This window comes from Bradyrhizobium sp. 14AA, from assembly GCF_054185205.1.
Genome location: NZ_JAVAYM010000011.1, coordinates 57672 through 115342 on the forward strand (window position 1 = coordinate 57672; position 57671 = coordinate 115342).

Sequence of the window (57671 nt, forward strand, 5' to 3'; positions counted from 1 at the left end):
AGTCGCGATTTCGGTCAATCAGAATATTCTCACCGCGCCTCTTGACCCGCATTTGGCGTGTTTTGCCTGACGGCAACGCGAGGATTGGTGTGCCCAGCACCGCCCGGCCCTTCAGGCACAGAGGTGGAGCCCCTCTCCTGCAACGCGTTTCAACGACAAGCCACTAGAAATTGCACATGAGTGTTGCCCACACGTCACAGCGTGACAGGCCACCGAAGGATATCGTCGAGCGATTTTAGAGTTTTGTTTTTTTGACGGTTCGGGCATGAAAAGACTGTTTCTGGCAACCTCAGCATTGGCGGGTTGCCTCTGCTCCGCTACGGCTCACGCGCAGAGTTACACATGGGGCGGGGCCGGCAGCACGACCACGACGAGCGCTTATAATCTGGGCACCAACTGGTCGACCCCGCCCGCTGCCGCGCCTCCCGCAAATGCGGGGCAGTCTGCGCAGTTTGGCGCGACAGGGAGCGCTACCGTTACCATCACAGCCGTCCCGATCACGCCCGATTCCTGGATATTTACTGGAGCGTCGCAAGACTACACAGTTTCCGGCCTAGCCGTGAACTTCAACGGTGCTGGTCCGAACTTGGTCAATAATGGCGGGACCAATTCTATTTCCAACGACATGACGGGCGCCGGGATTTCGGTAACAGCTGCACAGTTGACGGTTTCGGGGACGAACTCGTTCACGGCGACGAGCGTCACGGGCGGCATCTTCGTCAACAGCGGTACGCTGACATCGGCGGTCGGCGGCCTCACCAATAACGCGGGTGCTACGTTCATCAACAGTGGGACAACGAACGGCGCGGTGACGAACAGCGGCACCTTCACCAATGCGGGCATCCTGTTTGGAACCTTGACGCAGTCGGCTGGCGTTACAACCAATAACGGCACCATAACTTCCAACACGGCCCTTTCCGGCGGCACACTCTCCGGAGTGGGGACTCTCGGGAATCTGGCCGTGAATGGCGGCACGTTTGCGCCAGGCAACGGTGCGCCGGGAACCTCAATGACGGTGTACGGGAGCCTCATCTTTACGTCAGCGGCCACTTATCTCGTGCAGGTCAATCCAGCGACGTCATCTTTCGCCACCGTAGCCGGCACTGCTATTCTGGGTGGCGCCACGGCCAGCACTAACTTTGCGGCAGGCGCTTCCGTCGCCAAGCAGTACACGATCGTGACAGCGGGCCTCATCAGTGGGACCTTCAACCCGGTGGTCGCCAACAGCGGGCTGCCTGCCGGCTTCAGCACCACACTGAGCTACGATACGACTCACGCTTATCTAAACGTCGCGCTGAACTTTGCGCCTTCGTCGGGAAACCTGAACGGCAACCAACAGAGCGTAGGCAACGGCATCACCGGCAATTTCTATTCCAACGGCTCCATCCCGGTGGCTTTTGGCGGCCTTACGCCAGCCGGTCTGACGCAGCTATCAGGTGAACTCGGTAGCGCGCCGCAGCAGATGACATTTAACGCGATGGCCCAGTTTTTGGGCGTGATGACGGATCCATTCATTGCCGGCCGGGGCGATTCCATCGGCGCAAGCGGCGCCCCCAACACGTTTGCAGAGGAGGGAATTGCTTATGCCGGGTCAGGGAAAAGACGCGGGCCCGCACGCGATGCCTTTGCGGCTTACACCAAGGCTCCGCTGGCACCGTCCTTCGAGCAGCGCTGGAGCGTCTGGGCGGCCGGCTTCGGCGGCTCGCAGCAGACAGACGGCAATGCAGCTGTCGGCTCGAACACCACGACAAGCAGCCTTTACGGCACCGCCGTCGGTGCAGATTATCGTCTGTCGCGCGACACGCTGCTTGGCTTCGTGCTGGCCGGCGGTGGCACCAATTTCTCCGTTGCCAATAATCTCGGCGGCGGACGGTCCGACCTGTTCCAGGCCGGCACGTTCTTTCGTCACAATGCTGGCCCGGCCTACATCACGGGCGCGCTAGCCTATGGCTGGCAGGATATCGTCACGAACCGCACAGTCACAGTCGCCGGGGTCGATCGGCTGCGCGCAGGGTTCAATGCCAATGCCTATTCCGGCCGCCTCGAAGGAGGCTATCGTTTTGTCTCGCAAGGCATCGGTCTGACGCCGTACGCTGCGGCACAGGTCACGGCCTTCGATCTGCCGGCCTACGCCGAGCAGGTCATCGCCGGGAGCAATCAGTTTGCGCTCGCCTACAACGCCAAGTCCGTCACGGATAGCCGCAGCGAAATTGGTCTCCGCACGGACAAGACTTATGCCCACAACGACGGTATCTTCATGGTACGCGGACGCTTTGCCTGGGCGCACGACTTCAATCCGAACCGTGCGATCGGGGCGACCTTCCAGACGCTGCCCGGCGCCAGCTTCGTCGTAAATGGTGCTGCGATGGCCTCGGACTCGGCGCTTGTGACTGCGTCAGCGGAGAAAAAGTGGCTTAACGGCTGGTCCGCGGCCGCCACGTTCGAGGGCGAATTCTCTGTCGTCACCCGAAGCTATGCTGGCAAGGGCGTGGTGCGATACGCATGGTGATCCGGTTTGACGCCGCCGACGAACGAGCCGTCTTTGTCAGCTATGGGTCCACGAACCGCCAATTAGGATCAAGCTCGGCAAGCTCCGCTCTATCCGCGGAAGCTGAAGCACGATGGGTCGAGCCCTTGCGAAACTCATCAATCCATCCGCGATGCCGAAGCTCGATGGATAAAACCTAAGCGAAGCCCATCAAACCATCTGCCGGTTACGAAGCATGATGGGTTTCGCAAGAGCTCAACCCATCCTACGAACTACGAGCAGACCTTACGAAGTGCGGAGCGGCAGTCCCTGTTCTGCAACCACCCGCACAGGCGGAAAAGCAACGCAATCCACTACGTCGAACAGCACGGTGATGCTCCGGCTGAATGACTGCGCGAAAGCGATCGCATCATCGCGTTTTCTATCGGCAATTGCGTGCCGAGCGTGCAATGAGGCCTCCAGTTTCCCGGCCGATAGTGGAGCCGACAAAAGGCTGGATCGATTGCAGCGTTGATCGAAGAGTGCCATCTAGCGAGCGTTTCATCGACTTTGGGCTCCGCCCAGAGCACGAGCGGCGGGCCTGCAAACCAACAAATTCGCCTGAACTCGACTGGCAGCTGACCTTCGTCTCCTACTGCGCGTAGCATGGTCTCCCACGCGGTCTTCGCAGTAACCTCGGGCGTATCATAGATCGCGAATGTAAAATGTGGTCGATAGTTGAGAGCCCTCATCGAAGGCTGGCTCTCAAACGCTGCAACTTCATCCCACAATGCCTCGATCCGCTCCGCGGAAGAATGATCAGACCGAATGTTAATGGCCAAAGCCATGCGCTGGTCGCTCCATAATCCAATGGATTTCTGTCTGGCCAGCACGTTTAGGATGGATCGAGCCCTCGCGAAACCCATCATGCTTCGTCATCCGCGGACGGCTTGATGGGTTTCGCAAAGGGCTCAACCCATCCGACGCTCTTGCGGGCCAGAAACGCTCAGATTGATTTGCGCGGGTCGATGACGCGTCAGAACTTCTATTGTTCCCTTGATTTGAATCAAGTGAACCAACCGGAGCGTGATCATTTTGCGGTTTGCTTTTGGGGGCCACTGACCTAGGGAGATCACCGATGTTGAAGATCGTAGTGGCTGGAACAACTGCAATTTTCCTTACTGCATCCCCGATTGCCGTCGCGCAAAACGCGCAGACCTCTGCTCCCGCGTCACCGGAACGGTTAAACGCGGCAGATCGGAATAGCCTGGCGGACATGAGGATTGATCTGGTCAAGGCCGCGTTGCAGCTGACACCTGACCAGGAAAAGCTTTGGCCGCCTGTGGAGAGCGCCATTCGTGCGAAGGCGGAGGATCGGAAGGCGCGTCTTGCCAAAATCGGAGAAACAGTGGGTAGGCGGGCCGACCAAAATTCCGTTGAAGTGATGCGCAACCGTGATCCCATCGCGTTCTTGCAGCGCCGATCGGAAGCATTGGCTCAACGATCGGCCGATTTGGATAAACTCGCCGAGGCGTGGCAGCCACTGTACAAAACGTTCAACACCGAACAGAGGCAGCGCATGGCGGCCCTCGCGGTCCTTGTACTTCACGACATGAGTGACGCCGTGGAACGGCGTCGTGCGCTGTCTGAGGACGAGGACTGAAGTAAAGCCTTATATCAGTCTGCCGCGCATGCATCGACCAGAATACGGAGCGTAGGGTGGGTTGAGCCCTTGCGAAACCCATCCTGCTTCATCATTGGCAGACGGTTTGATGGGTTTCGCTTACGCGCTACCCATCCCGCTTCGTCATCGTGGATGGATTGATGGGTTTCGCGAGGGCTCAACCCATCCTACAAGCTGAGGTGAGACGCGCCTCACGCCGGCACGATCACCTTGCCGATCGGCCAGAGCGCGATGCCGGCCAGCTTCAGGTGGGCCCAGGCGAAGGGAAGGCCGATGATGGTGATTGCAAAGAGCACGGCCGTCAGGAGGTGGCCGAGTGCCAGCCACCAGCCGGCGAGCACGAACCAGATGACATTGCCGATCACCCCGAGCGGGCCGGTGCCGATATCGCTCATGCCCGTGACCTCGTCGCGGTTGACCGCCCGCGAGCCGAACGGCAGCAGCGTGTAGATGGCGATGTTGAACGCCGCCCGCGCCCAGGGCAGGCCGATGATCGTGACGGCCATGATGACCGCGGCGATCAGCCAGCCGAACGCCATCCAGGCGCCGCCGATGAGGATCCAGAGCAGGTTGAGCAGGATGGAAACGGGAGCCATGAGATGATCCGGAGGTTGGTGATCCCTTCACTATAGCACGCCCCACGAGATCATAGTCCATGACGCCGGCTGCGTTCCGCACGAAGCGAGGTGGCGACGAATCCAACATCCGCGATCCCTCGCGAGATTTCCTTCGCGCCGAGACAAAGCGTCAGCGCGGCAACGCCAATCGCGCTGAGTCCCGAGATGAGACTGGAGTTCGGGCAGAACATGACAAGAAAAATGTCGAGCGGAAGGTATCCAATTGGCAAGTGCGGCCAGCAAGCAAAGGCCAGAGCCCAACCGCACAGCAGCACTGCGGCAGCGTTCACTCCGGCCAGGGCCGTCACGACGATCACGAGACCCTTCTTCATGGAGAGCGCGAGATCAACCATCTTCACGACGGCACAGCATGCGGCCAAGACGACGATCATCACTCCCCAAGCGGAAGCTCCCGCGGCGATGGTCCGGGCCGGACCGCCCCAGGCCCACAGCGCAGTGACGCAGGCAAGCAGGGTCAGATTGACCTTCACGACTTCGGGAAACTTGCAACGAAGTGTCCAGGCATTCGCCTTCTCGACAAGGTCGAGCAACGCGCATGTGATCAATCCGGCGGCAAAACCACCGAGATGGACGCCCCAGTCGATCCGCGAGTAGCCGAGCGCGAACGCAATGTTCAATCCGATGTTGATCGCGAAGAAGTCGAACCTGACGTCGAGCTTGCCGAGAATCCACAGACAGAGCAGCGCGCCCAGGATGCCGGACGTGGCGCCGGACGCGCCGACCGTCAGATAAGGTGTTGAATGGATGCCATTGCCGATGACGGCGCCGAACACCATCGCACTGAGATAGATGATGAGGAAATAGGCCGATCCAACCCGCCGCTCGAGATGTCCACCCCACAGCACCAGACATAACATGTTCATGGTGAGGTGGACGAAATTGACATGCAGAAAGCCATAGGTGAGCAGGCGAAAATATTCATGCCGCGCGATGGCGGTCGCATACATGCCGCCGTAGCGATACAGCAATTCCGCTGGCGCCTCCGGGCCGCCCGCCTGGATGAAGCAAAGCCCCGACGCCAGGACGGTCACCGTCATCAAGGCGTAAACGGCCGCATGAGGGACTACGAAGAAGCCGGAGTTGGCGCGGTATGAAGGCATGAATGATCGCAAGCGGCAGGAAGAGAAAAGGCAACCTAGCCGAGCCGATCCATGATTGCTACCCCTGCGCGTGCCAAGCGGAGGCGTCTACCGTCCCTCGAACTTCGGCTCCCGCTTCTCCATGAACGCCTTCATGCCTTCGGCCATGTCCTGGGTTTTGAACAGCGGCAGGAGCTGGAGATAGACGTGATGGACGTGGTCGGAGAAGTTTTCGTTGAGGCCCATCCGCATCATGCGCTTGGAGGCCTGCACCGCGAGCGGCGCGTTGGCGGCGATCTCGCGGGCGATGGCAGTGGCGCGGTTCATCAGCTCGGCGTCGGGCACGACCTCGTTGGCGAGGCCCCATTCCAGGCATTCGCGGGCGCTCAGCGTGCGGCCCCTAAAGATCAGCTCGGAGGCCTTGGCCCAGCCGAGCATGCGCGGCAGCAGCCAGGTGCCGCCGGATTCCGGCACGACGCCGCGCTTGACGAAGGCGGCGGCGAGTTTTGAGGACTGCGCCATGATGCGGATGTCGCAGCCGAGCGCGGTGTCCATGCCATAGCCGGCCGCGCCGCCGTTGACGGCGCAGATGGTCGGCTTGTCCATCGCCTGCAACACCGTCGGCGGCGTGTTGCGCAGATTGATCGTGGTCGGCGAAGACGCGGCGCTGAGACCGTTGCCGTCGCGCTCCTTGCGCAGGTCAAGGCCGGCGCAGAACGCCCTGCCCGTGCCAGTGAGGATGACGACGCGGACGTTCTTGTCCTCATTGGCTTCGGTCAACAGCCGCGCCAGATCGTTCAGCATCGGGCCGGAGATCGTGTTCATCCGATCCGGCGCGTTCAGCGTGATGGTCGCGATGCGGTCGGCTACCGTGTAGAGGACTTCGTTGGCAGCGTCGGTCATGACAAATGTTTCCTTGTCCCTGATCTCGTAGGGTGGGCAAAGGCGCGCTTGCGCCGTGCCCACGATCTATGCCTTGCGCCCGTTCTCGTGGGCACGCTTCGCTTTGCCCACCCTACGATTCCTGAGTTCGTAGCCCGGATGGAGCGCAGCGAAATCCGGGGTCTTTGACGCGAGCACCGCCCCGGATTACGCTTCCGCCTTCGCTCTTCGAGCTACGGCGCAAGCATTGCCCACCCTACGGCACCTTCTCAGATCTTCCGCCCCGCCTGCTCCCAATAGGGATCGCGCAGGCGGCGCTTGAAGATCTTTCCGGAATCTTCGCGCGGCAGCCCGGTGCGGATCTCGATGTGCTTGGGCACCTTGTAATCGGCGAGATGCGCCTTCAGGCTGGCGCGGACAGCGGCGGCATCGAGCGTGACGCCCGCCTGCGGCTCGACCACGGCCATCAGTGCCTCGCCGAACTCGGCATCGGGGATGCCGAACACGGCGCAATCATGCACGCCGGGTACGGCATGAAGCACGGACTCGATCTCGGCCGGATAGATGTTGACGCCGCCCGATATCACCATGTCGCGCTTGCGGTCGCAGATGAAGACATAGCCGTCCTCATCGATGTAGCCGACATCGCCCGAGGTGATGAAGCCGTCGCGGTCGATCTCGGCACGCTTCTCCGACTTGTTGTGGTAGGTGAAATCGGCCATCCCCGCCATGCGGGAATAGATCTCGCCGACCTCGCCGACATCAAGCACGCGACCGTCCTCACCGAGGAAGCGCAGCTCGGCGCCGGGCGATATCTTACCGACCGTGCCGGGCTTCTTCAGCGCATCCTCCGAGGTCGCAAACGTGACGGCGCCGGACTCGGTCGAGCCGTAGAATTCGTAGATCACCGGCCCCCACCATTCGATCATGGCGCGCTTGACGTCGGCCGGACACGGTGCGGCGGCGTGGATGATGTGGCGCAGCGAGGAGACGTCGTACTTCTTGCGGACATCCTCCGGCAGCTTCATCAGGCGGATGAACATGGTCGGCACCATGAAGATGGTGTCGATCTTGTACCGCTCGATCAGTTCCAGGAATTCCTCGGCCTCGAAGCGTGGCATCAGCACCAGCGCGCCGCCGAGCTTGCCGGCGCGGATGCCGAACGAGTTCGGCGCGGAATGATAGAGCGGCCCCGGCAGGATCGCGCGGGCGCCGGGCTTCAGCCCGTAGATCATGGCGCGCATGCGCTCGCCGGCCGCCTGCTGCTCCGGCGTCGGTGCATTGCGACGCACGCCCTTGGGATGGCCGGTCGTACCGGAGGTGTAGATCATGTTCATCGGCTGCGGCACGACCGGGCCGTCATAGGACGAGAATTGCGTGAGCCAGGATTCGAAATCGATGGCGAAGTCCGGCGTCTTCAGATGATCGGGATCGATCTTGTAGTTGGACAGTATCTCGGGCGGTGTCGGCACGCTGAGCACGGTGACGCCTTCCGGAATCGCATCGCGCAAGGCGTGCAGCATGTCGGCATGTCCGATCAGCACGGACGTGCCGGTGTCGTTCAGGATGTAGTTGATCTCCTCCGGCTTGAAGTGCCAGTTGATCGGCACGCCATAGGCCCCCAGCCGCATCGCGGCGTAGGCGGCCTCTAGGAAGGCGATGTCGTTGCGCATCAGCATACAGACGCAATCGCCTTGCCTGACGCCGATCTTCGCAAGCCCGCTCGCGATGCGGTCGGCGCGGCTTGCGACTTCGGGATGGGTGCGACGGCGGTCGCCGGAGATGATGCCGAGGAAGGGGGACGTTCCGCTCATTTTTGTTTTTCTTTGTTGTTGGTCCGTCATTCCGGGATGGTCCGAAGGACCAGACCTCAGGTGCGCAATTGCGCACCGGGGAATCTCGAGGTTCCCAGGTGCACAATTGCGCACCATAGTTCGATGCTGCGCATCGCCCCGGAACGACAGGTAATCAGTCCACATACTTCGCCGCGCGCTTCTCCAGATTCGACCGCACCGCCTCGGTCTGGTTCGCGCTGCCGATCAGCTTCTGCTGCTCGACGGATTCGGCGAGCAACGCCGGGCCCGGATCGACCGAGAGATTGTTGAGCAGACGCTTGGCGGCACGGATCGCATCTGGGCTCTTGCCGGCGATCTCGCGCGCGACTTCGAGGGCTGCTGCCCGCGGATCGTCGCAGATGCGCGTGGCGAGGCCGTACGTCATCGCCTCCTGCGCGGAAAAGATGCGGCCGGTGTAGGTGAGATCGCGCAGGATGTCGTCGCGCACGAGCGAGGCCAGGATCGGCGTTCCCGCCATATCAGGCACGAGGCCCCATTTGATTTCCATCACGGACATCCGCGCATCGGGCGAAAGGAAGCGCATATCGGCACCGAGCGAGAGCTGGAATCCGCCGCCGAAGGCGACGCCGTGCACGGCCGCGATCACGGGAACCGGAAGCTGACGCCATCCCCATACCGCCTGCTGCGGGAAGTTCGCCTGCCCGTGCGTACGCTTGGTGAGGTCGCGATTTTCGCCACCCGGAATTCCGTTGCCGCCCGTCTCCTTCATGGCGGCAAAACGCCCCATGTCGAGACCGGCGCAGAAGGCGCGGCCTTCGCCTGACAGCACGACGACGCGTACGCCTTTTTCCTTCGAAAGACGCTCCGTTGCGGCAACAAGGGCCTCGAACATCGCCTGATCCAGCGCGTTCATCTTGTCCGCGCGCACCAGGCGCACGTCGGCGACGCCTTCCGAGATCGAAATCGAGACGCGCTCTTCCATGGATCAATTCTCCCCTGTTCTTGTTCGGTGCCGCTTTACAGGAAGCTGACGGCCGGATTTAGTCAATCGACCAATTAACTGACAATCCGTACGGGAGAAACAGCCATGTTCAAGGAAAATCTTCTGGCCGGGCGGCGCATTCTCGTGACCGGCGGCGGCACCGGGCTCGGCAAGTCGATGGCGGCGCGCTTCCTGCAACTCGGCGCCGAGCTGCACATCTGCGGCCGACGCAAGATCGTGTGCGACGAGACCGCGATCGAGCTGATGGATCAGTACGGCGGCCGCGTCACCAGCCACGGCGTCGATATCCGCAACGCGCTCGCGGTCGAGGAGATGATCGAGACCATCTTTCGCGATGCTCCCCTCACCGATCTCATCAACAACGCCGCCGGCAATTTCATCTCCCGCACCGAGGAGCTGTCGCCGCGCGGCTTCGACGCTGTCGCCAACATCGTCATGCACGGCACGTTCTATGTGACGCATGCGGTCGGCAAGCGCTGGATCGCGTTGAAGCAGCCCGGCAACGTCGTCTCGATCACCACGACCTGGGTGCGCAACGGCTCTCCCTACGTGGTGCCATCGGCGATGAGCAAGTCGGCGATCCATACGATGACGATGTCGCTCGCGACCGAATGGGGCCGGCATGGCATCCGCCTCAACACCATCGCTCCCGGAGAAATCCCGACCGAGGGCATGAGCAAGCGCATCAAGCCCGGCGACGAAGCCGGCGCGCGCACCAAGGCGATGAATCCGATGGGCCGCGTCGGTACCATGGAGGAGTTGCAGAACGTTGCCGTGTTCCTGATCTCCGGCGGCTGCGACTGGATCAATGGCGAGACCATCGCCATGGACGGCGCGCAGGCACTCGCCATGGGCGGCAATTTCTACCAGCTCCGCGACTGGAGCGACGACGACTGGAAGACCGCGCGCGAGAGCATCATGGCGCAGAACGAGAAGGATCGGGCGAAGCGGGGATGAGTCTCTATGCTGTCGTCCTGGCCCAGTGCGCAATTGCGCACTAGGCCAGGACGACTCGGAGAGAGCGCGGCGGAAAGCTAATGCTTCCCCGGCCCCATATACCCGAACAAGAACCCCGCCACCTTGCGCATCTGGATCTCCTCGCTGCCTTCGGTGATTCGATAGCGGCGGTGATGCCGATAGATGTGCTCGAACGGCTTGTGGCGTGAATAGCCCATGCCGCCGTGGACCTGCATGGCGCGGTCGGCGGATTCGCAGCACAGGCGGTTTGCCCAGTAGTTGCACATCGAGACGCGGTCGGACAGCGTGCGCTCGATCTGCTCCTCGGTGAGCTGGTCCATCTCCCAGGCGGTCTTGCGAATCAACAGGCGCAGCATCTCGGCTTGCGTGGCAAGCTCGACCAGCGGGAACTGGATCGCCTGGTTCTCGGCGAGCGCCCTGCCGAACGGTTTTCGCTCACGCGCATATTTGACGCTCTCGTTGATGCAGTAGACCGCGGCCCCCAGCGAACTCGCGGCCTGACGGATGCGGTTCTGGTGCACGAAGCACTGCGCCAGCGACAGGCCGCGGCCGACCTCGCCGAACAGCGCATCCTCGGCCACGAACACGTCGGTAAAGCTGACGCGAGGATGGTCGGTCGGCATGTTGAAGGTCCACATGTACTCCTCGACCTTGACGCCATGGCTCTTGGCCGGCACCAGGAAGCAGGTGATGCCGCGGGCATCGCCGTCATTGCCCGACGTGCGCGCGAACAGCGCACAATGCGTGGCGACGTGCATGCCGGTCGTCCACATCTTCTCGCCGTTGATGATCCAGCCCTTGACGTTGTCGCGGGTCGCAGGCACCGCGCGCGTCTCCATGTGGGTGGCGTCCGAGCCGTGATGCGGCTCGGTCAAGCCAAAGGTGATGCGGTACTTGCCTTTGATCGAACCGTCGATCATCGCCTTCTGGTCGTCGCGGCCGTAGCGGTCGAGCATGGTGACGACGGGGAAATTGCCGACGACGGAGTGTTCATTCTGGAGATCGTTGTGCAGGCCGAGGCCCTTTGCGGCAAAATGCTCGCGGATCACGGCCATCCAGAGATTGGAGCCGTCCTTCCCGCCATATTGCTTCGGCACCGGAAAGCGCAAGTGCCCGGCGGCATCCGCAAGATCCTTGGCCTTGCGCAGCAGCGCTTCCCATTCATGGCGCGGCAGGCCGCCATTCTCGAAATCGGTACGCGCCCATTCGCGGCGATGATCGAAGAAGCGGATGTTGTCGTCGGCTTCTTCCAGCGGCTTGATCTCGCGCGCGATGAAACGGTCGAGCTCTCCGAGATAAGCTACGAGGTCGGCTGGCAATGAGAAATCCATGGTTCTCTCCCGGATTGATTATCGTTTTGCGTTAAGGCGCTAGGCGCGTCTTTGCTTCGCTCGATTAAGGTGAGAAGAGCCGCCGCAAGTCAAGCAAGGCCAGACGTGTGAGGCGCGCAAAGCGCTTTGCGCAATTCGATGGTGCTCGAGCGCCGACGCGCGCTAGTATGACGCCAATATTCCTTCACGAGAAAATGCGGGAGCGCGCGATGGAGCTGAAATTTTCCAAGGTGGAACGCAAGGGGCCGGTCACGATCGTCACGCTGTCGCGGCCCGAGGTCTACAACGCGCTGCACACCGATGCCCATTTCGAGCTGCAAAAGGTGTTCGACGATTTCTCGGCCGATCCCGAGCAATGGATCGCGATCGTCACGGGTAGCGGCGACAAGGCGTTCTGCGCCGGCAACGATCTGAAGTGGCAGGCAGCGGGAGGAAAACGCGGCTGGGACAAGGGCGGCTTTGCCGGCCTCACCGCGCGCTTCGACTGCGACAAGCCGATCATCGCCGCGGTGAATGGCGTGGCGATGGGCGGCGGCTTCGAGATCGCGCTCGCCTGCGACCTGATCATTGCCTCGGAGAACGCAACCTTCGCCCTGCCCGAGCCGCGCGTCGGCCTTGCAGCCCTTGCCGGCGGCCTGCACCGGCTGCCGCGCCAGATCGGGCTGAAACGCGCCATGGGCATGATCCTCACGGCGCGCCATGTCAGCGCCAAGGAAGGCCTCGAGCTCGGCTTCGTCAACGAGGTGGTGCCGCAGGGCGAAGCGCTCAACGCCGCGCTGCGCTGGGCCGAGATGATCACGAAGAACTCGCCGATGTCGATCCGCGCCTCGAAGCAGGCGATCCAGAGGGGGCTCGGCGTGTCGCTGGAGCAGGCAATCGACGAGCAGCGCGAATACCCGGCGGTGAAGGCCATGGCGGCTTCGCAGGATTACATCGAGGGCCCGAAGGCGTTTTCGGAGAAGCGACCGCCGAAATGGGTGGGGAAGTAGGGGCTCCGTAAAGCGGCCGCCGCGTACTGCGGCGGCGTCGTACGCCACAACCCTCTCTCACGTCGTCCCGGCGAAAGCCGGGACCCATAGCCACCGAAGGCAATTTGGCGAAGATAAGTCGTTCGGTACTCCGACCATTCGTACCCGATAGATCACGCGGTCTGGGTCCCGGCCTTCGCCGGGACGACGACGGAGCGTGCGGCGCCGCCTACCGCCCCAGCTCCCGCTTATACGATGCGTAGTTCGGCTGATCGACCGCGAGCTTGTCCATCGTGGTCGCCCAGAGATGCTCGGCAAGGCCGGGCGTTGCGAGATCGACCTCGCCTTTGGCGATGCGATCGGCGAGCGCGCGGTTGAGCTCCGCGACCGAGCCATCCATGCCGAGCAGCGTGCGCAGCCGCTCGACCTCCTTCGCATCGCTCCCCTCTTCCTGCGTCAGCTGGCGCGTGACGAGATCGAGGATGTTGATGGCGACGCGCAGCTTGAAGGCCTGGTGGCCCGAGATCAGCGGCGTGATGTCGTTGCGGAGGAAATCGGCGACTGATTTGGTCAGCTCGACCGGTGTCGGTTCGTCCTGCATGGTCAGCTCCCGCGCGGCGCCAGCAGCCGCAACAGATCGATCTCGGTTTCCGAGGCACGGCGGCCGATCATGGCGCGCTCCATCGAATGGTCCGGCCCCTCGCGGAACCGCTGCATCATGCCGCCGCACATGATGCCCCAGCGCAGCGTGCCCATCACTTCCCAGAATTTGACGCGCGCGGGATCGACCTTGCGGCCGGCTTCCTCGTAACCCGCGAACAGGTCCTCGCGCGAGCCAAACCCGCCCACCGGCTTGTCGATCTCACCAAAACGCCAGGAGTTGACGCAGACCCAGCCGAGATCCTCCATGGGATCGCCGAGATGGGCGAGCTCCCAGTCGAGCACGGCGCGCACGCCATCGGCGCCGATGATGAGATTGCCATTGCGGAAATCGCCGTGCACCAGCGTCGTCTCGGCCGACGGGCCGGGATCGTGGTCGCGCAGCCAGCGCAGCGCCAGCTCGAACACCGGCTTTGGCCAGTCCAGGCTGCGATAGTCGCGATCGAACTCGGAGATCTCCAGGGTCGCATTGCGGCTGCGCAGCTCGGGCAATTTGTCCTGGGGCAACCTGTGCAGTCCCGCGAGCACGCCACCAATCTGCCGCGCGAGACGCGGCCGCGCCGCCGCGAACTCGTCGTCGCGCAGAATTTTTCGCGCGATGGTCTCGCCCTCGACCCGCTGCATGATGAATCCGGTGCCGAGATCGTCTGCCGGCACCAGCACATGCATCACGCGCGGCGACGGCACGCCCGCCTCATAAGCGAGCTGCATCAGCTGCGCTTCGGCCGCAAGCCCCGCCGCGCGCGTCGGTGCCGCGCCATAACCTTTCGGCGAGCGGCGCAGGATCGCGCCGATCGGCCCATCGGGATGCACGATGTCGAAGCGCCAGGTTTCCTGGCTGGCGCCGCCGGACAGCCTTGCCGCGCCGGTGACGCCGGTCGCACCCGGACACCAGCGCTGGACGCTGCGCGAAAGCTCGGCCTCGATCATTTGCCTTTGAACTGCGCGGGCCGCTTCTCCAGGAACGCGCCGACGCCTTCGCGGAAATCCTGGGTGTCGCCGGCGCGGAGCTGGCTCTGGAATTCGAGATTGAGCTGATCCTCGAAGGAGTTTTCGGGGCTATCCCAATAGAGCTTGCGGATCAGTGCGAGCGCCACCGTCGGGCCGCTGGCAAGCTCGCGCGCGAGCTTCATCGCTTCGTCCATCAGCACGCCGTCATCGTAGACGCGGTTGACGAGGCCCCATTCCAGCGCCTTCTCGGCCGGGAGCCGCTCGCCCATCAGCGACAATTCGATCGAGCGCGCCTTGCCGATCAGGCGCGGCAACAGCCAGGTCGAACCGCAATCCGGCACGAGACCGATGCGGCGGAAGGCTTGCAGGAAGTAGGAGGAACGCGCGCATAGAATCATGTCGCCGAGCAGCGCGAAGCTCATGCCGGCGCCGGCGGCCGGGCCGTTCACCGCGGTGATGACAGGGCAGTGCAGATTGCGGATGCGGCGCAGGAACGGGTGAAAGCCGGTCTCCAGCGTCAGGCCGGCCTTGGTCTTCTTCGACTGGTCGTTGCGGCCCTGGAGATTGGCGCCGGTGCAGAAGGCGCGCCCCGCGCCGGTCAGCACGACACAACGCACCTCGTCCTTCTTCTCCTCGATCGTGTCGAGCGCCTCCGCAAGGCCGCCCAGCATGTCCATGGAGACCGCGTTCATCACCTCCTGATGGTCGAGCTTGAGGATCGCGACCGAACCATCGAAATCGAGCGTGACGTGTTTGAACTGCATGGTTTCCTCGTCGGTTGCGGCCGGCGTCAGTTTCGCAGACCGGAATTCGTTTTGCCGGGGCGCATATTTGATTTTTGGCGCGGTCTTGTCCATGGTGATCAGGGCATAGCAAGCAATCTTGCGCGCAGCGGCTGATGCGCGTCATGCCAAGACGTCTCATGCCAAAAACAGGAAACGCGCCATGAACCTTTTCGACCTCTCCGGCCGCGTGGTTGTGATCACCGGCGGCAATGGCGGCATCGGACTCGGCATCGCGCAGGCGCTGGCCGGCCAGGGCTGCAACGTCTCGATCTGGGGCCGCAATCCTGACAAGAACAAGAGTGCTGCCGCGAGCCTGGCGGGGCTATCAGGCAAGGTCGACAGCCGCGTCTGCGACGTCACCGATCCTGCCTCGGTCAACGCCGCGATGAAGGCCACACTCGACACCTTCGGCCGGGTCGACGGCTGTTTTGCCAACGCCGGCATCGGCGGCGGCGGCCGGCGCTCCTTCATCGAGCGCACCGAAGAGGAGTGGCGCACGATGTTTGCGACCAATCTCGACGGCGTGTTCCACGCATTTCAGGCCGCGGCAAGACACATGACCGAGCGCGCCAATGCCGGCGATCCCTTCGGCCGGTTGGTCGCCACATCGAGCCTCGCTTCGATCTTCGGTACCGCGCGCAACGAGCACTATGCCGCAACCAAGGCCGCCATCAACGCGCTGGTCCGCGCGCTCGGCGTCGAGCTGGCGCGCCACGGCGTCACCGCGAACGCGATCCTGCCCGGCTGGATCAAGAGCGATATGACCGCGGGCCTGATGGCCAACGACAAGTTCGTCGCCAACGTGATGCCACGAATTCCGATGCGTCGCTTCGGCGAGGCGTCCGATTTCGGCGGCATCGCGGTGTACCTGATGAGCAAGGCGTCGTCGTATCACACCGCGGATACGTTCGTGATCGACGGCGGCTATACGGCATTTTGAGATTTCGTAGGGTGGGCAAAGGCGCGCTTGCGCCGTGCCCACCATAGGCATTTGCGAATGTCGTGGTGGGCACGCTGCGCTTTGCCCACCTTACGGCTTCTCGTTTTGTGGCGCAGAGGGGAATGGGCAAGATGTTTTCTCACGTGATGATCGGCACCAACGATCTGGACAAGGCCAAGACGTTCTACGACAAGCTGCTCGGCACGCTCGAGGTGCGGCCGGCCAGGGTCGACGGCCATCGCATCTTCTACATCACCAAGACCGGCGTGTTCTCGGTGTCGAAGCCGATCAACGGCGAGCCGGCGACCTGCGCGAATGGCGGCACCATCGGCTTTGCCTGCAACTCGCCGGAGCAGGTCGAGGCGTGGCACGCAGCCGGCCTCGCGGCCGGCGGCAAGACCTGTGAGAATCCGCCCGGCATCCGCGATGGCGGCGCGGCCGGCAAGATGTATCTCGCCTATTTGCGCGATCTCGACGGCAACAAGATCTGCGCGATGCATCGGATGCCGAACTGAGCTGGCGACGATCACCGCTGTCATGCCCCGGCTTGACCGGGGCATCCAGTACGCCGCAGCTTCTCGATTCAACCACCGCCGTCTCTGGAATACTGGATTCCCCGCCTTCGCGGGGAATGACAGCGGCGAGTTGGGCAACACCATTCAAACAACATTTCAAACGCCCTTGCGATATTCCATCGCGTGGCATGGCCCCGCGTGAAAAATGCGCGCTCGCACTTTGGCCGCGCTGCGACTATTCTCCCGCCCAGAACGATCTCAGCGTCCCCGGGAGGAACAATGACAAAACACACCTACATTCCCCGCATCACCAACTACACCCTCAATCCCGGCGACGAGCTTAACGATCTCCGTATGTCGGACCAGGTCCGGCCGCTCTACGATCACGTCAAGAAGTTCATCCGCGACACCGTCGAGCCGATGTCGATCGAGTTCGCCAAGGCCGGCGAGGGCAAAGAGGATCGCTGGAGCTTCACGCCGAAGCAGCTCGAGGTGCTGGAGAAGGCGAAGAACAAGGCCAAGCAGGAAGGCCTCTGGAACTTCTTCCTACCCGATGACGAGACCGGCCAGGGCCTGAAGAACCTCGACTACGCCTATATCGCCTCCGAGCTCGGCAAGAGCCCGCTGGCGTCCGAGAGCATGAACTGCTCGGCGCCCGACACCGGCAACATGGAGGTGCTCGAGCGCGTGGGCACCAAGGAGCAGAAGGAGAAGTGGCTGAAGCCGCTGCTCAACGGCGAGATTCGCTCGGCCTATGTCATGACCGAGCCGAATGTTGCCTCCTCCGACGCCAAGAACATCTCGACGACGGCAAAGCTCGTCGGCGACGAATGGGTCATCAACGGCGAGAAGTATTACATCTCCGGTGTCGGCGATCCCCGCTGCAAGATCCTCATCGTGATGGTCAAGACCAATCCGGACGCGGCCCCGAGCAAGCAGCAGTCGCAGATCCTGGTGCCGCGCGACACGCCCGGCGTCGAGGTGCTCGGCCCCATGTACGTGTTCGGTCAGGACCACGCGCCGCGCGGCCACATGCACATGCGCTTCAACAATGTGCGCGTGCCGAAGGAGAACATGCTGCTCGGCGAAGGCCGCGGCTTCGAGATCTCGCAGCTCCGGCTCGGGCCGGGCCGTATCCATCACTGCATGCGGACCATCGGCAAGGCCGAGAAGGCACTCGACCTGATGGTGCAGCGTGGCCTCACCCGCGAAGCCTTCGGCAAGAAGATCGCCCATCTCGGCGGCAACATGCAGATCATCGCGCAGGCGCGCTGCGAGATCGAGGCGATGCGGCTGATGGTGCTCAAGGCCGCCAAGGCGATGGACGTGCTCGGCAACAAGGAGGCCCGCGTCTGGGTCTCCATGGTCAAGGCCATGGTGCCGGAGCGCGCCTGCAAGATCATCGACCAGGCGATCCAGATGCACGGCGCCACCGGCATCTCGCACTGGACCCCGCTCGCCGAGATGTACCAGGACGTCCGCCATCTGCGCTTCGCGGACGGCCCGGACGAGGTGCACTGGATGGTGGTCGGCCGCCACGAGCTGAGCATGGCGTAATCAGATGCCGTAGGGTGGGCAAAGGCGCGCTCTTCGCGCGCCGTGCCCACCATCGCGGTCTTCGCAAGGAGTGGTGGGCACGCTTTCGCTTTGCCCACCCTACGCAGTTCGAACTACGTCGCGACCTCGACCTTGTCCTGCGTCTTCGTTTCGAAATCACTCGCGTCGTGGCGTTCGTGAAGCTGGCTGGCGGGATCGCCGGAGACGCGGTTGACCATGCGGCCGCGCTTCACGGCCGGGCGTTTGGCGATCTGGTCGGTCCAGCGTTGCACGTGCTTGTAGTCCTGCACCGACAGGAATTCACCGGCACCGTAGACCAGCCCCTTGGCGAGCGCGCCGTACCAGGGCCACACCGCGATGTCGGCGATGGTGTACTCGCTGCCCGCAAGATATTCGTTGTCGGCGAGGCGACGGTCGAGCACGTCGAGCTGGCGCTTGGTCTCCATCGCAAAACGATCGATGGCGTATTCGATCTTGGTCGGCGCGTAAGCGTAGAAGTGGCCAAAGCCTCCGCCGAGATAGGGCGCGCTGCCCATCTGCCAGAACAGCCACGACATCGCCTCGGTGCGGGTCTTGATGTCCTTCGGCAGGAAGGCCCCGAACTTCTCGGCGAGGTAGAACAGGATCGAGCCGGATTCGAAGATCCTGACGGGCTCGGGGCCGGAGCGATCCATCAGCGCCGGAATCTTCGAGTTCGGGTTGATGTCGACAAAGCCGCTGCCGAACTGGTCGCCGTTGCCGATCCTGATCAGCCAGGCATCGTATTCGGCGCCCTTGTGGCCGAGCGCCAGAAGCTCCTCCAGCATCACCGTGACCTTCACGCCGTTCGGCGTCGCCAACGAATAGAGCTGGAAGGGATGGCGGCCGATCGGCAGCTCCTTGTCGTGGGTGGGACCGGCAATCGGACGGTTGATGCTGGCGAACTGACCGCCATTCTCCTTGTTCCAGGTCCAGACTTTCGGCGGCACGTAGGGGGTGTCGGTCATGCGGGGGCTCCGGCGGAAAGATGCGCCTGCATTAATTAGCCCGGGAATGGCCGATGACAAGGGTGCCCAATGCATTACCCGGCGGGGCAACGCTACTTTTCGTCATGGCAGCCCCTTCCCCCGTCATTCCGGGGCGCCCGAAGGGCGAGCGCGGAATCCATGGTCCCGCCAGGATTACTTTGAAAAATGGATTCCGGGTTCTCGCTGACGCGAGCTCCGGAACGACGGCCCATCACGAATCCCTCATATCCGTTCGCCGCAACATCGCTGCAGATCCGCCGGCAGACGCCGCCGATACAGGCAGAAGATGCGCGGCTTGCCCGGGATGTTGGCGCCCATGTACCGGGATTGGTCTGTGGGTAGAGCGCGACGTCTACACACAAGATGCTTCGCCAAATCCAGCATGTCATCGTGCGTGACGATCGGCTAGCGTCACTTTGCTTCGCGAGCGAAAGCAACGAGAGCGCTAACGCCGCCGGGAGGGAGCCATGAAATCGCCGATCTGCGACATGCTGGGCATCGAGTTCCCGCTGTTCGCCTTCAGCCATTGCCGCGATGTCGTTGCCGCCGTCAGCCGTGCCGGCGGATTTGGTGTGCTCGGCGCCACCGTCCATACGCCTGATACGCTCGAACGCGAGCTGAAATGGATCGACGAGCACGTCGATGGCAAGCCTTACGGCATCGACGTGCTGATCCCCGAAAACTTCTCGACCGCGGGCGAGAAGGACGTCACCTGGAAGAGCCTGGAAGCGCGCGTTCCGCAGGAGCACCGCAACTACACGCGCGATCTTCTGAAGAAATACGATATCGAACTGACGACGACCAGCGTGGCCGACAATCAGCCGCAGCCGTTCGACCCGAAGACGGCGCTGCAACTGCTCGAAGTCTCCTTCAATCATCCGATCCGGCTGATTGCCAATGCGCTAGGCGTGCCGCCGAAGGCGATGATCGAGATGGGCAAGACGCACGGCGTGCCCGTTGCGGCTCTCGTCGGCGCCAAGGAGCACGCGCTGCGCCAGGTCGCGGCCGGCGTCGATATCCTCGTCGTGCAGGGCACCGAGGCGGGTGGCCATTGCGGCGAGGTCTCGACCATGGTGCTGGTGCCGGAGGTGATCAAGGCCATCAAGCCCATCCGCGACGTGCCGGTGCTGGCGGCCGGCGGCATCATGACGGGCCGGCAGATGGCCGCCTGCATGGCGATGGGCGCGGCCGGCGCCTGGACCGGCTCGGTATGGCTGGCCACCGTCGAGGCCGAGACCACGGAGATCTTTCGCGAGAAGATGATCGCGGCGTCCTCGCGCGACGCAGTGCGCTCGAAGGGACGCACCGGCAAGCCGGCCCGGCAGCTCCGCTCGGTCTGGACCGATGCCTGGGACCGCGCGCCGGACAGCCCCGGCGCGCTGCCGATGCCGCTGCAAAGCATCGTCAGCCGCGACGCCTTCAACGCGATCGACCGCGCGGCCGCAAGCGGCAACGCCAAGGCGCGCGATCTCGTCAGCTACTTCGTCGGCCAGGGCGTCGGGCTGATCGACAGCGTGAAGTCGGCGGGCGCGGTGGTGCAGGAGTTCAAGGAAGATTTTGCCGAAGCCGTCGAGCACATGAACGCGCTGGTGGCGGAGTAGTTGCCTGTGGCCCATCCTTCGAGGCTCGCCCAGCGGCGCGATGCGCCGCTCGGCTCGCACCTCGGGATGACGCCGTCCCCGTAGCCATCACCCTGAAGTGGCCGCCTCTTCGGCGGCCCTCGAAGGGCGACGGCGTGTCGAAGACCTAGAAAGTGAATTAAAGAAGAAATGACCAAACTCCCTGAAGACCGCATCCCCGTCATCGTCGGCATCGGCGAAATCGTCGACCGTCCCAAGGAGATCACCGACGGTCTCGAACCGCTCGATCTGCTCGAACAGGCGCTGCGGCGCGCCGAGGCGGACGCCGGCGCAAAGCTGCTCGGCGAGGTGCAGTCGCTCGATATCGTCAACTTCCTGAGCTGGCGCTACCGCGATCCGGAGAAGCTGTTGGCACAACGGCTCGGGATTGCGCCGGCGCATTGCTATTACGGCCCGGTCGGCGGCGAGAGCCCGATCCGCTACATTCATGAAGCCGCCAAGCGCATCGCGCGCGGCGAATGCACGGTCGCCGCGATCTGCGGCGCCGAAGCGCAGTCGACCGCAACCAAGGCGGAGCGCGCCGGGGCAAAGCTGCCATGGACACCGTTTGCCCATGATGTCGAGGAGCCCAAGCGCGGCGCGGCATTCCAGAAGCCGCTGGCGGTGAAGCTTGGTGTCTTCCGCCCCGTCACCGTCTATCCGTTCTATGAGGCGGCCTCCTCCGCCCATTGGGGCCAGACGCCGCGCGAGGCGATGGCGGAATCGGGGACGCTGTGGTCGCGCTATTCGGAGGCCGCCGCGCAGAACCCCAACGCCTGGCTGAAGCGTCGCTATGCGCCGGACGAGATCACGACGCCGACCGCGGACAACCGGCTGATCGCCTGGCCGTATAACAAGCTCATGGTCGCCAATCCCAGCGTCAACATGGGTGGCGCGCTGCTGCTCACCAGCCTTGCCAAGGCGCGCGCGGCCGGCATCGCCGAGGACAGACTGGTTTATCCGCTCGGCGGCGCCTCGGCGGAAGAGCCGCGCGACTATCTCTTGCGCGACCAGTTTTACGAGAGCCATCCGCAGAACGCCGTGCTCAAGAGCGCGATGCATCTCGCCGGTGGCGACGGCAGGAAGTTCGATGCGATCGAGCTCTATAGCTGCTTCCCCTGCGTGCCCAAGATGGCGCGGCGGACGCTCGGCCTTTCCGCCGACGTGCAGCCGACCGTGACCGGCGGCCTCACCTTCTTCGGCGCGCCGCTCAACACCTACATGACGCACGCGGCCTGCGCGATGGTCCGCCGGGTGCGCGATGGCGCAAAGCTGGGCCTGCTCTACGGCCAGGGCGGCTTCGTCACCAAGCACCACGCGCTGGTGGTGGCGAAGACGCCGCCGCGCGAGGCGCTGGCGCAGGAGACCAGCGTGCAAGGCGAGGCCGACCGCAACAAGCGCGCGGTGCCGGAGTTCGTCGCTGAGGTCTCAGGCAAGGGCAAGGTCGAGAGCTTTACGGTGCTCTACGGCCGTGGCGGCGATGCCGAGCATGGCGTGGTGATGCTGCGGACGGCGGACGATCGCCGCACGCTGGCGCGGATCCCGGCGGGCGATAGCGCGACGCTGGGACATTTGCTCAACATGGATCGGACGCCGGTGGGCTCGCTCGGCGAAATCGCGATGGCCGCCGATGGCGTGCCCGAATGGCAGGTGGCTTGATCTTGTGTCCCGGACGCGGCGCGGCATGCAATGACGCCCCGCAGAGCCGGGACCCAGAAGGCAACACGGCACAGCGAGGAGAGATGGGCCCCGGCTCAGCAGCGCACCACTTCGTGCTGCGCTGCGTCCGGGGCAGGAAACCGCCTCAGCTCTTCGGCGCCTGCTTCTCCGACGCGGTCGCCGGCTTGCCCTTGGCGCTGGCGCCGGTCACGCGCACCTGGTCGCCATCGGACAGGCCGTCCGGCGGCGCGGTGATGACGCGGTCGTCCGGCGCAATCCCAGAGGCGAGCTCGATCTCGCGGCCGAGATCGCGGGCGATGGTCACGGGCTTGAACAGCACCTTGTCGTCCGCGCCGACGGTGGCGACGCGCAGGCCGCTGCCGTTGAAGATCAGGGCGCTGGCGGGGATGCTGAGCGGCGCGGAGTCGCGCTGGAGGCTGAGCTTCACGCTGGCATAGCCGCCGGGCATCAACTCGCCTGAGGAATTGTCGAGGCCAAGCTGCATGCGCGTGGTGCCGGAGGCGACGTCGACGGCCTGCGAGGAGGCCTCCACCGTCGCCTGAAACGTCCGGTTCGGATACTCCGGCAGCGTGATGATGGCCTTGGCGCCGATCTTGATCGCGGGCACATAGTTCTGCGGCACGTTCACGTAGACGCGCAGCTTGGTGATGTCCGAGACCACGAACATCGCAGGTCCCGAGCCGCCGCCGGCATTGATCAGCGCGCCGACGTCGGTATCGCGCGCGGTGACGACGCCGTCGAACGGCGCGGTGATCTTCTTGTAGCCGGCCAGCGCTTCCAGCCGCTCGACATTGGCCTGCCCGGAGTGGACGGCGGCGTTCTTGTTGGAGAGGTCGGCGGTGCGCTCGTCGATCTCCTGCGCGGAAACGAAGTTGGAGGCGACCAGCGTCTTGCGCCGGTTCAGCGTTGCTTCCGACAGCCTGGCGCTGGCCTGCTGACTGGCGAGGTCGGCGCGGGCCTGCAGCAGTTGCTGATCGAGGTCCGGCGCCTCGATCTCGGCGATCACCTGCCCGGCCTTGACGCGCGCGCCGATGTCGGCGCTCCAGCTCTTGAGATAACCGGAGACGCGGGCAAAGATCGGCGCACGGTAATAGGCTTCCAGCCGCCCCGGCAGATCGATGGTGGCGTTGAGAGCCTTGGCGCTGGGCTGTGTCACCGCGACGCTGGGAACGGCCTGGTCGTCGGTCCATTCCTTCAGCTTGGAGCCCTGCTCCTCGCGGGCACGGATGCCGGTGCCCACGACGAGGCCAGCCGCAACCAGCGCCACCACGCTGAAGATGCCCAGTTTCCGGTACGACACCGGCGAGCGGGAGTCAGTGGGCGACATGCGGAGTCTCCAATGGGGCGGCGGCCTTGGCGCCCTGTTTCTTGTGTACCATGCTAAACACCACGGGAACAAACATCAGCGTGGCGAAGGTTGCGAAGATCAGGCCGCCGATCACGGCGCGGCCGAGCGGCGCATTCTGCTCGCCGCCTTCGCCGAGCCCCAGCGCCATCGGCGCCATGCCGATGATCATGGCGAGCGCGGTCATCAGCACCGGGCGGAACCGGACGAAGCCAGCTTCGAGCGCGGCAGCGATGGGATCGCCGAGCTCCTCGTAGCGCTCACGTGCGAAGGAGATCACAAGCACGCTGTTGGCCGTGGCAACACCCATGCACATGATGGCGCCCGTGAGCGCCGGCACCGACAGCGTCGTTTCGGTCGCGAACAGCATCCAGACGATGCCGGCGAGCGCGGCCGGCAGCGCGGTGATGATCACGAACGGATCGGACCAGGACTGGAAGTTCACGACGATCAGGAAGTAGATCAGCACCACGGCCCCGAGCAGGCCGAACAACAGACCGGTGAACGCGCTGTTCATGGTCTGCACCTGGCCGAGCAGCACCACGGACGAGCCCTTCGGCACCTCCTTGGCGGTGTCGGCAATCACCTGGCGGATATCGGCGGCGACCGCGCCGAGATCGCGGCCCGAGGTCGTGGCAAAGATCTGCACCATTGACTGGATGTCGTATTGCGAGACCACTGCGCTCGAGGTCGAGCGCTTGATGTCGGCAATGCCGCCGAGGATCGGCGACTGCGAATTGCCGACCGCAGTGATCGGCAGCGTCTGCAGCGCGCTGAGCGAGTCGATCTGGTATTGCGGCGTCTGCATCACGATCGAGTAGGACACGCCGTTGTCGGGATTGAGATAGTAGGTCGGCGCCACCTGCGAGGAGCCGGCGAGATTGACCACGAGGCTGTTGGTGACGTCGCGCTCGGTCAGGCCGACATATTGCGCGCGGGTGCGGTCGACATCGATGTTGAAGGTCGGGTTGTTGGGCGATTGCTGGATGCGCGCATCCGCGACGCCGGGAATCTTGCGGACCTTGGCCAGCAGATTGTTGGCGTAGGCAAAGTTGGCGCCGAGATTGGCGCCGCGGATCTGCAGGTCGATCGGCGCCGGCGCGCCGAAATTCAGGATCTGGCTGACGATGTCCGCGGGGAGGAACGCGAAGCTGACGCCGGGGAACAGCCGCGGCAATTGCTCGCGCAGGGCCTTCACGTGCTCCTCGGTCGGCTTGTGGCCCTCCTTCAACTTGATCTGGATGTCGCCGTCCTGCGGGCCGATCACGCCGGTGTTGTTGTAGGTCATGTTGATGCCGGAGATCGGCATGCCGATGTTGTCGGTCATGGTCTCGATCTCGCCGGGGATCAGCTTGCGCACCGCCTTCTGCACGTCGGCGAGCTGGTTGGCGGTCTCCTCGACGCGGGTGCCGACCTGGGTGCGCACATGCATCAGGATGTTGCCGGCATCGACCGCGGGAAAGAAGTTGCGTCCCAGGAACGGCACCAGCGCGAAGGACGCGCCGACCACGCAGAGGAAGCCGACCACGAACACCGCGCGGTGCGCCAGTGCGAGACCGAGGAAATTGTGGTAGCCGCCGCGAATCCGCTCGAACCGCGCCTCGAAGCCGCGCTGGAACCAGACCAGCGGATTGCGCGACTTCGGCGGCTCGCCCTGGTGATGGACATGCGCCTGCAGCAGGTAGTTCGCCATGGTCGGCACCAGCGTGCGCGACAGGATGAACGACCAGATCATCGCGAACATCACGGCTTCGGCCATCGGCACGAACAGGAAGCGCGCGACGCCGGTGAGGAAGAACATCGGCACGAACACGATGCAGATGCAGAGCAGCGACACGAAGGCCGGCGTCACGATCTGGTTGGCGCCGTCGAGGATCGACTGCTCGACCGGCTTGCCCTGCTCCAGATGGTAGTTGATGTTCTCGATGGTGACGGTGGCGTCGTCGACGAGAATGCCGACAGCGAGCGCAAGGCCGCCGAGCGTCATGATGTTGAGCGTCTCGCCGATTGCCGACAGCATGATGATGGCGCCCAGCACCGACAGCGGGATCGAGACGGCGATGATGATGGTCGAGCGCCAGCTGCCGAGGAACAGCAGGATCATGACGCTGGTGAGCAGCGCCGCAATCACGCCCTCGACGGCGACGCCTTGAATCGCGCCGCGGACGAACACCGACTGGTCGCCGATGAAGCCGATCTTCAGCGCGTCCGGCAGCTGGTCCTTGACCTCGATCACCTTCTGCTTGATGCCGGCGATGATATCGAGCGTCGAGGTCGCTCCCGCCTTCAGCACCATCATCAGCACCGAGCGGTTGCCGTCGACATGGACGATGTTGGTCTGCGGCGGATTGCCGTCGCGCACGGTCGCGACGTCGCGCACGTAAACCATGGCGCCGTTGACGGTCTTGATCGGGAGGTTGCCGAGCTCGTCGATCTTCAGCGGCGAGTTGTTGAGCTGGATGTTGTACTCGAACTGGCCGATCTTCTGGGTGCCGACCGGCGTGATCAGGTTCTGGGCTGCGAGCGCATTGGCGACGTCCTGGCCGGACAGGCCGCGGGCCTGAAGCGCGGTGGGGTCGAGGTCGATCTGGACCTGGCGCTGCTTGCCGCCGAACGGATAGGGGATCGCCGCGCCGGGCACCGTGACCAGCGGCGTGCGCAAATTGTTGATGCCGATATCGGCGAGGTTCTGCTCGGTGAGGCCGTCACCCGACAGCGCGACCTGGATGATCGGCACGGTGGAGGCGGAATAGTTCAGGATCAGAGGCGGCGTCGCGCCAGGCGGCATCTGCTTGAGCAGCGTCTGCGAGATCGCGGTGACCTGGGCGTTGGCGGTGCGGATGTCGACGTTCGGCTGGAAGAAGATCTTGATGATGCCAAAGCCGTTATAGGAGTTGGCCGTGATGTGCTCGATGTCATTGACCGTCGTCGTCAGCGCGCGCTGGAACGGGGTGGTGATGCGGCCGGACATCTGGTCCGGCGGCAGCCCGGTGTACTGCCAGACCACGCCGATCACGGGAATGCGAATGTCCGGGAAGATGTCCGTCGGCGTCCGCAGCGCCGCGAGCGGTCCGATGATCAGCAGCAAGATCGCGAGCACGACAAACGTGTAGGGCCGGCTCAGGGCAATACGGACCAGAGCAATCATGCGCCAGGCAATTCCAGGTCAAGCAGGGATACGGAATCCGCCCCCACGGGGATCCTGTTTCCCCTTTACCCGAGCACCGCCGGAAAGGCTAATAACCAGAACTATCCTGCATTCACTTCCCTGCTACCGCACTGCGAAATCGACATCGCAGCTATGCGGCCGGCGTCTCACGCCGCGCGGACGGAGTTCAGGAACTTGCCGACCTCGAACTTGAGGCGGTTGGAATCGCGCGACAGCATCTGCGCCGCCGACAGCACCTGCGAGGACGCCGAACCGGTTTCGGAGGCGCCGCGCTGGACGTCGCCGACATTGGACGAGACCTGCTGGGTGCCCTGGGCGGCCTGCTGCACGTTGCGGGCGATCTCTCGGGTTGCAGCGCCCTGCTGCTCCACCGCCGCCGCGATGGCCGAAGCGATTTCCGAAAGACGCGCGATGGTGCCGCTGATCTCGCCGATCGCGCTGACTGAATCTTGCGTTGCCGCCTGAATGCCGCCGACCTGCTGGCCGATCTCGCCGGTGGCCTTCGCCGTCTGCTCGGCAAGCGCCTTGACCTCGGAAGCCACGACGGCGAAGCCGCGGCCGGCCTCGCCCGCGCGTGCCGCTTCGATCGTCGCGTTGAGTGCCAGCAGGTTGGTTTGCCCCGCGATGGCATTGATGAGCTCGACGACATCGCCGATCCGCGACGCGGCCCGCGACAGTTCGCTGACGCGTTCGGTGGTCGCGTGCGCCTGGCTGACCGCCTCGCTCGCGATGCGGGTGGAATCCTGCACCTGACGGCCGATCTCGCGCACCGAGGAGGACATCTCTTCGGCGGCCGAAGCGACCGAATGAACATTGCTGGAGGCTGCCTCCGAGCCGGATGCGACCACCGTCGCCAATTCCTGCGCACGGCCAGCGGTCGAGGACAGCGTCGAGGCCGAAGCCTCGAGCTCGGTCGCAGCCGACGAGACGGTCTCGACGATCTCGCCGATCGCGGCCTCGAAGCCGTCGGCGAGCCTGGTCATGTCGGCCTTGCGCTGCCCCTCGGCCCGGCGCTGCACCGCCTGCACCTCGTCGCGGCTGAAACGGATGATGGTCTGCACCGTCTGAAGATTGCGCAGCGCCTCGCCGATCTCGTCGTCGCGCTCGATCACGATGCGGTTGTCCAGCTTGTCCTGCACGAGGTTGACCAGGGTGTCGTTGAGATGCTGCATCGGCCCCTGGAGTGCGCGCATGGTCGCAAGCCCGGCGAAGCCGACGATGGCGGCGCCGGCGGCGGCCAGCAGCGACAGGATCAGACTGGCGGAACCGGCCGTGGCGAGCGCGCCACCGACGCCGAGCGCGAGCAAGAGCAGCGCCTGGAGCACCATCATCGTGACGAGGCGCGCTTTCAGCGTCCTCGTGAAGATCGCAAAGCGATCGAGCAGCGAGCGGCGGCGGATGATGCCGGCATCGACGCGATAGCCATGCGGCTTCTTCTCGCGGATCGCGGCGTAAACTTCTTCGGCGAGCTTGCGCTGGTCGGCCGGCAGCCTGGTGCGGATCGAGGTGTAACCGGTGACCTGGCCGTTTTCGCGGATCGGGGAGGCCGTCGCCAGCACCCAGTAGAAGTCACCATTCTTGCGGCGGTTCTTCACCGCGCCGAGCCACGGCTTGCCGGCCTTCAGCGTGTCCCACAGATTGTCGAACGCCTCCGGCGGCATGTCGGGATGACGGACGATGTTGTGCGGCTGGCCCATCAGTTCGGCCGACGTGAAGCCGGCGGCGGCGAGAAAGTCCTCGTTGAAGTAGGTGAGCTTGCCCTTGAGATCGGTGCGCGAGACGATCAGCGTCTCGTCGCTGACCGGATATTCGACATCGGTAACAGGAAAATTCTTTCGCATCGGAGCCCCCAAACGAATTCAATATGCGTTCATTCCAATCGGACTGCCGCTATTCGAGGCGTCTTTTGCAATGTTCCTAAAGCAAATTTAACTATCGATGAAATGGAACACCCGTACGTTTACGGGTACTTCCACACGATACTACCTGTAGACGACATCATGCTACCGGCGACCAAAAAGAAAAAGAGCGGCGCTTTTGGCGCCGCTCTCTTTTTTGACCGATGGTCCTGCGACGGTTTACGCCGCGCGGACGTTGGTCAGGAACTTGCTGACTTCTGTCTTGAGCCGGCTCGAGTCGTTCGACAGCATCTGCGCCGCCGACAGCACCTGCGAGGAGGCCGTGCCGGTCTCGGTCGCACCGCGCTGCACGTCGGTGATGTTGGAGGAGACCTGCTGGGTGCCTTGCGCGGCCTGCTGCACGTTGCGGGCGATCTCCTGGGTCGCCGCGCCCTGCTCTTCCACCGCCGCCGCAATCGCCGAAGAAATCTCCGAGAGGCGCTCGATGGTCGAGGAGATCTCCTTGATGGCGCCGACCGAATCGTTGGTCGCCGCCTGGATGCCGGAGATCTGCTGGCCGATTTCGCCGGTCGCCTTCGCGGTCTGCTCGGCAAGCGCCTTCACCTCGGAGGCCACCACGGCGAAGCCGCGGCCGGCTTCGCCGGCACGCGCGGCTTCGATGGTCGCATTCAACGCCAGGAGGTTGGTTTGACCGGCAATGGTGTTGATGAGTTCGACGACGTCGCCGATGCGGGAGGCCGCCTTGGACAGCTCGCTGACGCGCTCGGTGGTGGCGCGCGCCTGACCGACGGCATCGCCCGCCATCCGCGCCGATTCCTGCACCTGACGGCTGATCTCGCCGACTGACGAAGCCATCTCCTCGGTAGCCGACGCAACCGACTGCACGTTGGTCGAGGCTTCCTCCGAAGCGCCGGCAACCGTGGTCGCCAGCCGCTGGGAACGGTCGGCGGTCGAGGTCAGCGTCGAGGCGGAGGCTTCGAGCTGGGTCGAGGCCGACGACACGGTCTGGACGATCTCGCCGATCATCGTTTCGAATTCGCGGGTGATGTTGTCGACGCGGCGCCCGCGCTCGATCTTGGCTTCCGCATCGGCCGCGGCGGCTTCGTCGGCGGCCTTCTTGGCGACCAGCGCCTCCTTGAAGATCTGGAGCACGTCGGCCATGGCGCCGATTTCGGTCTTCTCACCGCGATGCGGGACTTCGGCGGAGAGGTCGCCCTTGCCCAGCGCCTGCATCGGCTCGATGATCGAGTTGATGCCCTTCGAGACGTCCCGGACGAGGTAGAAGCTAACGGCGATACCGGCGATGACGGCGGCTGCGAGGATGATCGAGACCAGCATGAAGGCGAAGAAATAGCTCTCAGCGGCATCCTGCGCAGCCTGGTCGCCGCCCTTGGTATTGAGCTCGATGTCCTTGGTCAGAACTTCGTCCGATGCAAGGCCGATCTTGTTGACCGTCTTGGTGTTCAGTTCCCGCGCCTCGTGCGGGAACTTGCCGGCCTCCTTGCGCGACAGCGCCATGACCTCTTCGGTGCCCTTCTTGTAGTCGTCCCAGAGCTTGGCCCATTCGTTGTAGAGCCTCCGCTCCTCAGGAGAGCTGATCATCGGCTCGTAGGTCCTGCGCGCCTTCGCGAGAGCTTCGATGACGGTCGCCGCCGTCTTTTCGTTGGCCAGCTTGTCCTCCAGGGTCTCGGACAGCATGTGCTGGCGGACCACGTTGCGGTAGGTGATGACGGAGGCCCGGAGCTCGCCCAGCACCCGCACGCTCGGCATCCAGCTCGTGGTGATCTCGACCGTGTTGGCATTCATCGACCGCATTTTCATGACGGCGAGCAGGCCCATGCCGGCCATCGCGACCAGCAGGAACGCCACGACACTGATGATCTTGGCGCGGATGGAAATGGTGGCGAGCATAGTAAAAGGTCTCTTTGTGCTGGCGCGGGCGCGCGTCCGGGAATTACGAATCAACCAAAGGGAGCAGCACCGACATCCGACACCAGAGCACCTGCGCAGATGTTAACTACGACTCCGTACGAGTACGGAAGCCCGAAACAAATGAACAGGCAGCTAAGAATGCCCTGCGCTCAGCGCATGAGCCCAAGCGCATCGGAGAAAAACTCCGCGCCGCCGAAATTTCCGGACTTCAGAGCAAGCAGCATGTCGCCTTTTTCGGCACCGACCGCGCGCAGCACCGGGACGCCCGCCGCGATTTCCACTCCTACGAGAAATCCGGGAATCCTCAACCGGTCGACCACCGCGCCGGACGTCTCGCCTCCGGCGACGACCAAACGCCGCACACCCGACTTCACGAGGCTCTCGGCGATGTCGGCCATGACCTGCTCGATGGCATGCCCGGCCGCGTCGCGGCCATGACGTGCCTGGAGCGCGGCGACCTGATCCGGTGTCGAGCTCGATGCAATCAGCACCGGACCTTCGGCCAGTCGCGGCCTTGCCCAATCCAGCGCGCGCTGCGCTTCGCCAGCTCCCGTAATAATACGGTCCGGATCGAGATGAAGCACGGGCATGACACGTTCTGCGTTGACGATCTGCTGAAGCGTCGCCTGCGAGCAGCTCCCGGCAAGGCAGGCCGCCGGTCCGCCGACCACCGTACCCGCGTCGCCGCCCGCCTTGGTCGACCGCACCTTTCCGGTCGACACCAGCGCACGCGCGAGGCCAAGGCCGATGCCGGAGGCGCCGACCGAGAGCCGATGTTCGGCGGCGACGAGACCGATGGTCTCGAGGTCGCGGTCGAAAACGGCATCGATGATCGCGGCGCCGATGCCCTTGCCCGCGAGTTCGGTCAGCCGCGCCCGCACGGCGTCCGCGCCGCGCGTGACGGTCGCGAGATCGACGAGGCCGATCTGCGTCCTGCTCTGGCGTGTCAGCACCCGCACCAGGTTGGAATCGTGCATCGGGTTGAGCGGATGGTCCTTCAGCGGGCTCTCGTTCAGCGGCACGGCGCCGACGAACAAATTGCCCTGGTAGACGGTGCGGCCGGTCTCCGGGAAGGCCGGCGTCACCAGAACGGCGCCTTCACCGCTATCGGCGCGCAGCGCGTCCATCACCGGACCGATATTGCCGGCATCTGTCGAATCGAAGGTCGAGCAGATCTTGAACAGGACGTGGCTCGCACCGCGGCCGCGCAGCCACTTCTCCGCCGCACGCGAGCGGGTCACAGCGAGGCCAGCCTCGATCGAGCGGCTCTTCAGCGACACCACGACAGCATCTACCTCGGGCAAAGCAAGATCATCGGCAGGTATGCCGATGGTCTGCACGGTGCGCAGGCCCGCGCGCGTCAGCGTGTTGGCGAGGTCGGAGGCGCCGGTGTAGTCGTCGGCGATGCAGCCGAGAGAGATTTTCGCTGCAAGGGTCACTGCTTCACTCCCGCGTAAGGCTTGAACCAGGCAAGGCCGTCGGTGGTCTTGCCGCGCGGATTGTATTCGCAGCCGACGAAGCCGGCATAGCCGAGCCGGTCGAGCTCCTCGAACAGGAACGGATAGTTCAGCTCCTCGCCGTCAGGCTCGTTGCGCGATGGAATGCTGGCGATCTGGATGTGGCCGACGATCGGCATCATCTCGCGCAGCCGCATCGTGACGTCGCCATGGATGATCTGGCAGTGATAGATGTCGAACTGAAGCTTCAGGTTCGGCAACCTCAACTCCTGGATCAGGTCGCGCGCGAAGCCGAAATCGTTGAGGAAGTAGCCGGGCACGTTGCGCGCATTGATCGGCTCGAGCACGATGTCGATGCCATGGGGTGCGAAGAACTCCGCAGCCCACGCCACCGACTTGTAGAACGCCTCGATCGCGACGCGCTCGCCGCGGTTGGCGATGCCGGCCATCAGGTGCAGGCGCTTGACGCCGGTCGCCTTGGCATAAGGCAGCGCCGTCTCCAGGCTCGCCTTGAGATCATTGAACCGCGCCGGCAGTGCCGCAAACCCCTTCTCGCCGGCATTCCAGTCGCCCGGCGGCAAGTTGAACAGCGCCTGCGTCAGGCCGTTGCGCTTGAGCCGTTCGCCGACCGCCTCGGCCGGATGCTCATAGGGAAAGAGAAACTCGACCGCGGTGAAGCCGGCTGAAGCAGCGGCATCGAAGCGATCGAGAAACGGCACCTCGGTGAACATCATCGAGAGGTTGGCAGCAAAACGGGGCATCGGAGTCCTCTTGGCTCTACTTGTCGCCGGGCAGCTTGACGCCGGTGACCTGCGCATACATGCGCGCCACCGAGGCGTCGTCGTCGCGGCCCATGCCGGCGGCTGATGTCATCAAGAACATCTGGAGGGCTGCCGCGGAGACCGGCACCGGGAATCTGGCGCTGCGCGCCATGTCCTGGATGATGCCGAGGTCCTTGACGAAGATCTCGACCGCGCTCCTCGGCGTGTAGTCGCCATCGAGCACATGCGGCATGCGATTCTCGAACATCCATGAATTGCCGGCGGACGCCGTGATGACTTCATAGACCTTGCGGATGTCTAGGCCCTGCTTGGCCGCGAAGGCCATGGCTTCGCTGGCGGCGGCGATGTGCACGCCTGCGAGCAATTGGTTGATCATCTTGAAGGCCGCGCCTTGGCCGGCGGCATCGCCAAGCTCGTAGAGCTTCGCGGCCATGGCATCGAGCGCGGGCCGCGCCTTCGCAAATGCAGCCGGACTGCCGGAGGCCAGGATCGTCAGTTCGCCTTGCGCGGCGCGCTGCGCGCCACCGGAGATCGGTGCATCCAGATAGTGCCGACCAGTCGCCTCCAGCTGTTTTGCGAGGCGGCGCGCCACATCGGGATCCATGGTGGCCGAGGACAGGAAGACGCTGTCCTTCGGCAGGGTCTCGGCAACGCCGTCCTTGCCGAACAGAATTGCCTCGGTCTGCGCCGCATTGACGACGACACTGACGACGATGTCGGCATCCCTGGCGCCTTCGGCCGGCGTCTTGGCGCCGGCGCCGCCGTCCTTCACGAAACGGGCCACGGCGTCAGCCGAGACGTCACAGCCGGTAACGGCATGACCGGCGCGCTTCAGCGAGGTCGCCATGCCAAAGCCCATCGAGCCGAGCCCGATGACGGCGACGCGCTGATTCTGTGACGTGGAGGCGGACATGCAACTGATCCTTGCGAACGTTTCCCGGATGACCGCCCGTTTCGGCGGCTCGGCAACCGAATAACACGGCTTGGCCGCGCTGCCAAAGCGTGAGACAAGCGGGCATGACGGCCATGAGCAATGAGACACGGCTGCGCGAGGATATCTGCCGCTTCGGACGGTCCCTGTTCGAGCGCGGGCTGACGCCGGGCTCCTCCGGCAATATCAGCGTCAGGCTGGACGGCGGCGGCTGGCTGGTGACGCCGACCAATGCCTCGCTCGGCTTTCTCGACCCGGCAAAGCTGTCGCGGCTGGACGATCAGGGCCGTCTGGTTTCGGGGGATGCCCCGACCAAGGAAGTTCCGCTGCACACCGCGCTCTACGACACGCGCGGCAGCGCAAAGGCGATCGTGCATCTGCACTCCACCCATTCGGTGGCGCTCTCGATGCTGCCGGAGATCGACCCGCGCGCGGCGTTGCCGCCGATGACGGCCTATTATCTGATGAAATGCGGCGCCACCGCGCTCGTGCCCTATTACCGCCCCGGCGATCCCGCAGTGGCGGATGCGATCAAGGGACTGGCCGGGAAATATTCGTCCGTGCTGCTCGCCAATCACGGCCCGGTCGTCGCCGGCGACACGCTGGAGGCCGCGGTGTTCGCGACGGAAGAGCTGGAGGAGACGGCGAAGCTGTATCTGCTGCTGCGGGGGCTGAACCCGCGCTATCTGTCGCCGGAACAGGTGACGGATCTGGTGAAGGTGTTCGGGGTGACGCTGCCGGAGCATGGGCATGGGCATTAGCGTCTTGCCGTCATGGCCGGACTAACGCCGCCTCACTCACCGCCGTCATTCCCCGCGACCCGGCTACATGCGGGACCAGCGGACCGGAATTGATTTGCATCACCGGGATCGCGAGCACATGATCCCCCTGTAATTGACTGAAGGAGTTATTTCATCGATCGCTAGGAGAACTGTCATGGATTTCAAAGTATCCTGCGCCCTCCTCTCTGCCGCCTGCTTTATTGCCCTGCCGCCTTCCGCACACGCCCAGACGTCCGCGCGCGGCGGCGTCCCCGATCTCAAGGTCGAAGCCAACTGCAAGGCAACTCAGGAGATCGACAAGTCGCTGACCGAGCCGCAGTCCTACGAGGCCTGCATGCGCGACGAGCAAACCGCACAGCAACAGCTCGGGTCCATCTGGACGACAACGCCGGAGACAATCCGCACCCAATGCTACACCGAGGCCTCCGCCGGTGGCATCGAAAGCTATGTCGACCTGCTCGCTTGCATCCAGATGAATGGCTTCGGGCAACCCTCGGCACCCGCGTCAACGCTGCGCGGCGCAAGCAAGAACCGGAACAAGAAGCAATCAGGATAGGGATCGTAGCGAGCGGCTACAGCCCCAGATACGCTTTCCTCACATCCGGATTGCCCCTGATCTCGGCTGCCGGCCCCTGCATCAGCACGCGGCCGGTTTGCAGGATGTAGGCGCGGTCGGCGATCTCCAGGCACTCGGCCATGCGCTGCTCGACAATCAGGACGGTCATGCCGGCGTCGCGGATGCGTTTCACCGCCTGGAAGATCTCGTCGACCAGTTTCGGCATGATGCCCTGCGAGGGCTCGTCCAGCATCAAGAGTCGCGGGCGCGTCATCAGCGCGCGGCCGATCGCGAGCATCTGCTGCTCGCCGCCGGAGAGCGTTTCGGCGCGTTGCTCCAGACGCTCGGACAGGCGAGGGAACAGCTGGAAGACGAGATCGAGCGGTCCTTCGCGGTTCGCCTCACCGCGGTAGAGATAGCTGCCGAGGCGGAGATTGTCGCGCACGGACAAACGCGGGAACAGGCGGCGGTTCTCCGGCACATAGGCGATGCCGGTGGCGGTGATGTGGTGTTGCGCCATGCCGTCGAGCCGCTTGCCGTCGAACGTCACCGTGCCGGAACGCGGGCGCTCGGCGCCGGCGATGGACTTGAGCAGCGTCGACTTGCCCGCGCCGTTGGCGCCGGCGACGCAGACGATCTCGCCCTTCTGGACCTCGATCGAGACCGCGGAGATCGCGACCAGGCCCTGATATGCGGTCGTGACTTCATGCACCGACAGCATGACGATCTCCCAGATATGCCTTGATCACCTTGGGATCGCGGACGACGTCGGCAGGCTTGCCCTCGACCAGCACCTTGCCGAGATCGAGCACGATGGCGCGATCCACCAGCGGCATCACGATCTCCATGACATGCTCGACCATCAACACGGTGATGCCGGCATCGCGCACCTTGCGTACCAGGGCCACACCGGTCTGCGCCTCGGTCGGCGTCAGGCCGGTGAGGACTTCGTCGAGCAGCAGCAGTTTCGGTTCGGTCGCAAGCGCACGGGCGACTTCGAGGCGCCGCTTCTCGGCCGGCACGAGGTCACTCGCGAGCACGTCCGCACGTGCGGCAAGGCCGGTGAACTCCAGTACCTCATGCGCCTTGCGGCGTGCCTCGCGCATCACCGTGTTGCGCACGAGCGCGCCGACGATGACGTTGTCGATGACCGTCATCGTCTCGAAACTCTTGACCACCTGGAAAGTGCGACCGACGCCGCGCTGGCAGCGTTCGGCCGCTGGCATGCGGGTGACATCCTCGCCGTCGAACCAGATCGAGCCTTGCGTCGGCGGCAGCACGCCGGCGATGAGATTGAACAGCGTCGACTTGCCGGCGCCGTTCGGACCGATCAGGCCGACGATCTCGCCGCGCCCGACGGAGATCGAGACGTCGCTGTTGGCGACGAGGCCGCCGAAACGTTGCCAGACGCCGCGGGTTTCGAGGAGCGCGGTCATCGCGAGGACCCCTTTGCCTTTGTGCGTGAGAACAGGCTCACCAAACCTTGCGGCAGGGCCAGCGAGATCGCCACGATCAGCCCGCCATAGACGATGAGGTCGACGCCGCGGCCGGAGCCGCCGATATAGGAGCGTGTCAGTTCCGTCATCGGGATCAGGATGGCCGCGCCAAGCACCGGGCCCCAGAGGGTACCGATGCCGCCGAGCACGGCCGGCAGCGCCATCAGCAGCGAGAACTGGAAGCCCATGACGCTCTCAGGATCGATATAGGCGAGAAACTGCGCGTAGAAGGCGCCGCCGATCGCGACGAGGAAGGCGGAGACGGCGGCAGCGCCCATCTTGGAGTTGAACACGACCACACCGAGGCTCTCGGCCGCTTCCGGATTGTCCTTCACCGCGCGCCACCAGAAGCCCCATTTGGAGTCCTCCAACCACCAGGTGACGAACCAGGCGAGGCTGCACAGCACCAGCGCGAAATAGAAGTAAGGCAGCTTGCTGCGCATGAACTGGAATTTCAGCCAGCTGTCGCCGCGCACCGGAATGGTGATGCCCATCGCAGCCCCTGCCCATTCCCAGTTCTGGAACAGCAGCAGACCAATTTCCGCGATGACGATGGTCGCGATCACGAAGTAATGGCCGCGCAGGCGGAAGAAGGGATAGCCGAGCCCCATCGCGATGACGGCCGCGATCACGCCGCCGGCGAGCATGCCGAACCAGGGCAGCACGCCGAACTTCGTGAACAGAAGCTCAGTGGTATAGGCGCCGATGCCGAAATAGAGCGCGTGTCCAAGCGATATCTGTCCGCAATAGCCGGAGAGGATGTTCCAGCTCTGCGACAGCGCCGCATACATCAGGGTCAGGATCAGGATGTTCTGGACGTAGACGTCCTTGATGAACAGCGGCGCAAGCGCTGCGAGCCCGGCCAGGACGGCGGCGATGATGAGGTCGCGGCGGCGCCGCGCGGCAAAAGTCTTGTCCATCACATCGACCCGAACAGGCCACGCGGCCGGATGAAGACCACGAGCAGGTAGACGGCGTAGATGCCGACCGATTTCAGCGACGGCGGCAGCACCAGGGCGGTCACCGCCTCGACCAGGCCGACGATGATGCCGCCGGCGAAGGCGCCGAACACGCTGCCGAAGCCGCCGAGCGCCACCGTGACATAGGCGATCAGCGCAAAGGAGGCACCGACGTCGGGATAGATGTAGAAGAACACCGCCATGATTGCGCCGGCAAGGCCGACTAGCCCGGCGCCAAGACCCCAACCGAATGCGAACACGCGGTTCTTGTCGATGCCGACGAGCGCGACGGCACCGGGATCTTCACGCGTGGCTTCCAGCGCGCGGCCGAAGTCGGTGCGGTGGATGAAAAAGTAGAGGCCCCCGAAAGCGGCGATCGAGACCGCCGCGCCGATCAGCTGCGGCTCCGGCAAGAAGATGCCGGCGATCGAGATGGTTTTGCCGCCGGCCCAGGACTGCGGAATGCTGCGATAGTCCGGCGTGAAGAAGTATTGCGCGAGGCCGCGCATCACGATCGCAAGGCCGAAGGTGGTGAAGATCTGCACCATGCCGGCGTTGGCCTTGGCCCGCATGGCGAAGCGTACGAGCAGCAGATAGACCACAGCTCCGAACACGAACATCGCCGCTGCGACCAGCGGCGCTGACAGCAAGGGGTCAATGGCGAAGAAGGCGAACAGGAAGAAAGACAGATACATCGCGATCATCAGGAACTCGCCATGGGCGAAGTTCGTGACGTCCATCAGGCCGAAGATCAGCGCAAGGCCGACCGCGATCAGCCCATAGAGCAGGCCCATGAGAAGGCCGCTCGCGAGACTCTGGATAATGGCTTGGGCTGTCACCTCTAGTCCCCCGTACGAAACGTCATCGTTACGCCGTCATTGCGAGCGAAGCGAAGCAATCCAGAAATGTTTCCAAGGAAGCAGTCTGGATTGCTTCGTCGCCAGCGCAAGATTGCTTCGCAATCTTGTCGCGGGCTCCTCGCAATGACGGTGCGGGAGCTTGATTCTCCCGCCCCTCACGGCGCTTGGTCCCAACCGCAGCAGCGCTTACTTCATCGGCCAGATCGCTTCGGCGATCGCGGCCTGCGGTGGGAAGATGGTGACGAACTTGCCGCCGATATATTGCAACAGCACCGGATCGGCGTCGTTGTTCTGGCCCATCTCGTCGAACTTGACGCGCTTCCAGGGCATGATGGTCTGCTCGCCCGGGATGTCGGTCGCGGCCAGCGCGTCGCGGATCTTCTCGCCGTCGGTCGACTTGGCGCGGCTGATCGCATCCGCGAGAATGATCAGTCCCATGAACTGGCGCGAGGTGAGGTCGTTGAAGTCCTTGCCCGACCGCGCCTTGAACATCTCGTTGATCTTGCCGACCATCGGGCGCTTCTGCGCGAGGTCGAGCGAGAAGGTGCCGCGCGAGATCACGCCTTCGAGCTTGTCGCCGACGGCGTCGTAGAGCGCCTTCTCGGAGAAGCCGGCGTCCTGCGCCACGATCGCGTTCGGCTTGTAGCCGAGTTCGGCCATGGTCTTGACCAGCAGGATGCCGTCGGTGGTGTAGCTCGAGGGCATCAGCACGTCGGCGTTGGCGGTCTTGAGCTGCTGCACCTCGGCCGAGAGCGAGGGCGAGTTGGCGCGATACTTGATGTCGGTGACGATCTTGTAGCCGCGCTCGCCGGCGATCTTGGCCTGGGCGTTGCCGGAATCGGTGCCGAAGATGGTGTCCTCGTGGAACAGCGACAGCGTCTCGATCTTGGTGCCCTTCTTCTTCAACGCGTCGAAGAAGTCGAACATCGCGGCCGAATACATCTCGTCATGCGGCGCGGCGCGGAAATAATACTTCAGGCCGCGGCGATGCAGGCTCGGCGAGGAGTTGTCGGCGGACACGAACGGGATCTGGTAGCGTTCGCAGATCTGGCTGACGGTGACGGCCACGGCGCTCTGATAGGTGCCGATGATGGCGGCAACCTTCTCCTGCGTGATCAGGCGCTCGGCCTCGGCGCGGCCCTTCTGCGGATCGGCCTGGTGATCGGCGAACACGAGGCGCACCTTGGCGCCGCCGAGGCCCGGCAGGCCCTCGCCCTTCGCCAGCGGCAGGTCGAAATCGGTGTCCTTGTTGATGACCTCGAGCGCGGTCTCATAAGCCTTCTGCGCGTCGACGCCCTGCTGGGCGCTGCCGCCGGAGAACGGATAGATGACGCCGATCACGACTTCCGACGTCTGCGCGCGCGCTGCCAGCGGCACAAGCGCAGCAGTCGCGGTGGCTCCCAACAACACGTCGCGGCGAGTGATCGTCATGGCAAAGTCCCCTGTTACTGAATTTCGGCTGATCGAATGAAGCGATTGATGGATGCGGTAAAGCCCGAAGAAGCAGCATACGCTGCCCACTAAATCACGGCCATGGTCCTGTTCTTGAGATCCGTCACCAGCATCAGGCCAGGCGAATGCGTGATCGCGAACGGGAGCTTCGCGGCGTTGATGACCGATTGCGGCGTCACGCCGCAGGCCCAGAACACCGGAATCTCGTCGGCGGCGACCGGCACCGGATCGCCGTAATCCGGCTTGGCGATGTCCTTGATGCCGATCAGATGCGGATGGCCGAGATGCACCGGCGCACCGTGCACCGCGGGATAGCGCGAGGTGATCTGCACCGCGCGGATCGCGTCCGCCGGCTTGAACGGACGCATCGACACCACCATGGGGCCGGCGAACGGACCTGCCTCGCCGCAGGCGATGTTGGTGCGATACATCGGCACGCGCACATTGTGCTCGATGTGGCGGATCGGCATGCCCTCGTCGAGCAGGGCTTCCTCGAACGAGAAGGAGCAGCCGAGCACGAAGGTCACGAGATCGTCGCGCCAGTATTTCGTGACGTCGGTCGGCTCGTCGACCACCTCGCCGTCACGCCAGACGCGGTAGCGTGGCACGTCGGTGCGGATGTCGAGATCGGCGCCGAGCGCCGGGATATGCGGGCTGCCGACATCGGACATGCCGATGATCGGGCACGGCTTCGGATTGAGCTGGCAGAAGCGGTGGAAGGCGCCGGCATATTCGGCCGGCAGGATCGCCAGATTGCCCTGGACGAAGCCGGGCGCGACGCCGGCGGTGGAAGCAACCAGTCCATCACGGTAGGCGAGCCGCGCCTTGCGGCTCGGGAGGGCGTCGGGCGTTTCAGTTTGCTGCACTGCCACCAAAACAGTCATGTAATCGACCTGCCTATAAACTCGACAAAGACAGCCAACACCAAGCGTGCTATAAAGTCTAATCGTCCTTTCTAATCGATATCGATAAATTTATTTTATCGACGAGGAAAATCCTTCCAATGCTGGACTTCAGGTCGATCGAGACATTCCTCTGGGTTGTGAAACTCGGCAGCTTCCGCGGCGCCGCCGCACGGCTCAACACCACCCAGCCGGCGATCTCCCAGCGCATCGCGCAGCTCGAGCGCGAGATGGGCGTCAAGCTTCTCAACCGCGATCATCGCGTGGCCTCGCCGACACCGAGCGGCCGCCAGATGATGGTCTATGCGGAGAAGCTGATCGGCCTCCGCGCTCAGATGATGGCGGAGATCGGCGACCGTTCGGCGATGCGCGGCGTGATGCGGCTCGGCGTCGCCGAGACCATCGTGCACACCTGGCTGCCGCGGCTCGTGAAGAGCATGAACGAGGTCTATCCGAACCTCTCGCTGGAGATCGAGGTCGACATCACGCCGAACCTCACCGCGCGCCTGCTCGCGCAGGAGATCGAGCTTGCCTTCGTGGTGGGACCGCTGTCGGCCTCCGGCGTGCACAATCGCGTGCTCGCCGATTATCCGATCGGCTTCCTCGCAAGCCCCTCGCTCGGGCTCGGTAACGGCCCGGTGACGCCGGCGGAGCTCGCGCGGTTTCCGATCATCACGTTCCCGCGCAAGACCAAGCCCTACGAGGTCGTGCGCGAGGTGTTCGACCGGCCAGAGCTGCCGCCGATCCGGCTGCATGCCTCCGCCTCGCTCGCGACCGTGATCCACATGGCGGTCGAGGGGCTCGGCATCGCCGTAATCCCCGACGCGATCGTCGAGAACGAGCTTGCCGATGGGCGACTGCAATTGCTCGACACCGATATTGCTATCGCGCCACTGACGTTCACCGCGAGCTGGCTCGCCTCGCCGGACGTCATCGCGGTGGAGCGCGTCGCCGAGCTTGCACGGCAGATTGCGCAGAGCAGCCTCGCGGTTGACGCGCCCGCGCTGGCGCGTCATTGAAAAAGAGCCGGACAACCTTCAACGTCATTCCGGGGCGGCTCGAAGAGCCGAACCCGGAATGACAACTGAGAGACTGACCGCATGAGCCGAGCCGCCACCAATCTGCAAATCGATTCCGCCCGCCTCTGGGGCTCCATCCACGAGACCGCGCAATTCGGCGCGACGGCCAAAGGCGGAGTGCGACGGCTGACACTGAGCAGCGAAGACAAGCAGGTGCGGGACTGGTTCCGTAGGGCATGCGAGGACGCCGGCCTCGAAGTGCACACCGATGCACTTGGCTCACAGTTCGGCCTGCGCAAGGGCCGCGACATGTCGAAGCTGCCCGTCGGCATCGGCTCGCATCTCGACACCCAGCCGACCGGCGGCAAGTACGATGGCATCCTGGGGACGCTCGGCGCGCTGGAGGTGATCCGTACGCTGAACGACGCCGGTATCGAGACCGAGGCGCCGATCTGCGTCGTCAACTGGACCAACGAGGAAGGCTCGCGCTTCGCTCCGGCGATGATGGCCTCCGCCGCCTATGTCGGCGATTTCACCACCGACGACATTTTGTCGCGCAAGGATATCGAAGGCACGACCGTCGGCCAGGCGCTCGACAGCATCGGCTATCGCGGCGACAAGCCCGTCGGATTCCAGAAGCTCGGCTGCTTCGTCGAATTGCACATCGAGCAAGGACCGATCCTGGAAGCCGAAGGCAAGACCATCGGCGTGGTCGATTCCGGCCAGGGCGTGCTCTGGTACGACGGCAAGATTTCCGGCTTCGAGAGCCATGCGGGCTCCACCCCGATGCCGCTGCGGCGCGATGCGCTGGCGACGCTGTCGGAGATCGTGCTGGCGATGGAGGCGATCGCCAGGAAGCATGGCCCGAACGCGGTCGGCACCATCGGCGAGGCCGTGATCGCCAATCCCTCGCGCAACGTCATCCCCGGCGAGATCGCCTTCACCATGGATTGCCGCAGCGCGGACGGTGCCATCATGGACGCGCTCGACCGCGACCTGCGCGCCGCGATTACGGAGATCGCCGCGCGCCGCAAGGTCGAGGTCAAGATCGATCTGGTCTGGCGCAAGCCGCCGACGCATTTCGATCCCAAGCTCATCGCAGCAGTCGAGAACGCCGCGAAGACGCTCGGCTACTCCTCCCGCCGCATCACCTCCGGCGCCGGCCACGACGCCTGCAACCTCAACACCGTCATGCCGGCGGCAATGGTGTTCGTGCCCTGCAAGGACGGCATCAGCCACAACGAGCTGGAGGACGCCACGCAGCCCGACTGCGCCGCGGGCACCAACGTGCTGATGCATACCGTGCTGGCGATCGCCGGCGTCGCGTCCTGACCGGAGTGAACCATGCGCGGAGTTTTCGTCGACGCCAACGAAGCCCTCGCCGTGATCATGGAGCGGCTGGAGAAGCCTGATGACCCGGAGGTGCGGATCCACCGGGATCCCGACATCAAGCCGGAGCAATACCCGGAAATCCTTGATGGCGCCGAGATCGCGATCGTCGATCACACGGCGCTGCCGACCGAGGTTGCGAAGAAGTGCGCAGGCCTCAGGCACGTCGTGTTCCTCGGCACCGGCGCGCGCAGCTACATGAATCCGGAAGAGCTCGCCGAGCTCGGCATCTCCGTGCACCTGATCAAGGGCTACGGCGACACGGCGGTCGCGGAATCCGCGATCGCGCTGATGTGGGCCTCGGCCCGCGTCATCGCGATGATGGACCGCGAGATGCGCGCCGGAAGCTGGCTGCGCGAGGACGGCATGCAGCTCACCGGCAAGACCCTCGGCCTGATCGGCTTCGGCGGCATCGCCGCCGAGGTCGCGCGCATTGCGTCCGGCTCGGGCATGAAGGTGATCGCCTGGAACCGCTCGCCGAAGAGCTATCCGGGCGTCGAGTTCACCGATCTCGACAGCGTTCTGGCGAGAAGCGACGTCGTGTCGCTGCATCTGCTGCTCAACGACGAGACGCGCGGCATGATCACGCGCGAGAAGATCTTTGCGATGAAGCCCGGTGTCATCCTCATCAACACCGCCCGCGCCGCCGTTGTCGACGAGGCCGCCATGATCGACGCCCTGAAGTCGGGTCATATCCGCCATGCCGGCCTTGACGTTTTCAACATCGAGCCCCTGCCGGCGGACCACCCGCTGACAAAGATTCCGAACGTGACGCTGTCGGCGCATTCCGCCTTCCGCACGCCGGAAGCGAGTGAAAACCTGATTGAAGCGGCGTGGGTCCACTGCCGCCGGATCGTGAAAGGATAAGAGCAACAACAATGGCCGACTATCGCACCATCAAGGCAGAGCCGCTCACCAACGCCATCCGTGCCATCGTCAAGGCGGGCGGGTCTACGGACCGCGAAGCCGAGCTCGTGTCCACCAATCTCGTCGAGGCTAATCTCAAGGGCCACGACTCGCACGGCGTCGGCATGATCCCGCGTTATGTCCAGAGCGTCACCAACGGCGGCCTCGCCGTGAACCAGCACGTCAAGATCGTGCTCGACACTGGTCCGCTCCTCACCCTCGACGGCCTCACCGGCTACGGCCAGGTCATCGGCCATGAGGCGATGGAGCTGGCGGCAGAGCGCGCCAAGCGCAACGGCGTTTGCCTCGTCGGACTTTCCAACTCGCACCATATCGGCCGCATCGGCCACTGGGCCGAGCAGTGCATCGACCACGGGCTGGTCTCGATCCACTTCGTCAACGTGATCTCGCGCCCGATCGTGGCGCCCTGGGGCGGCAGCGATGCGCGCCATGGCACCAACCCGTTCTGCGTCGGCATCCCGCGCAAGGGCAAGGAGCCGATCGTGCTCGACTTCGCCACCAGCAGGATCGCGCAGGGCAAGACCCGCGTCGCCCACAACAAGGGCGTCGAACTGGAGCCCGGCACCATCATCGACAATGAAGGCAAGCCGACCACCAACCCGCGCTACACCGTGATCCCGCCGCATGGCGCCATCCTGCCGTTCGGCGAGCACAAGGGCTCGGGGCTCGCGCTGGTGTGCGAAATCCTCGGCGGCGCGCTCTCCGGCGGGCAAGTGGTCAAGGGCCCGTCTGACGGCAAGTACAACGTCCTCAACGGCATGCTCTCGATCATCATCGATCCGAACAAGCTCGGCACCGGCGAAAACCTCGCGCGCGAAGTCGAGAGCTTCGTCGCCTGGCACACCGGCTCACCGCCTGCCCCCGGCGTCGACAAGGTCAAGATCGCCGGCGAGCCCGAGCGCGAGACCAAGAAGAAGCGGCTCGCCGAAGGCATTCCTGTCGATCCGACCACCTGGCAGGAGATTCTTGAGGCCGGGAAGAAGTTCGGGCTGGATCAGACAGCGATCGAGAAGATCGTGGGCTGATCGAGAACGAGGCGCGGCTCTTCGCGTCGTTCTGACCTCATGGACGCTCGCGCACGGGAGACTGGACAGCAGCGAAGAGTTGCCGAGTCTGTAAGGCGGATTTGAACCAGCCCGGGCCGCCTTGCGACAACGCGGATATCCCGGCTCACATCCGCCCCCGAGGTTCACATGCTCTCCCGTCTCGCAAAGTTCATGTCCGGTTCGAGTCAGCCGTCACCCGCAGCCGACCTCTACCGGCAACGGCTCGCCATCTATGAGAGCGAGCTTGGCGAGCCTGAGCACAGCTTCACGGACAGTGCGGAGCGCCGCATCGACATCCACGCCTTTGGCCGCGATTTCGTGCCGGTGTGCGAAGAAGGATCCGACGAAGGCTACGTGCTTCTGACCAACGGCATGAGCGAGCAACGGATGCCGGGGGTGCATGGGGACGCAAAGCCGCGTGCCGAGCTGATGTGGTATGTCCGCGAACCGACAGAGGAGGTTTGCGCCAATCTGCGCTGGCTGGCCAATCTGCCGTTCATCGACACCACCTGGTTCGGCTTCGGCCACCGGGTGGCGTTGCCGAGACCGCCGGTCGCAGGAACGGACTTCCAGACTTTTCTGTTTCTCACGCCGATCATCGGCCCGGACAAGTGCGTCGCCGAAGCGCTGGAGATTGCGGGCGATCCCGTGGAGATTTTGACCGTGAACCTGATCTCGCATCAGGAGCTCGCGCTGATCAAGTCCAGGGGGCTAGACCCGCTTCTCGATCTGCTCGACGAGAACGACTATCCGCCGATCTTCGATCCGGCGCGGAAGTCTTACGTATAGGGCGGGCCAAAAAACCGCTGCCCTTTCCTTCTCCCCCTGTGGGAGAAGGTGGCGCGAAGCGCCGGATGAGGGGTTCTCTCCGCAAGCAATTTTGCGACTGATAGGTCTGGGATCCGCAGAGACCCCTCACCCGTCTCGCCGCTACGCGGCGAGCCACCCTCTCCCACAAGGGGAGAGGGGAAGATCGACCGCCCTAATCCACCATATCCGCGACCGCCTTGCCGCAGGCGGTCGTGTCGGCGTTGCCGCCGAGGTCCTTGGTGCGCAGCGTGCGTTCGGCCAGCGTGCGCTCGATCGCATCGACGATCGACTTGCCGGCGACCTTCTCGCCGAGATGCTCGAGCATCATCGCACCTGACCAGATCGCGCCGATGGGGTTCGCAATTCCCTGCCCTGCGATATCAGGCGCCGAGCCATGCACCGGCTCGAACACCGAGGGAAAATCGCCGTCGGGATTGATGTTGCCTGACGGCGCGATGCCGATCGTGCCGGTGCAGGCGGGGCCGAGGTCGGACAGGATGTCGCCGAACAGATTGGAGCCGACCACGACGTCGAACCAGTCCGGATGCAGCACGAAGTTCGCGGTCAAAATGTCGATGTGGTACTTGTCCCACTTCACACCCGGAAACTTCTTTGCCATCGCCTCCACGCGCTCGTCCCAATAGGGCATCGTGATGGAGATGCCGTTGGACTTGGTCGCGGAGGTCAGGTGTTTCTTCGGCCGCGACTGGGCGAGCTCGAAAGCGAATTTCAGGATGCGATCGACGCCGGTACGGGTCATCACCGTCTGCTGTGTCACGAACTCGCGGTCGGTGTCGGGGAACATGCGGCCGCCGACGGAGGAGTACTCGCCTTCCGTGTTCTCGCGCACCACCCAGAAATCGATATCGCCGGGCTTGCGGTTCGCCAGCGGCGACGGCACGCCGGGCATCAGCCGCACCGGGCGCAAATTCACATACTGGTCGAACTCACGGCGAAACTTGATCAGCGAGCCCCACAGCGAGACGTGATCCGGAATCTTCGCCGGCCAGCCGACCGCGCCGAAATAGATGGCATCGTGCTTGCCGATCTTGTCCTTCCAGTCATCAGGCATCATCTGGCCGTGCTTCTCGTAATAGTCCCAGGACGAGAAGTCGAAATGATCGAAATGCAGGGACACGCCGTGCTTCTTCGCCGCCGTCTCCAGAACGCGCAGGCCCTCGGGCATCACTTCCTTGCCGATGCCGTCGCCGGGAATGACCGCAATCCGGTATTGTTTCTTGCTCATCGAGAACGTCCTTGGTTGGTCCGGCAGCTGCCGCCTTTCGATCGCACTGCAATGGACCAAACGCGGCGGCAGTGCAACGCTGCACTGCAATGTTGACCATGGCGCCGCCGACCGCCTACTGATTTCATCCTGTTCCCACCGAGCGAGTAACTCCCATGGATCTGCATCTGCGTGGCAAGCGCGTCCTGATCACGGGTGCGTCCAAAGGCATTGGAGCAGCCGCCGCCGAGGCGTTTGCCGAGGAAGGTGCGCATCTCCTGCTCGCAGCCCGCAGCGGCGACCAGCTCAAGGCGCTGGCCGAACGCCTGCGATCCGCGCACCAGATCGATGCCGCGACGAGCATTGTCGATCTGCGCAATCCTGCGGATTTGGCGCGGCTCGCCAAGGAAGCCGCCGACATCGACGTGCTCGTCAACAATGCCGGCGACATCCCCGGCGGCTCCATCGACAAGATCGACGAAGCGGCCTGGCGGCACGCCTGGGAATTGAAAGTGTTCGGCTACATCAACCTGACGCGGCAGATCTACGCGCAGATGAAGGCGAAAGGCGGCGGCGTCATCGTCAACGACATCGGCGCGGCCGGCGAGAAATTCGACGCCAACTACATCTGCGGCAGCGCGGGCAATGCCGCGCTGATGGCCTTCACCCGCGCGCTCGGCGGCAAGAGCCTGGCCGACAACATCCGCGTGGTCGGCATCAATCCCGGCCCTGTCGGCACCGATCGACACGTCACCCTGCTCAAGACGCGGGCAAAGGACCAGTTCGGCGACGAGGGCCGCTACAAGGAATTCCAGAAGAGCCTGCCGCTCGGCCGCCCCGCGCATGCGCGGGAAATCGGCGACCTCATGGCGTTCCTGGCGTCGGATCGCGCCGGCTACACGTCGGGGGTGATCTACACGGTCGATGGCGGCATCAGCGCTGGCTGGGGCTAACTGCCCCGGAATTTTAGGCACAGTCGTTCCGGGGCGATGCAAAGCATCGAACTACGGTGCGCAATTGCGCACTTGAGAATCTCGAGATTCCGGGTTCGCCCTTCGGGCGGCCCGGAATGACAATCCAGAGGTAGGAGTAGAATACTTGTCTCAAGACCTGATCCGCGAAACGGCCTGCGCCGTCGTCGACAAGCTGCGCTCCGGCGACGTCTCGCCGCTCGAACTGCTGGACGTGCTGGAGAAGCGCGTCAGCGAGGTCGACGGCAAGGTGAACGCGCTGCCGACGCTGTGCTTCGATCGCGCGCGGACCAATGCGAAAGCAATGATGCAGAAGCCGGCCGGTGCGCGCGGACTGCTCGCAGGCCTGCCGGTGCCGATCAAGGACCTGACCGACGTCGCGGGCGTCCTGAACACACAGGGCTCGCCGATCTTCAGGGATAACATCCCCGCGAAGTCCGACCTCATGGTCGAGAACCTCGAGGCCAATGGCGCGGTCGTCTACGCCAAATCCAACACGCCGGAATTCGGCGCCGGCGCCAACACCTTCAACGAGGTATTCGGCGCCACGCTCAATCCGTGGGACACGACGAAATCGGCGGCGGGCTCGTCCGGCGGCGCGGCCGTGGCGCTCGCCACCGGCATGGCGTGGCTTGCGCAAGGCTCCGACATGGGTGGCAGCTTGCGCAGCCCCGCGGCTTTCTGCGGCGTCGTCGGCATGCGGCCGAGCATCGGCCGTGTCGCGCATACCCCCAAATCGGGTATCGATCGCAATCTCGGCGTCGTCGGCCCGATGGCGCGCAACGTCGAGGATCTCGCGCTGCTGCTGGACGCCATGAGCGGCGACTATGCGGACGATCCGCTGTCGCTGCCGGCACCGGCGACCTCGTTCCTGTCGGCGGCACAGTCGGGCAGGAAGCCGAAGCGCATCGCCTATTCACCCGATCTCGGCATCACGCCTGTTGATCCCGAGGTGAAGGCGATCACGCGCAGGGCGGCGGAACGTTTTGCCGAGGCCGGAGCCGTCGTCGAGGAGGCGCATCCCGATTGGCGCGAGGCCCATGAGTGCTTCCACGTTCTGCGCGCCTTCGATTTCGCGATCACCAAGGCCAATCTGCTACGCACCAAGCGCGACCTGCTCAAGCCCGAAGTGATCTGGAACATCGAGGAGGGCCTCAAGCTCACCGTCGAGCAGCTCGAACGCGCCGAGGCGCAGCGCGTCGGCATGACAGCGCGCGCGGTCGAGTTCTTCAAGAACTACGATCTGTTGCTGACGCCGACCACGATCGTACCGCCCTTCCCGATCGAAAACCGCTATGTCGCCGAATGCGCGGGCAAGAGATTGGACAACTACGTCGAATGGCTCGGCATCGTCTACGCCATCACGCTGGCCTGCTGCCCGTCGCTGTCGCTGCCCTGCGGATTCACGGCGTCTGGCCTGCCGGTCGGCGTGCAGGTCGTCGGCGCACCGCGAAGCGATGCGCAGGTGCTCGCGGGCGCGAAGATGCTGGAGGACATTCTGGACCTGCGCGGCACGACGCCGATCGATCCGAAGGTGAAGAAGTAGGACTCCGTGCCCGGACGGAGCGCAGCAGCGGCATGCGCTGCTGCGCTCCGAAACATCTGCTTTAGGTAGCCCCGAATTTCATCTTCGACAGCGGCAAGCTGCGGACACGCTGGCCGGTCAAGGCAGACACGGCATTCGCGACCGCCGGCGGCACGCCGGGCAGGCCCGGCTCACCGATGCCGCCCATCGGCGCGCCGCTTTCGACGATACGCACATGAACGCGCGGCATGCGGTCCGGCGGCAGGATCGGATAGCCGTCGAAGTTGCGTGCCTGCGGCATGCCCTTGGCATAGACGACTTCCTCCAGCAGCGCCGAGGACAGGCCGAGCGCGACGGCCGAATTGACCTGCGCCTCGATGATGCCGGGATTGACGATGCGACCCGGATCGATCGCAACCCAGACGTCGTGCACGGTGACCATGCCGCTCTTCAGCGACACCTCCGCGATGGTCGCGACCTCGCTGCCGAACGGTGAGGCCATGGCGACGCCGCGCGCACGCTTGCCGCCGTCGGCCGCCGTGAACGGACCGCGCTTCCAGCCGCCCGAGAGATCGGCGACCGCCTGAAGCAGCGCCTTGTGGCGCGGCTTGTCCGCCAGCAGACGCAGCCGCAGATCATAGGGATCCTGTTGACCGGCGTCGGCGACCTCGTCGAAGAACGTCTCGTAGAAGAAGTCGTTCATGGAGTGGCCGACCGAGCGCCAGAAGCCGATGATGGCGGGATCATCGACAAGCACATGGGCAACGTGGCGATTGGGGATGGCGTAGGGCTTTCCGGAGATGCCCTCGACCGCCGAGCCATCAGCCACATCCGGCATGCGGCCGAACCAGCGATCGCGGGGACCTTCACCGACGGCCTCAGCCTCCAGCGCCACCGGCAATCCCCTGGCGTCGAGGCCGGCGCGGAAGCGGACAAAGCCCATCGGCCGCAGCGCGTCGCGCAGGAACTCTTCCTCGCGGCTCCAGATCAGCTTGACCGGCCGCCCGACCGCCTTGGACAGCAGGATCGCCTGCGGGAACGGGTTGGCGGTCTCGTAGATGAAGTGGCGGCCGAAGAAGCCGCCGAGCATCGGCGAATGGATTTTGACCTTCTCCGGCGCAATGCCGGCGGCCTTGGCGGCGAGCACCTGGAACATTTCGGGGGCCTGGTTGGGCACCCAGAGATCGAGCGTTCCGTCCTCGTTCCAGCGCGCCAGCGCCGAGGGTGGCTCGAGCTGGCCATGAGCGAGATAGGGCGCGTCGTAGGTCGCGGTGACGGTCTTCGCAGCGCTCTTCAGCGTGGCGGCGGCATCGCCGACCGTCTCCGCGGCAATGCCCGGCCCCGGCGTGGCCGCGAGTTGCGTCTTTCGTCCCTCCGACGAGAAGTCCGAGGACATCGCGCGGCGCGTCCCCGGCGCCGCGTCGGTCCACGTCACCTGCAACGTCTCCACCGCGCGGCGCGCGCGCCACCAGCGGTCGGCGACGACAGCGACGGCGCCGGGCAGACGATGGATCGAATGCACGCCCGGCATCGCCGTCACCTCCGTCTCGTTGGCGAAGGCGCCGGGCTCCAGATCGAGGCGCGGTGCGTGCTGAACGGCGGCGCGCAGCATGCCATCGACCTGCATGTCGATCGCATAGGCGGCCTTGCCGATCGATTTGTCGCGCACGTCGAGACGCGCCACCGGCTTGCCGATCCAGCGGAAATCCTTCTCCGCGCGCAACGCGACGTCCTCGGGCACCGGCAGGGCGGCAGCATCCGCGGCAAGCACGCCATAGTCGAGTGTGCGACCCGACGCGGCATGGCGCACGCGGCCAGGCTCCGTCGACAGGCTTGCCACCGGCACTTTCAGGCGGGAGGCGGCCGCCTGGAGCAGCATCTGTCGCGCGGACGCGCCGACGCGACGCATGGTCTGGTAGCTCGATCGCACCGAAAAGCTGCCGCCGGTGAAGCGGCGGCCGCCGACCACCTGATAGTCGGATCCGGGCGGCGCGCATTCCACCGTGAACTTCATGGGGTCGACATCAAGCTCTTCGCCTACGATCTGTGCCATCGCGGTGGAGACGCCCTGCCCGCCCTCGACGAAGGGGCTGCGCAATAGCACGCTGCCGTCGGCACGGATCTCCAGAAAGGCGGAGACGCGCGGTGCTGCCTTCGCCGCCGCGGCGGCGTTCTGCGCCTGCGCGCCTGTGCCGGGCAGGGCCACGCCAAGCACCAGCGCGCCGAGCGAGGCACCCAGGAAGCTGCGGCGCGACAGGTTGGCGGGCTTGCCCTCCGGCAGATCATCCGCGGAAGCGAATTCATGATTCATGCTGTTCATGACCGACGCTCCTCAACCCTGCGCAACCTGCCGCACCGCCGCGGCAATCGCGTTATAGGTGCCGCAACGGCAGAGATTGACCATCGCGGACGCGATGTCCTGTTCGCTGGGCTTCGGGTTCTGCTTCAAGAGCGCGGTCGCCGCCATCACCTGACCGGACTGGCAGTAGCCGCATTGCGGCACCTGATGCGCGACCCAGGCCTCCACCACGCGACGGCCGACGGCATCTTCGGTAACGGCCTCGATCGTGGTGATCTTCTGACCGGCGATACTGCTGGCGGGCGTGACGCAGGAGCGTGTCGGCTGGCCGTCGATCAGCACGGTGCAGGCGCCGCACTGGGCAATGCCGCAGCCATATTTGGTGCCGGTCATGCCGAGTTCGTCCCGGATCACCCACAGCAGCGGCGTATCGTCCTCCGTCTGCACCTGATGGGTCTTGCCGTTGATGATGAGGTCCATGGAAAGCTGCTCCTCGCTTGCCTGGCGGTGCGGCGGACAGCCGCATGCCCAAATCGCCAGGTAAAGCACCTGACAAGCGGCGACATCTAGCGCACGCGCGGCACGCGCATTAGCGGTCCAATCTTGCATGGAGTTATAAGCGTAGCTCATCAATCCCGGGGCAAGGCCGGCGGGGCCCTCCCCGCGCCGGGTTCACCTTGCGAGGGTCGAATGCGCCTCGAGGCTGCGGCTATAGCGCGACATCGCAAAGCAGAAGATGAAATAGATCGCCGCGACGAAGATGTAGACCTCGACCGAAAATTGCTGCCAGGCGGGATCGATGATCGCGGTCTTCGCCGTCGTGAGCAGGTCGAAGATGCCGATGATGAGGACGAGGCTGGTGTCCTTGAAGAACGCGATGAAGGTATTGACCAGCGGCGGGATGACGTGACGGATCGCCTGCGGCAGGACGATCAGCCGGTGCTTGCGCCAATAGGACAGCCCCAGCGCATCGGCGGCTTCATATTGCCCGCGCGGCACGGCCTGGAGGCCGCCACGAATAACCTCTGCGAGATAGGCGCCCGCGAACAGGATGATCGCGATCTGCGCGCGCAGCAGCTTGTCGATGTTGAAGCCACTGGGCATGAACAATGGAAACATCACGCTCGCCATGAACAGCAGACTGACCAGCGGCACGCCGCGGATCAGCTCGACATAAAGCACGCTGAGCGAGCGGATCGCCGGCAGCTTTGAACGCCGGCCAAGCGCGACGAGGATGCCGAGCGGAAAGCCGAAGGCGAGACCGAACGTCGCCAGGATCAACGTCACCGGCAAGCCGCCCCAACGATCCTGCGAGACGAAGGAAAGGCCGAGCACGCCGCCCCACATCAGCACGCTGATCAGCGCCAGCGCCCCGATCCAGAGATAGACCAGCTCGCGTCGCCATAGCGCGCGGCGGGTCGAGAGGTAGTACAGGGCGATGAACAGCACGACCGACAGCGCCGGCCTCCACTGCTCGTCGAACGGATAGGTGCCGAACAGGATGAAGCGGTACTTCTCGGGGATGATCGCCCAGCAGGCGCCAATGCCGCGCGCGGCGCGGCAGGCGCTGGAATCGTTCGCCGGCGTGAGCCAGACCGCATTGGCGATGCCCCACTGCGCGAAGCTGAAGATGCCCTTGGCGAGCACCGCGAGTAGCACGACCGAGAGGATGCCGTTCGGAATCGACGAGAACAGATTGGTGCGCAGCCAGCGCAGCACCGGATTGCCCATCTGCGGGCGACGGGCTGCGCGCGGCACTTCCGGAATATCGGTGATCGCGGTCATGCTCAGCGCTCCACCAGCGCGATGCGCGCATTGTACCAGTTCATGAAGAAGCTGATGCCGAGGCTGATGGTCAAGAACACCGCCATGATTAGCGCGATCGCCTCGATCGCCTGCCCGGTCTGGTTCAGCGTGGTGTTGGCGACCGAAACCACGTCCTGGTAGCCGATCGCGACCGCGAGCGAGGAATTCTTGGTCAGGTTGAGATACTGGCTCGTCATCGGCGGCACGATCACGCGCAGCGCCTGCGGCAGAATGATCTGCCGCAGCATGAAGCTGCGGCGCAGGCCAAGCGCATTGGCGGCATCCCACTGCCCGCGCGGCACCGACTGGATGCCGCTGCGCACGATCTCGGCGATGAAGGCCGAGGTGTAGGTGACGAGCGCGATCAGCAGCGCGAAGTATTCCGGGGCGAGTGTCAATCCGCCGACGAAGTTGAAACCGCGGAGCTCCGGCCACTCGATCGTCCAGGACACGCCGAGCACCAGCGAGACGGCCGCCGGCACCACGACGATGAGGCCGAGTGCAAACGGCCACGCCGGTCGCGGCTTGCCGTCGCGCATCTGCTGGGCGATCAGCGATCGCCGGATGAGATAGAACAGGACAAGCCCGAGCACCGCCGCGCCGAGCACCCAGAGCTGCGTCGGTCCGAACGGGATCGCCGGCAGGATCAGGCCGCGATTGGAGAGGAACACGCCCTCAACGGGCCGCCATGCCGCGCGCGCCGCCGGCAGTGCCTGCATCAGCACGTACCAGAACAGAAGCTGGAGCAGCAGCGGGATGTCGCGGAGCGTTTCGACATAGACGGCGGCAAGCCGCGACAACAGCCAGTTGGCCGACAGCCTGGAGATACCAACCAGCGTGCCGAGGATGGTCGCGAGAACGATACCGATCACCGCGACACGCAAGGTGTTGGCAACGCCGACGACGAAGGCCCAGAGATAGCTGTCCCTCGGATTATAGGCGAGCAGGCTGTCGGCGATCGGCATGCCGGCTTCACGGCCGAGGAAGGCAAAGCCGGTCGTGATGCGGCGGGCCGAGAGATTGGTGACGGTGTTGGACCAGAGGAAGGCGATGACTGCGAGCGCGATCCCGACCACCAGCGCTTGCCAGAACAGGCCTTTCAGCTCGCGTCGCCCGAAGGCGCCGAACAAGCGGCGTCGCGGCGGCGCTCTCGGCGCGTCTGATGTCACGGCACAAAAATCCTTCTCAAAAAGCAACGATTTCCGGCAGCGCACGTCAACTGTTGCACCAATCTCCAATTCATGCAACAAATGTTTCATGGCCGAGCCCGCAAAATCCTCGCCGCTGAGCGAACTGCGCATTGCGCTGCCGTCGCTCCCGATGCGCTTGCAGGAGGTCGGACGCTTCGTAGCGGCCAATGATTACGACGCCACCACCCGTTCCATGCGCGATCTGGCGGCGGAAGCCGGTGCCGATCCTACTGCATTCACGCGCCTTGCCAAAGCAATCGGCTACTCCGGTTGGGAGGAATTGCGCGCGGCCCTGACGGAAGCACGGCGGCCGTCGCAGACTTCGCCCTTCTCCGGCCGAGCCAAAAGCCGCCCCGGGCCGAATGCCGATGTCGCGCTCGTCTCCGACAAGCTCGAGGCCGAAGCCGCGGGCCTTCCACGCATCCCGGCTCGCCCAATTGCGGAGGCGGCCCGCGCACTGCATGACGCCAAGCGGATATGGATCGCGGGCTATCGAAGCTGCCGCAGCGTCGCGGAACTTCTGAATTACGAGCTGCGGCTGTTCCGTCCCGAACAAGTGCAGCTCGTCGGCGCATCCGGTCCCGACGATCTCGATCTCGGCGCGTTCCGTCCCGGCGAAGCCGTCATTGTCATCGGCTTCCTGCCCTATACTCATGCAAGCGTCCGTGTCGCGCAGGCTGCCTATCGCGCCGGCGCAACCCTGATCGCGATTGCCGACAGCGCCGCGGCACCGATGGCCGAGGGTGCCGACCACGTGCTGCTGTTCGAAGCAGCCTCGTCTCCCGGCTTCTTTCCGAGCCTCACAGGCGCGATCGCGATCGCGCAGTCACTCGCGGCGGTGACGTTCTCGCTCGGCGGCACGGCCGCAAAGAAGCGTCTGGAGAACACCGAGGCGCGCCTCGCCGCAGCCTCCATTTATGTCTCGGAGAAAGGTTGACCCATGGCCGCTCGCCCCAGCCGCGTGCTGCACCGCTCGTTGCGCGAAACGCCGCCGAAGGCGATCGGCGGCGAAGGCGTCTATCTCTTCGCCGAGGATGGACGGCGCGTGATCGACGCCTCCGGCGGCGCAGCGGTCTCCTGCCTCGGCCACCAGCATCCGCGGGTGATCGCGGCGATGGCAAAGCAGGCCTCGACGCTGGCCTATGCGCACACCGCCTTCTTCTCCTCCGAGCCGGCCGAGGCGCTAGCCGAAATGCTGGTCGGGCACGAGCCCGGCGGCCTCGCTTATGCCTATTTCGTCAGCGGCGGGTCGGAGGCGATCGAAGCCAGCATCAAGATCGCCCGACAATATTTCATCGAGCGCGGCGAGCCGCAGCGGCAGCATTTCATCGCGCGGCGGCAGAGCTATCACGGCAATACGCTCGGCGCGCTCGCTGCCGGCGGCAATGCCTGGCGGCGCGCACCCTATGCGCCATTGCTATCCGCAGCGTTCAGCCATGTGATGCCGGCGTTTGCCTATCACGAGAAGCACGAAGGCGAACCCGATGCGCAGTTCGTGGCGCGGCTGGCCGCGGAGCTCGAGGCCGAGTTCCAGCGGCTTGGCCCTGACACGGTCGCGGCATTCCTCGCCGAGCCCGTCGTTGGCGCCACCGCCGGCGCGGTGACGGCACCGGACGGTTATTTCAAGGCCATGCGCGAAATCTGTGACCGCCACGGCGCGCTGCTCATCCTCGACGAAGTCATGTGCGGCATGGGCCGCACCGGCACCACGCACGCCTGGGAGCAGGAAGGCGTCGCGCCTGACATCCAGGCGATCGCAAAGGGCCTCGGCGGCGGCTATCAGCCGATCGGCGCGATGCTTGCAAGTGGCAAGATCATCGAGACCATCCGCTCCGGCTCGGGCGCATTCCAGCACGGCCATACCTACCTGGCGCATCCCCTCGCCTGCGCCGCCGCGTTCGCCGTACAAAACGTGATCCGCGAGGACGGCCTGCTCGACCGTATCAAGGAGCGGGGCCGACAGCTGGAGCAGCGACTGACCGAGCGCTTTGGCAATCACCGCCATGTCGGCGACATCAGGGGACGCGGGCTGTTCTGGGCAATCGAGCTCGTCGCAGATCGCGCCGGCCGCACCTCGTTCGATCCCTCGCTCAAGCTCAACCAGAAGATCAAGGCTGAAGCCTTCGCCAACGGGCTCGGCTGCTATCCCGGCGGCGGCACCGTGGACGGCGTCCGCGGCGACCATGTGCTGCTGGCGCCGCCCTACATCGCCTCCGCGGAGGAGATCGACCTGATCGTCGACAAGCTCGGCACGGCCGTCGACAACGTATTGCGTAGTGTCAATCACTGAGGGGAGAGTAACATGAGGAAAATGGTCATCGCAGCGAGCGTGCTCGCGGCATCGACGGTTGTCGTGTCGGCCGCGACGCTCGACACGGTGAAGAGCCGCGGCACGCTGGTGTGCGGCGTCAGCGCCGGCTTTGCCGGCTTCTCCGCGCCGGA

General features: G+C 64.4%; 50 protein-coding genes (1 of these 50 only partly in view). 21 read left to right on the plus strand and 29 right to left on the minus strand.

Annotated elements, in window-relative coordinates:
• Window positions 1-625 precede the first annotated feature (625 nt).
• The gene (locus RAD15_RS20645; protein WP_458180180.1) at window positions 626-2509 is read left to right on the plus strand and encodes an autotransporter outer membrane beta-barrel domain-containing protein; all 1884 of its coding nucleotides are present in this window, start codon (window positions 626-628) and stop codon (window positions 2507-2509) included.
• Between the two features lie 332 nt (window positions 2510-2841).
• Here the strand turns inward: RAD15_RS20645 and RAD15_RS20650 are convergent, their stop codons facing one another.
• Window positions 2842-3396, minus strand: coding sequence for a 2'-5' RNA ligase family protein (locus tag RAD15_RS20650; protein WP_458179990.1), 555 nt, complete (start codon window positions 3394-3396; stop codon window positions 2842-2844).
• A gap of 209 nt (window positions 3397-3605) precedes the next feature.
• Here RAD15_RS20650 and RAD15_RS20655 point away from each other — a divergent pair, with 209 nt between their 5' ends.
• On the plus strand, window positions 3606-4130 hold the full coding sequence (locus tag RAD15_RS20655; protein WP_458179991.1) for a Spy/CpxP family protein refolding chaperone: 525 nt from the start codon (window positions 3606-3608) through the stop codon (window positions 4128-4130).
• 212 nt (window positions 4131-4342) lie between these two features.
• Here the strand turns inward: RAD15_RS20655 and RAD15_RS20660 are convergent, their stop codons facing one another.
• The 5 genes from RAD15_RS20660 to RAD15_RS20680 form a co-directional block, all read right to left on the minus strand.
• A complete protein-coding gene (locus tag RAD15_RS20660; protein WP_458179992.1) occupies window positions 4343-4747 on the minus strand; it encodes a YccF domain-containing protein in 405 nt (134 codons plus the stop codon).
• A 50-nt stretch (window positions 4748-4797) separates the two neighbouring features.
• Window positions 4798-5889, minus strand: coding sequence for a rhomboid family intramembrane serine protease (locus tag RAD15_RS20665; protein ID WP_458179993.1), 1092 nt, complete (start codon window positions 5887-5889; stop codon window positions 4798-4800).
• Window positions 5890-5976: 87 nt separating this feature from the next.
• Window positions 5977-6771, minus strand: a complete 795-nt coding sequence (locus RAD15_RS20670) for an enoyl-CoA hydratase/isomerase family protein (RefSeq protein WP_458179994.1) — start codon at window positions 6769-6771, stop codon at window positions 5977-5979.
• Between the two features lie 248 nt (window positions 6772-7019).
• Window positions 7020-8564 (minus strand): acyl-CoA synthetase, encoded by a 1545-nt coding sequence (locus RAD15_RS20675; protein ID WP_458179995.1) that lies wholly within the window; start codon window positions 8562-8564, stop codon window positions 7020-7022.
• Window positions 8565-8718: 154 nt separating this feature from the next.
• A complete protein-coding gene (locus tag RAD15_RS20680; protein ID WP_458179996.1) occupies window positions 8719-9528 on the minus strand; it encodes a crotonase/enoyl-CoA hydratase family protein in 810 nt (269 codons plus the stop codon).
• Between the two features lie 105 nt (window positions 9529-9633).
• On the opposite strand from RAD15_RS20680, the gene RAD15_RS20685 reads away from it, so the two are divergent.
• Window positions 9634-10506 (plus strand): SDR family oxidoreductase, encoded by an 873-nt coding sequence (locus tag RAD15_RS20685; RefSeq protein ID WP_458179997.1) that lies wholly within the window; start codon window positions 9634-9636, stop codon window positions 10504-10506.
• 77 nt (window positions 10507-10583) lie between these two features.
• On the opposite strand, the gene RAD15_RS20690 is transcribed toward RAD15_RS20685, so the two are convergent.
• Window positions 10584-11858: an acyl-CoA dehydrogenase family protein gene (locus tag RAD15_RS20690; RefSeq protein ID WP_458179998.1), complete on the minus strand. Its 1275-nt coding sequence runs from the start codon at window positions 11856-11858 to the stop codon at window positions 10584-10586.
• Window positions 11859-12067: 209 nt separating this feature from the next.
• Here RAD15_RS20690 and RAD15_RS20695 point away from each other — a divergent pair, with 209 nt between their 5' ends.
• The gene (locus RAD15_RS20695; protein WP_458179999.1) at window positions 12068-12847 is read left to right on the plus strand and encodes an enoyl-CoA hydratase-related protein; all 780 of its coding nucleotides are present in this window, start codon (window positions 12068-12070) and stop codon (window positions 12845-12847) included.
• A gap of 208 nt (window positions 12848-13055) precedes the next feature.
• Here RAD15_RS20695 and RAD15_RS20700 read toward each other — a convergent pair whose 3' ends face one another.
• The 3 genes from RAD15_RS20700 to RAD15_RS20710 are packed head-to-tail and all read right to left on the minus strand — an operon-like array spanning window position 13056 to window position 15201.
• A complete protein-coding gene (locus RAD15_RS20700) occupies window positions 13056-13427 on the minus strand; it encodes a DUF6285 domain-containing protein (RefSeq protein ID WP_458180000.1) in 372 nt (123 codons plus the stop codon).
• Window positions 13428-13429: 2 nt separating this feature from the next.
• A complete protein-coding gene (locus RAD15_RS20705) occupies window positions 13430-14416 on the minus strand; it encodes a phosphotransferase family protein (protein ID WP_458180001.1) in 987 nt (328 codons plus the stop codon).
• The gene (locus tag RAD15_RS20710) at window positions 14413-15201 is read right to left on the minus strand and encodes an enoyl-CoA hydratase/isomerase (protein WP_458180002.1); all 789 of its coding nucleotides are present in this window, start codon (window positions 15199-15201) and stop codon (window positions 14413-14415) included. Before RAD15_RS20710 ends, RAD15_RS20705 begins: the two co-directional genes overlap by 4 nt.
• Window positions 15202-15382: 181 nt before the next feature.
• Here RAD15_RS20710 and RAD15_RS20715 point away from each other — a divergent pair, with 181 nt between their 5' ends.
• The 3 genes from RAD15_RS20715 to RAD15_RS20725 all read left to right on the plus strand — a co-directional run bounded on the left by RAD15_RS20715 (window position 15383) and on the right by RAD15_RS20725 (window position 18234).
• Entirely contained in the window at window positions 15383-16162 is a 780-nt protein-coding gene (locus RAD15_RS20715) for an SDR family NAD(P)-dependent oxidoreductase (RefSeq protein WP_458180003.1), read from the plus strand.
• Window positions 16163-16293: 131 nt separating this feature from the next.
• On the plus strand, window positions 16294-16677 hold the full coding sequence (locus RAD15_RS20720) for a VOC family protein (protein ID WP_458180181.1): 384 nt from the start codon (window positions 16294-16296) through the stop codon (window positions 16675-16677).
• Between the two features lie 279 nt (window positions 16678-16956).
• Window positions 16957-18234: an acyl-CoA dehydrogenase family protein gene (locus RAD15_RS20725; RefSeq protein WP_458180004.1), complete on the plus strand. Its 1278-nt coding sequence runs from the start codon at window positions 16957-16959 to the stop codon at window positions 18232-18234.
• 113 nt (window positions 18235-18347) lie between these two features.
• Here the strand turns inward: RAD15_RS20725 and yghU are convergent, their stop codons facing one another.
• Window positions 18348-19220: a glutathione-dependent disulfide-bond oxidoreductase gene (gene yghU, locus RAD15_RS20730; protein WP_458180005.1), complete on the minus strand. Its 873-nt coding sequence runs from the start codon at window positions 19218-19220 to the stop codon at window positions 18348-18350.
• A gap of 488 nt (window positions 19221-19708) precedes the next feature.
• On the opposite strand from yghU, the gene RAD15_RS20735 reads away from it, so the two are divergent.
• Both RAD15_RS20735 and RAD15_RS20740 read left to right on the plus strand, forming a co-directional pair.
• Window positions 19709-20842: a nitronate monooxygenase gene (locus tag RAD15_RS20735; RefSeq protein WP_458180006.1), complete on the plus strand. Its 1134-nt coding sequence runs from the start codon at window positions 19709-19711 to the stop codon at window positions 20840-20842.
• A gap of 168 nt (window positions 20843-21010) precedes the next feature.
• Window positions 21011-22519 (plus strand): acetyl-CoA acetyltransferase, encoded by a 1509-nt coding sequence (locus RAD15_RS20740; protein WP_458180007.1) that lies wholly within the window; start codon window positions 21011-21013, stop codon window positions 22517-22519.
• Window positions 22520-22664: 145 nt separating this feature from the next.
• Here the strand turns inward: RAD15_RS20740 and RAD15_RS20745 are convergent, their stop codons facing one another.
• The 7 genes from RAD15_RS20745 to ltnD all read right to left on the minus strand — a co-directional run bounded on the left by RAD15_RS20745 (window position 22665) and on the right by ltnD (window position 33997).
• Window positions 22665-23867 (minus strand): efflux RND transporter periplasmic adaptor subunit, encoded by a 1203-nt coding sequence (locus tag RAD15_RS20745; RefSeq protein ID WP_458180008.1) that lies wholly within the window; start codon window positions 23865-23867, stop codon window positions 22665-22667.
• Entirely contained in the window at window positions 23854-27033 is a 3180-nt protein-coding gene (locus RAD15_RS20750) for an efflux RND transporter permease subunit (protein ID WP_458180009.1), read from the minus strand. Before RAD15_RS20750 ends, RAD15_RS20745 begins: the two co-directional genes overlap by 14 nt.
• A 167-nt stretch (window positions 27034-27200) precedes the next feature.
• Complete coding sequence (locus tag RAD15_RS20755; RefSeq protein ID WP_458180010.1) at window positions 27201-28895, minus strand: methyl-accepting chemotaxis protein; 1695 nt, start codon at window positions 28893-28895, stop codon at window positions 27201-27203.
• Window positions 28896-29132: 237 nt separating this feature from the next.
• Entirely contained in the window at window positions 29133-30824 is a 1692-nt protein-coding gene (locus RAD15_RS20760) for a methyl-accepting chemotaxis protein (protein ID WP_458180011.1), read from the minus strand.
• 170 nt (window positions 30825-30994) lie between these two features.
• A complete protein-coding gene (gene otnK / locus RAD15_RS20765) occupies window positions 30995-32284 on the minus strand; it encodes a 3-oxo-tetronate kinase (RefSeq protein WP_458180013.1) in 1290 nt (429 codons plus the stop codon).
• The gene (otnI, locus tag RAD15_RS20770) at window positions 32281-33063 is read right to left on the minus strand and encodes a 2-oxo-tetronate isomerase (protein ID WP_458180014.1); all 783 of its coding nucleotides are present in this window, start codon (window positions 33061-33063) and stop codon (window positions 32281-32283) included. The genes otnK and otnI overlap by 4 nt, the downstream gene beginning before the upstream one ends.
• Before the next feature lie 16 nt (window positions 33064-33079).
• Complete coding sequence (ltnD, locus tag RAD15_RS20775) at window positions 33080-33997, minus strand: L-threonate dehydrogenase (protein ID WP_458180015.1); 918 nt, start codon at window positions 33995-33997, stop codon at window positions 33080-33082.
• A gap of 104 nt (window positions 33998-34101) precedes the next feature.
• Between ltnD and otnC the strand changes: the two genes are divergently transcribed.
• Window positions 34102-34776 (plus strand): 3-oxo-tetronate 4-phosphate decarboxylase, encoded by a 675-nt coding sequence (gene otnC, locus RAD15_RS20780; RefSeq protein WP_458180016.1) that lies wholly within the window; start codon window positions 34102-34104, stop codon window positions 34774-34776.
• A gap of 175 nt (window positions 34777-34951) precedes the next feature.
• Complete coding sequence (locus tag RAD15_RS20785) at window positions 34952-35353, plus strand: hypothetical protein (RefSeq protein ID WP_458180017.1); 402 nt, start codon at window positions 34952-34954, stop codon at window positions 35351-35353.
• 16 nt (window positions 35354-35369) lie between these two features.
• Here RAD15_RS20785 and RAD15_RS20790 read toward each other — a convergent pair whose 3' ends face one another.
• From RAD15_RS20790 to RAD15_RS20815, 6 genes are all read right to left on the minus strand, one after another.
• Window positions 35370-36074: an ABC transporter ATP-binding protein gene (locus RAD15_RS20790; RefSeq protein ID WP_458180018.1), complete on the minus strand. Its 705-nt coding sequence runs from the start codon at window positions 36072-36074 to the stop codon at window positions 35370-35372.
• Entirely contained in the window at window positions 36058-36789 is a 732-nt protein-coding gene (locus RAD15_RS20795; RefSeq protein ID WP_458180019.1) for an ABC transporter ATP-binding protein, read from the minus strand. Before RAD15_RS20795 ends, RAD15_RS20790 begins: the two co-directional genes overlap by 17 nt.
• Window positions 36786-37769 (minus strand): branched-chain amino acid ABC transporter permease, encoded by a 984-nt coding sequence (locus RAD15_RS20800; RefSeq protein ID WP_458180020.1) that lies wholly within the window; start codon window positions 37767-37769, stop codon window positions 36786-36788. The genes RAD15_RS20795 and RAD15_RS20800 overlap by 4 nt, the downstream gene beginning before the upstream one ends.
• Entirely contained in the window at window positions 37769-38647 is an 879-nt protein-coding gene (locus tag RAD15_RS20805; protein WP_458180021.1) for a branched-chain amino acid ABC transporter permease, read from the minus strand. The genes RAD15_RS20800 and RAD15_RS20805 overlap by 1 nt, the downstream gene beginning before the upstream one ends.
• A 207-nt stretch (window positions 38648-38854) precedes the next feature.
• Window positions 38855-40099 carry an ABC transporter substrate-binding protein gene (locus RAD15_RS20810; protein WP_458180022.1) on the minus strand — a complete coding sequence of 415 codons (1245 nt, stop codon included), beginning with the start codon at window positions 40097-40099 and terminating at the stop codon, window positions 38855-38857.
• Window positions 40100-40188: 89 nt separating this feature from the next.
• Entirely contained in the window at window positions 40189-41004 is an 816-nt protein-coding gene (locus RAD15_RS20815) for a putative hydro-lyase (RefSeq protein ID WP_458180023.1), read from the minus strand.
• Window positions 41005-41123: 119 nt separating this feature from the next.
• Here RAD15_RS20815 and RAD15_RS20820 point away from each other — a divergent pair, with 119 nt between their 5' ends.
• The 5 genes from RAD15_RS20820 (at window position 41124) to RAD15_RS20840 (ending at window position 46192) form a co-directional block, all read left to right on the plus strand.
• On the plus strand, window positions 41124-42041 hold the full coding sequence (locus RAD15_RS20820) for a LysR family transcriptional regulator (protein ID WP_458180024.1): 918 nt from the start codon (window positions 41124-41126) through the stop codon (window positions 42039-42041).
• 81 nt (window positions 42042-42122) lie between these two features.
• The gene (locus RAD15_RS20825; protein ID WP_458180025.1) at window positions 42123-43373 is read left to right on the plus strand and encodes an allantoate amidohydrolase; all 1251 of its coding nucleotides are present in this window, start codon (window positions 42123-42125) and stop codon (window positions 43371-43373) included.
• Between the two features lie 12 nt (window positions 43374-43385).
• A complete protein-coding gene (locus tag RAD15_RS20830; RefSeq protein WP_458180026.1) occupies window positions 43386-44297 on the plus strand; it encodes an NAD(P)-dependent oxidoreductase in 912 nt (303 codons plus the stop codon).
• Window positions 44298-44308: 11 nt separating this feature from the next.
• Window positions 44309-45382: a malate/lactate/ureidoglycolate dehydrogenase gene (locus RAD15_RS20835; RefSeq protein ID WP_458180028.1), complete on the plus strand. Its 1074-nt coding sequence runs from the start codon at window positions 44309-44311 to the stop codon at window positions 45380-45382.
• Between the two features lie 168 nt (window positions 45383-45550).
• Entirely contained in the window at window positions 45551-46192 is a 642-nt protein-coding gene (locus RAD15_RS20840) for a suppressor of fused domain protein (RefSeq protein ID WP_458180029.1), read from the plus strand.
• Window positions 46193-46385: 193 nt separating this feature from the next.
• Here RAD15_RS20840 and RAD15_RS20845 read toward each other — a convergent pair whose 3' ends face one another.
• A complete protein-coding gene (locus RAD15_RS20845) occupies window positions 46386-47459 on the minus strand; it encodes a tartrate dehydrogenase (protein ID WP_458180030.1) in 1074 nt (357 codons plus the stop codon).
• A gap of 155 nt (window positions 47460-47614) precedes the next feature.
• On the opposite strand from RAD15_RS20845, the gene RAD15_RS20850 reads away from it, so the two are divergent.
• Together RAD15_RS20850 and RAD15_RS20855 are read left to right on the plus strand one after the other, a co-directional pair.
• Window positions 47615-48391, plus strand: coding sequence for an SDR family oxidoreductase (locus RAD15_RS20850; protein ID WP_458180031.1), 777 nt, complete (start codon window positions 47615-47617; stop codon window positions 48389-48391).
• 145 nt (window positions 48392-48536) lie between these two features.
• Window positions 48537-49955 (plus strand): amidase, encoded by a 1419-nt coding sequence (locus RAD15_RS20855; protein ID WP_458180032.1) that lies wholly within the window; start codon window positions 48537-48539, stop codon window positions 49953-49955.
• Between the two features lie 61 nt (window positions 49956-50016).
• Here RAD15_RS20855 and RAD15_RS20860 read toward each other — a convergent pair whose 3' ends face one another.
• From RAD15_RS20860 to RAD15_RS20875, 4 genes are all read right to left on the minus strand, one after another.
• A complete protein-coding gene (locus tag RAD15_RS20860) occupies window positions 50017-52254 on the minus strand; it encodes a molybdopterin cofactor-binding domain-containing protein (RefSeq protein ID WP_458180033.1) in 2238 nt (745 codons plus the stop codon).
• A 12-nt stretch (window positions 52255-52266) separates the two neighbouring features.
• Entirely contained in the window at window positions 52267-52713 is a 447-nt protein-coding gene (locus tag RAD15_RS20865) for a (2Fe-2S)-binding protein (protein ID WP_458180034.1), read from the minus strand.
• Between the two features lie 192 nt (window positions 52714-52905).
• Window positions 52906-54018, minus strand: coding sequence for an amino acid ABC transporter permease (locus RAD15_RS20870; RefSeq protein WP_458180035.1), 1113 nt, complete (start codon window positions 54016-54018; stop codon window positions 52906-52908).
• 2 nt (window positions 54019-54020) lie between these two features.
• The gene (locus tag RAD15_RS20875) at window positions 54021-55208 is read right to left on the minus strand and encodes an amino acid ABC transporter permease (protein ID WP_458180036.1); all 1188 of its coding nucleotides are present in this window, start codon (window positions 55206-55208) and stop codon (window positions 54021-54023) included.
• Window positions 55209-55296: 88 nt separating this feature from the next.
• On the opposite strand from RAD15_RS20875, the gene RAD15_RS20880 reads away from it, so the two are divergent.
• The 3 genes in view from RAD15_RS20880 to RAD15_RS20890 are tightly spaced (at most 12 nt apart) and all read left to right on the plus strand, a layout consistent with a single transcriptional unit that may run on beyond the window.
• The gene (locus tag RAD15_RS20880) at window positions 55297-56166 is read left to right on the plus strand and encodes a MurR/RpiR family transcriptional regulator (RefSeq protein WP_458180037.1); all 870 of its coding nucleotides are present in this window, start codon (window positions 55297-55299) and stop codon (window positions 56164-56166) included.
• A 3-nt stretch (window positions 56167-56169) separates the two neighbouring features.
• Window positions 56170-57519 (plus strand): aspartate aminotransferase family protein, encoded by a 1350-nt coding sequence (locus tag RAD15_RS20885; RefSeq protein ID WP_458180038.1) that lies wholly within the window; start codon window positions 56170-56172, stop codon window positions 57517-57519.
• 12 nt (window positions 57520-57531) lie between these two features.
• Window positions 57532-57671: the 5' portion of an amino acid ABC transporter substrate-binding protein gene (locus RAD15_RS20890; RefSeq protein WP_458180039.1), read on the plus strand. 871 nt of this gene lie beyond the right edge of the window; only the first 140 of its 1011 coding nucleotides appear in the window; it begins with the start codon at window positions 57532-57534; its stop codon lies off the right edge, out of view.

Excerpts from the sequence above, each read along its gene's own strand:
- RAD15_RS20645 (WP_458180180.1), top strand. The coding sequence starts at position 626 with ATGACGGGCGCCGGGATTTCGGTAACAGCTGCACAGTTGACGGTTTCG.
- RAD15_RS20650 (WP_458179990.1), bottom strand. The coding sequence starts at position 3,396 with ATGATGGGTTTCGCGAGGGCTCGATCCATCCTAAACGTGCTGGCCAGA.
- RAD15_RS20655 (WP_458179991.1), top strand. The coding sequence starts at position 3,606 with ATGTTGAAGATCGTAGTGGCTGGAACAACTGCAATTTTCCTTACTGCA.
- RAD15_RS20660 (WP_458179992.1), bottom strand. The coding sequence starts at position 4,747 with ATGGCTCCCGTTTCCATCCTGCTCAACCTGCTCTGGATCCTCATCGGC.
- RAD15_RS20665 (WP_458179993.1), bottom strand. The coding sequence starts at position 5,889 with ATGCCTTCATACCGCGCCAACTCCGGCTTCTTCGTAGTCCCTCATGCG.
- RAD15_RS20670 (WP_458179994.1), bottom strand. The coding sequence starts at position 6,771 with ATGACCGACGCTGCCAACGAAGTCCTCTACACGGTAGCCGACCGCATC.
- RAD15_RS20675 (WP_458179995.1), bottom strand. The coding sequence starts at position 8,564 with ATGAGCGGAACGTCCCCCTTCCTCGGCATCATCTCCGGCGACCGCCGT.
- RAD15_RS20680 (WP_458179996.1), bottom strand. The coding sequence starts at position 9,528 with ATGGAAGAGCGCGTCTCGATTTCGATCTCGGAAGGCGTCGCCGACGTG.
- RAD15_RS20685 (WP_458179997.1), top strand. The coding sequence starts at position 9,634 with ATGTTCAAGGAAAATCTTCTGGCCGGGCGGCGCATTCTCGTGACCGGC.
- RAD15_RS20690 (WP_458179998.1), bottom strand. The coding sequence starts at position 11,858 with ATGGATTTCTCATTGCCAGCCGACCTCGTAGCTTATCTCGGAGAGCTC.
- RAD15_RS20695 (WP_458179999.1), top strand. The coding sequence starts at position 12,068 with ATGGAGCTGAAATTTTCCAAGGTGGAACGCAAGGGGCCGGTCACGATC.
- RAD15_RS20700 (WP_458180000.1), bottom strand. The coding sequence starts at position 13,427 with ATGCAGGACGAACCGACACCGGTCGAGCTGACCAAATCAGTCGCCGAT.
- RAD15_RS20705 (WP_458180001.1), bottom strand. The coding sequence starts at position 14,416 with ATGATCGAGGCCGAGCTTTCGCGCAGCGTCCAGCGCTGGTGTCCGGGT.
- RAD15_RS20710 (WP_458180002.1), bottom strand. The coding sequence starts at position 15,201 with ATGCAGTTCAAACACGTCACGCTCGATTTCGATGGTTCGGTCGCGATC.
- RAD15_RS20715 (WP_458180003.1), top strand. The coding sequence starts at position 15,383 with ATGAACCTTTTCGACCTCTCCGGCCGCGTGGTTGTGATCACCGGCGGC.
- RAD15_RS20720 (WP_458180181.1), top strand. The coding sequence starts at position 16,294 with ATGTTTTCTCACGTGATGATCGGCACCAACGATCTGGACAAGGCCAAG.
- RAD15_RS20725 (WP_458180004.1), top strand. The coding sequence starts at position 16,957 with ATGACAAAACACACCTACATTCCCCGCATCACCAACTACACCCTCAAT.
- yghU (WP_458180005.1), bottom strand. The coding sequence starts at position 19,220 with ATGACCGACACCCCCTACGTGCCGCCGAAAGTCTGGACCTGGAACAAG.
- RAD15_RS20735 (WP_458180006.1), top strand. The coding sequence starts at position 19,709 with ATGAAATCGCCGATCTGCGACATGCTGGGCATCGAGTTCCCGCTGTTC.
- RAD15_RS20740 (WP_458180007.1), top strand. The coding sequence starts at position 21,011 with ATGACCAAACTCCCTGAAGACCGCATCCCCGTCATCGTCGGCATCGGC.
- RAD15_RS20745 (WP_458180008.1), bottom strand. The coding sequence starts at position 23,867 with ATGTCGCCCACTGACTCCCGCTCGCCGGTGTCGTACCGGAAACTGGGC.
- RAD15_RS20750 (WP_458180009.1), bottom strand. The coding sequence starts at position 27,033 with ATGATTGCTCTGGTCCGTATTGCCCTGAGCCGGCCCTACACGTTTGTC.
- RAD15_RS20755 (WP_458180010.1), bottom strand. The coding sequence starts at position 28,895 with ATGCGAAAGAATTTTCCTGTTACCGATGTCGAATATCCGGTCAGCGAC.
- RAD15_RS20760 (WP_458180011.1), bottom strand. The coding sequence starts at position 30,824 with ATGCTCGCCACCATTTCCATCCGCGCCAAGATCATCAGTGTCGTGGCG.
- otnI (WP_458180014.1), bottom strand. The coding sequence starts at position 33,063 with ATGCCCCGTTTTGCTGCCAACCTCTCGATGATGTTCACCGAGGTGCCG.
- ltnD (WP_458180015.1), bottom strand. The coding sequence starts at position 33,997 with ATGTCCGCCTCCACGTCACAGAATCAGCGCGTCGCCGTCATCGGGCTC.
- otnC (WP_458180016.1), top strand. The coding sequence starts at position 34,102 with ATGACGGCCATGAGCAATGAGACACGGCTGCGCGAGGATATCTGCCGC.
- RAD15_RS20785 (WP_458180017.1), top strand. The coding sequence starts at position 34,952 with ATGGATTTCAAAGTATCCTGCGCCCTCCTCTCTGCCGCCTGCTTTATT.
- RAD15_RS20790 (WP_458180018.1), bottom strand. The coding sequence starts at position 36,074 with ATGCTGTCGGTGCATGAAGTCACGACCGCATATCAGGGCCTGGTCGCG.
- RAD15_RS20795 (WP_458180019.1), bottom strand. The coding sequence starts at position 36,789 with ATGACCGCGCTCCTCGAAACCCGCGGCGTCTGGCAACGTTTCGGCGGC.
- RAD15_RS20800 (WP_458180020.1), bottom strand. The coding sequence starts at position 37,769 with ATGGACAAGACTTTTGCCGCGCGGCGCCGCCGCGACCTCATCATCGCC.
- RAD15_RS20810 (WP_458180022.1), bottom strand. The coding sequence starts at position 40,099 with ATGACGATCACTCGCCGCGACGTGTTGTTGGGAGCCACCGCGACTGCT.
- RAD15_RS20815 (WP_458180023.1), bottom strand. The coding sequence starts at position 41,004 with ATGACTGTTTTGGTGGCAGTGCAGCAAACTGAAACGCCCGACGCCCTC.
- RAD15_RS20820 (WP_458180024.1), top strand. The coding sequence starts at position 41,124 with ATGCTGGACTTCAGGTCGATCGAGACATTCCTCTGGGTTGTGAAACTC.
- RAD15_RS20825 (WP_458180025.1), top strand. The coding sequence starts at position 42,123 with ATGAGCCGAGCCGCCACCAATCTGCAAATCGATTCCGCCCGCCTCTGG.
- RAD15_RS20830 (WP_458180026.1), top strand. The coding sequence starts at position 43,386 with ATGCGCGGAGTTTTCGTCGACGCCAACGAAGCCCTCGCCGTGATCATG.
- RAD15_RS20835 (WP_458180028.1), top strand. The coding sequence starts at position 44,309 with ATGGCCGACTATCGCACCATCAAGGCAGAGCCGCTCACCAACGCCATC.
- RAD15_RS20840 (WP_458180029.1), top strand. The coding sequence starts at position 45,551 with ATGCTCTCCCGTCTCGCAAAGTTCATGTCCGGTTCGAGTCAGCCGTCA.
- RAD15_RS20845 (WP_458180030.1), bottom strand. The coding sequence starts at position 47,459 with ATGAGCAAGAAACAATACCGGATTGCGGTCATTCCCGGCGACGGCATC.
- RAD15_RS20850 (WP_458180031.1), top strand. The coding sequence starts at position 47,615 with ATGGATCTGCATCTGCGTGGCAAGCGCGTCCTGATCACGGGTGCGTCC.
- RAD15_RS20860 (WP_458180033.1), bottom strand. The coding sequence starts at position 52,254 with ATGAACAGCATGAATCATGAATTCGCTTCCGCGGATGATCTGCCGGAG.
- RAD15_RS20865 (WP_458180034.1), bottom strand. The coding sequence starts at position 52,713 with ATGGACCTCATCATCAACGGCAAGACCCATCAGGTGCAGACGGAGGAC.
- RAD15_RS20870 (WP_458180035.1), bottom strand. The coding sequence starts at position 54,018 with ATGACCGCGATCACCGATATTCCGGAAGTGCCGCGCGCAGCCCGTCGC.
- RAD15_RS20880 (WP_458180037.1), top strand. The coding sequence starts at position 55,297 with ATGGCCGAGCCCGCAAAATCCTCGCCGCTGAGCGAACTGCGCATTGCG.
- RAD15_RS20885 (WP_458180038.1), top strand. The coding sequence starts at position 56,170 with ATGGCCGCTCGCCCCAGCCGCGTGCTGCACCGCTCGTTGCGCGAAACG.